Genomic DNA, 57,671 nt, shown 5'->3' on the forward strand with positions numbered 1-57,671 from the left:
GATTCTCGACTAAATGAAATTTCAAATTTCCGCCAAAAATAACACTTCTATATTTTCACAAATCTTATCAATAAAATTACTATAAAAATATATATTGAGCATTAAAGAAGGATGTACAAATGCAAAAAGATGTTCTAGTCACCTTTCATTTACACAAAAGGACAAACAGAACAAATTATCCGCGAACAAAACCTTATAATATAATTTCATGGCTTTTTAAATAAATATTACCCGTTTGCGAAGCATGTCTTCTTTTCAACGATAATAATTGTACTAAATCAATTCTACGTTCTAATACAGCCTTTAAATCACTACCATCCATATTACAAAACATTACATTAAAAATCTCACCGTTTATCTCAAGTACGTTTCAAATCAAAAACTAATATTTTTTCCTTGTTACGACACAAGAAATTTTCAATATGATGCGGTTCTAATATTTGCAGCTCCTTAGGCAGACAATCTTTAGTGACGTAGGGATATTTTTCATCTCTTAAAAAGAATTTTATATGTTTTTCAAGTTCCATTTTACCTATCAAATTAATTATCCCGTCTAATACGCCACGGTGTAAATAAATCACCTTCGGGTATAAGTTAAACATCGCTCCTATTCTAAGAGACGTATCGTACACGCATAACGAACTAAAATTAGGAATTCTCAATTCGTACACAATTATAAAGATATCATCAAAACATGTAGCCCTTTTTATCTCTTCCATAATTAACGGGTCCAATAACCTTTTGGTCATTTCTTCTAGAACTGCTTTTGAGATTTGGCACTGATGTGAATCCCTTTTCAAATTTGGAAGGTACCCCCAAACAGCATCTTTAATTAATTCCTCCATTGACTTCGTTCGATTTTTAAAATCACTTAACTTCCACTCTTCATGGCGAGCATAATTTTTATTGTATATATCTATTAAATCGGCAAGTGCCTTCATGTATTCTCCTCCGAATAAAAGATAATTCTACCCTTTTTACATTAAAACCTAAACACAAATATTTAACAGAACCAAAGTAAAAAACTCATTCTCATTAAAATGATCTTTTTTGCACTTTACTTCTTATCATATACAATCCCAAAGTCATCCTGTAATTCTTTCATATGTTTCATCATTTCTTCCTTAGCCCCCTCTTTATCACCTTGTGTATTTTTTGATGCATATTCTAGAGCACCCTCCATCATATATAATGCATATTCTTGTTTTAAAAGTTGGATTTCTTTCACAAACCACTCTTCGTCTTCTGAAGAAAATGTATTCGCTTTTTTCATCTCATCAAATTTTGGTGCTAATTCTTGAATTTCTTTTGACTTATCTGCACCGTTTGCTGATTGATAGTAAGCCTGTACCAATGCTTCCCCATCTTTAAATAATTTTTCTTCTAAGCTTTTTTTGTTATTAGACCCACATCCTACAAGTAACAAAAGAAATAATAACATATATATAACGCTCATTTTTTTCAACATATCTCATCCCCCCTATTCGTTCCATCTCGTTCCGAATTCCTCGAAACTAATTTGGCTTCATTCCATGTTTACTAAATAACCCTTCAAAAAATTCCTTTATCATTTGTCGGCTCTTCTCTCTATTCATAAATTCAAAACCACCAAATCGATATACCTCATATCCATTGAGTTTCAATTCTCTATCTGCACAAACCATCTCCGAATACTTTCTAGGACTTGAAATATCTCCATCTGAATAATGATGTTTTCCATCTATCTCTAGAACAATTCTTTGGTTGTTGGGAAGTAATAAAAGAAAATCCATACGTTGTCTTGGTAAAAATGTTGCATGGAATCTTTGCTTGACTGTGTATGGATCATAATGCAAATAAACTTGAGGTATTAATGCAGGAAAGTCCTGATTAAACCTCCTTTTAAAAAATCTAAAATAACTATCAAATAGTATTTTTTCAGGGTCTGAATCTAAAGAATTAAGTAATCTCTTATATAGAAAAATCTCATTTTCTGCTCCTATCTCATTTTCCTCTTTACTATCTGTCCACCATTTTAGTAGGTCATCCCAATATAAACCCATGCTTGGAATAGGGCGATCATACACAAGACAATTCTCTTCATGCTTCACTATTTTTATATCATTATTAATGGAATCACTAATTACAATTTCCGGCTTACAACCAACTGCAGCAAAAATAAGATTCTTAGCTGTACCCTTAACTCCCTTTTGAAGTTTATTAATTTTATAAATTGGATAGCCTGATATGTTATCTGTTGGTGAGAACTGATAGCCATCTTTAATCAAATGAGAATCAACAAATGCTATGTACTCCATTTGTTTCGATTCATGGCGCACAATAGGGTGCACAGTTTGTTCTAAAAAACGAATAAAGATTTCATCAGTTGCTGTCAATAATCCTAAATACTCTTCAAATAAATATGGTTCATCCCAGTCTGAATTATTTATCATGTGTTGCCATATATCACCTGAAGCATTCTGAAATCTAGAATCTGTTGAAGGTATATCTTCTAATATCCATATTCGGTTTAGAAAATCTAATAATTCACTTTTCCCTGAGATATCTCCCCTAGAATATAGCTCATCCATTATATTTCTTCTCGTAATCTCACTAATTGAATAAAAACCTGTAGGAGCTGTTTTATGTAAAATCTTCGCCAACGTACTTGTATGTAAATCATAGTCTTGTATGATTCTTTGGGCTAAATCTATCAAAAATAATTGGTCCTTATTTTTTAATCTTCTTTGTACATACACCCTCTTACTTGAAAAAGCTTCAGATTCTTCACCATTTTCCAAGCCATACCTTACACAAACACTAGGCAAATCATACGCTTTTTCATCAACCAAAACACAAGATATCGCATCGATTAATTTATTAATAGACTTCATCTTTATCGCCCCATTATAGAAGAATTCAATTTCAAACATGCTTTATTGGGTACACTGTTGCTATTTCCATCCAACCCTTTTCTCTTCTGAAATACCACTTATAAAGTAAATTATATATTAACAAATTCCACCAATAAACATAAAACTTTTCCACCTTTATTCTCCTTCAGAAACAAGAAATAAAAAAGCACTCGAATTATACTTATCTGAGCACTCAAAAAAACTTTCTTCTTATATGTAACGCTAATTTTTATATTTTTTTCCTAATGTACATCGATATCAAAATTAATTTTAATCGCTTCCTTAATCTTATTTCTCCATACTTCACTTGAAGAAGCGTATAACGTCAAATCATATAACAATCGCAAGAGCTCTTCTTTGGAATTAAAACACTCTTCTTTCCACTTTTGCATGTTCATTTCAATTTGTTCTATTGCTTCTTCTGTGGTGATGAAAAAAATTTTCCCAATTCCAACTTTCGTCTGCCTCTTTCATACCGAAACTATCTTGAAATGCCAAATTCGAATACATGTTTTCTCCTCGAATTACTTTTCTTTCAAACACACGCTCTCCTCTTTCAACAAAGTATACCCTTTGCCCAATCCTTATCTTTTTTTCCTTCATGATAACCCTCATTTTTGAAATTTTCAAATATTTATTCGCGGAAAACATGTATTTCCTTCAAAATAAATGTAAATAGATTAAAAGGAGTAGATTAGAATGAATTTCCCTAATACTTGGGAAGATTATAATTCTCAATACCTAGAAGTGGCAGAAAATCTTATCCAACATAATCTAATTAATAATGCTTCAATTATTCCAACTATGTACATCGCAAGACATTATATTGAATTACGTACTAAAATGATTGCTAAAATAGCAAAAGTTATGAATGGCGGAGAGCCTAAAAAAGTTACAGGTCATAATTAAAAAACACTTTGGGATGAGTCTTCACATCTAATATTACAAACATTAAATAATCATGGTCTATATTCTCCTCATGTACAAGTGCAACTTCAGCAAATACAAAATTTTATTAACAAAAGAACAAATTGGGATGATGATTCTATGGCATTAAGATATCCTTACGACCTTCATGGTTCTGCATATGAACTTAAAGAGGATATTTCACTATTCAAGAACGAATGGAATAATTGCACGGAAACGCTGGAGTATATTTACAAACAACTCATTACAGACATTCAAAAAGGTACTATACCTTTAACTCAGAATCAAAAAATAGCCTTCGCAATAATGGTATTATTATTTAATATATGAAAATGAGTCGTATTACCAACGACTCATTTTCATATACCCACTATTTTCTTTAATACATAAGTAGTTATGCTTTAAAATACTCTCTTAATCTCTCACCTCTTGTTAACGCTTCATCTACTGTTACATGCTCAAAAATTCCCTGTTCGGTAATCCTTTTAATTAAAAAAGTTTACATGGTATTAAAAAAAAGGAATTCCAATTATCATTTACAAACATTGAACTAGAAGAATTGTTTCTTATCTCAACATTTATGAAGAAAACCTTTCCTATTTCAAGTTTCATGAAAATTTTCTCGTTCACAAAATTTGAGATAGGACAATTTTGAACCTTGAATACGTTGTCTTTTTATCGAAAAAACTCAGGCTTCTTGAACAAATCTCAAACATGGTGAAGAATAACACTCAGTATTATTAGTATGCAATGTCATCATTACTAAATGCCCCGTCAGACTTGCTCTTATGGATATTATTGCTGTTTCTTCATCACAGATGCCCCTACTAAAATAACATCTGGATCATGACTTGACACTCCCACAGCTAAAGCCGCAAGTCCTACACCTTACGGTGTAACGGATGGGATTCTTGAATGACTAACCGTTCGCAGTTCATTTCTGTTTTGAACAGCCTTCAAGATGAGGGTGTGCCATCACCCCTCCTAAGACAGACCATATAGGTTCTTAGGCTGATTGACTATTACCATCAACCACAGTTGCGTAGCGAATGTTCATCGCCCCAACGATATCACGATGTTTCTCAAATCCACATTGGCACTTATATTTTCTATCTTGTGCTTTGTTCTTTTTAGAACACTTCGGACATGTTTGACTTGTATAAGAAGGATTCACATATTCAGTCTTTATACCAACTAATGTCGCTTTGTACTCAATGAATTGTGCTAGACGAAAGAATGACCAAGTGTGTAGATTTTTTTCGTTTTTACGGCTTGTTCGTGCCGTCTGTCTAATATTCGTTAGTTGCTCTAATCGAATGACAGAGATATTATTATTCATTGCGAAATCAACGATTTCACGACTCACTTTGTGGTCTTGGTCTTGCATCCATCTCCGTTCTTTATCATCAAGTTGCCGAAGGGCATTCAATTTCTTAGCTTCTCCTAACTTCTTGCGAATACTACGAAACTTACGTTTCATATATTTGTTTTGTCTACCGTTTCCAAAGAAACGAACCTTATCATCGTTCGTGATAGCCACCCCAGGAACTTTGAGACCCAAGTCCACTCCTAAAATCTTTGTTCCTATTTTTTCGTTTGTAGGGATTGTGACAGCTATTTGAGCGATCCATTTAGCAGATTTCTTTGTAATACGAAGTGTACCTAACTTGTGTTTCAACAATTCAAAATTGCGATTATATTTGTCAGTTAACAAAGCACGAATCTTTAAACGAGTTGACCTTCCATTTACCATAAAGGGCATTGAAATGTACGTGAAGTCAAATGAATAGTTTTGGTTATTCCATACGCAAACAGGTTTTTTTAAAATCGGAACGATTTTATATTTACTCTTTTTCACTTTTGTAGAAAATACACTTTTCGCATCTTTAATCGCTTGATTTTTAACCGCACTTGGAAGGTTGGCTTCAATATCCTTTGTGCTTTTCTTCGTGGTTTTCTTCGCTTCAACCATTTCAGATACCAGTATATTAATGAGCTTAATATACTGGTAACTACTTTGTTCCAATAGCCTAATTTGTTTTTCTGTCGGAAGTAATTTAACTTTGATCGTGATAGTTTGTGCCACAAGTTTCACCCCCTCGTTTTTTGACTTTCAACATAATATCGTATCGTTTCACTCGATACATTCCCAGCAGTAGAAATAAAATAAGAACGTGTCCACAGACTTGGCAAATGCGCGAGGTGAGAAAACTCTTCTCTTACACGCTTCGACGTCACTCCTTTAATTTTCGCCATAATATCAGCAGGACTAAGTGTTGGTAGTGCATTTAAGAACAAGTGAACATGGTCTTTATCACATTCCATTGCAATAATAATAATATCTAGTTCGTTACATAACTCTTGAACCAAAGCTTTGAAACGTTCTTCTACTTTTGCATTAAGAAAAATCTTTCTTCTGTATCGTGGGCAAAACACAAAATGGTAGTTAATTAATGAAACGATTGTTTTGTTTTTTCTATAATCATTTATCATGCTCACATCGTATCAGTTTGTTTATAGAACTGCAACAAAAAATAAAGGGTGCCTATTCTTGTCTATCACCGTATGTTTCAATTATCCAAATTAAATCAGCTATTGGTATATGCCCAGTACCACTTGGATCAATATCATATTGTCCATCAGCTGAGGCTTGTGGTAAATATGTTCTAGCTTCCTCGTAATACTCTATATGTAAGCGTCTGATTATTTCTTGGAATTTTACGGTATCCAGTTTATATCTTGCTTGAATACTAAGCAATTTAGATAGACCTTCTGTACCAGTAAACCAATCTAAATGACCGTCAAATAAGAGGACGCCATTATTCTGCGGTGAACTACAATTCCTCACAGACCTATGGTGAACTATTCTAAAGTTTTCACCTATCGTTGTATACTCGTCAGTGCTTTCATCTTGTAAAGAATCCCATTCTAGTATTCCATCCTGATCCGATTCAATAATTTCGCCACAGTTGTCACAGAACCACTGTTCTTTTGCCCTTAACTTTAAATCAAATCCTGCTGTTTCACTACTCATCATACTCCTCCTCATCTCTTTAATATTCAAAAAAACAAATTACCTCATAATTATAGTCAATTACCTTTACATTAAATCTTTCCCTATACGTAGTTGCACCGCTACATCCTTCTGCCGGGGCACAATATGTAAATCTGACGCTTGTACCCTACACGCTTCTTTTAAAATTGCATTCGCAAAAATTTCAATCCCATTCATCACTTTTCCCTCCTCACTATGTATATAGCATGAAAACATGCGCAATAAAAATTTGGACTTTTGTATTTTCAATAGAGGAAAAAGGAAAAATATGTTTGTGAAATTATGAACAATTTCCGAATTATTGTCTAAAATTACCTATACTCATGTTTATCTGTATTATAATGTTATTATCTTGGATAAAGTGATAAAGGTGGAGATCCTCATGGAACAAGCTTTAAAAATTACAGGTGTATTATCTGACCCAACTCGTTATTACATTTATAAATATATTTCGCAAAAACATAGTTACGTAACGGTACAAGAAATTGCAGATGAGTTTGACATTCATCCAAACGTAGCGCGTTTACATTTATCTAAATTAGAAGATGTTCATATGCTAAAATCGGAAACGAAGAAAACTGGAAAAGGCGGACGACCGAGCAGATTGTATGTCTTATCTGAAGATGTTATCCAATTACAATTTCCATTCCGTGATTATCAATTGTTAGCAAGAATCGCATTTAATTCTTTACTTAGTCTTGGTGCTGCTGGTGAGAAAGCGCTATACGAAACAGGAAAACAATTCGGAGCTGAATTAATGCAACAACATATGCAACGTTTAAATGTGAGTGAAGATGCTTTAACAGTGGAACAAAAAGTTCAAATTGCAAAAGAAGCTTTCTCAACAGCTGGCTTATCACCTGCATTTGAATTAAGTGCAGATGGAACAAAAATTTTCTATGATGTACACAATTGTCCATTTAAAGAAGTTGCTGTTCATCATCCAACTGAAATTTGTAACATGCACGGAGATATGATGAAAGGGATTTTTGAAATCCTATTCCCTAACATGGAATTAACTCGAAATGATAGTCTATTAGATGGATGTAAATCTTGTAATTATAAACTAACAATTTAATTTTTCATATAAAAAGAAGCCAATTATTATTGGCTTCTTTTTATATGAACGAATATTTACAATAGTAAGAAAAATAAACTATAATGAGGTGAGGTTTACTTTTTTTAGAAAAGGAGGGAGATGGCATGGAGCGCATGTTTCGCGTTCTCGGCTTTTGGACTGGAATTTTCTCGGTTATGTTTTACGTAGGGGATATGCAACCGGCCGCACTACTATTTTTAGGACAAACAGGTTTCTTCGTACTTTTAAGCTATTTAAAATTAACAGAGCGTATGTATATATACGTATTTGGGGCATATTTAACTGTTTTCTTCATAGGATTTACATACTACACGACATTCTTACTTGTGCCTGGGGCTGGACATTAAAAGATGGCATTTTGCCATCTTTTTTTTAATTCCGGAATTTCCTAGTTGACTTATAGGTTTTATTACCTTATATTCTATATAACAGATTGGAATTAGGGGGAATCAACATGAATACACTGCTTGTCGGAATTAACGTTGCAGTCATGCTCATCTTAGTTGGCGTATTATATTATATGCAACGTAAGCATGTATCTTTTAATAAACGTGTATTTACCGCTTTAGGAGTCGGAATTTTATTCGGTCTTATATTACAATTTATTTATGAGCCAACTTCTAAAGTAATTATTGAATCAAATACTTGGTTTGGCTTAATCGGTAACGGTTATGTAAAATTACTTCAAATGATCGTTATGCCACTTATTTTAGTATCTATTATTTCAGCATTTACAAAATTACAGTTAACGAAAAACCTTGGTAAAATTAGTGGCCTTATTATCGGTATTTTAATTCTTACTACAGGAATCGCTGCAGCTGTCGGTATCGCTGCAAGTGCAGGATTTGATGTATCTGCAACCGGCCTACAACAAGGTGATGCAGAATCTGCTCGTCTGAAACTAGTTGAAGAAAGATTTACTTCTATTGAAAAGACAACAATTCCAGATAAATTATTAGAGCTATTACCTACAAATCCGTTTCTTGATTTAACAGGCGCTCGTCCAACATCAACAATTTCTGTCGTAATATTTGCAGCCTTTATCGGCATTGCCTTTATAGGTGTAAAACGAAAATATCCAGAACAAGCAGAGCTATTTAAGAAGATGCTTGATGCTGTATATGCAATCGTAATGCGTATGGTAACATTAATTTTACGCCTTACTCCATACGGCGTATTAGCTCTTATGGCAAAAACAGTTGCTGGTAGCGACATAAATGCTATTTTAAAACTTGGCAACTTCGTGTTAGCGTCTTACGTAGCACTTATCGTAATGTTCGTTATCCACTTATTATTAATTGCGCTATCTGGTTTAAATCCAATTCAATATTTAAAAAAGGTGTTCCCTGTATTAACATTTGCATTCACATCTCGCTCTAGTGCTGGTGCGATGCCATTAAATATTGAAGCGCAAAAAGAAAAGCTTGGTATTTCCGAAGGAATTGCAAACTTCGCAGCTTCATTTGGGGTATCTATCGGACAAAACGGTTGCGCAGGTATTTATCCAGCAATGCTTGCAATGATGGTCGCTCCAACTGTAGGAATTGATCCATTACAACCACAATTTATTTTAACTTTAATCGCTGTTGTTGCTATTAGCTCATTCGGTGTTGCCGGAGTTGGTGGCGGCGCAACATTCGCAGCTTTAATCGTACTATCTACAATGAACTTACCAATCGGTATTGTTGCTCTAGTTATCTCGGTTGAGCCATTAATCGATATGGGGCGTACAGCTCTTAACGTAAGTGGCTCTATGACAGCAGGTCTTATTTCAAGTAAATGGCTTGGTGAATTAGATCAAGATACGTACAATCAAGATGATACAAAAACTGGTGAAATTGCTTCATAATGAAAAAAGACGCTAACATACAATTGTTAGCGTCTTTTTTATTCCGTCCCCTCTTTATAGATTTTATCTTGAGAATTATCACTCTAAGTATTCTTCTAGTTGCTCTTTTAACTCTTCCTCAATCTCATAACAAGATTCATCAGCGAGTTCTCCTACTTTCTTACTCCCCAAAATGTTTGATTGAATTGGCATTCCTAAAAAGATTCTTTCACATTTCCAAATTGGAATATTATGAAATCCAATCAGCTCTTTTTCTTCATCTAATATAGCTATAGCAACTGATGAATAATAACCCACCTCAAAGGGATTCTCTTTTTCTCTTGCAAATCCCATATCTAATTCCATGTGTTTTTCTATGTATAAATGTGAATACTCTTTATGCAGTTTAAGTGATATTCGCTCTATTTCCTTCTCCATACATTGAATGTTCTCTTTTAACTCCAACGTAAACTCCTGTTCTTTATATTTCATTTTCGCCTCCTTAAACATAGAAAAAGAGAATACAATAACATATCCTCTTTCCTCAAATATATTTCATTATCTCACAGCCCGTCCTTTTCACAAATAACCATTTTGTTCGCACCATTTATGAAATTGTCCTACGTCTACTCCAACTAACACGATATCCTTTAGCTCTACATCAATGACTTGTTCTCCAATTACAATAGCAAACTGCGATGCTAATTTTGTCTCATTTTTCTTTACAATTCCAATTCGGTTCCGATGCGGTCCATCTTTTATATATGCTTTTTGTCCTACAATATCAAAGTTCAAAATTCTCACCTCTTTTACTGCGCTCAAATTGGAAATACGATCTCCACCTCGGAAAATTTCCTTTCATTGCACTATTTCTCTATATATATGACGAAACAATAAAAGAGTCCTTCCTTCTTTACAATTATTTTTTCTTTGTTTCATTTTTGTGATTGAAACGTAAAGTTTATAATAAAATACACTTGGAAGCGCTTTCTATGTAATTTTTTATGTTATAATATATAAGTAGAACTTCGTAAAGAGGGTTAAAAAATGAATACAAAAATGATTAAAAAAGTAATTGAAGCATTAAAAGTATATGGCTTTCAGGATGTATCATTCTGTGACAAAACGAAGCAATTTTTATTTCATAACGAAACCGATATTATGAGCGGCTATGCAGAAATAACATATAGTAGTCAATTTGAAAAATTCAACGTACAAATTCATCCAATTGAAACGCATCACCAAGCAGAGTTACAAGAGATTGAAAGACATATACAAGCTTGTATAAGAAAAGTGGAATATTTAAACGCACTTCTTACCGGGCAGACAAAACTAGATGATAAAATTATTATTATGTAAAAAAAGAACGTGATCCAATCACGTTCTTTTTTCATTATACGTTCATCTTTTCCTTTAGTTGTAATCCTGTAACAGATTCTAATACATCCATCGATTCTCCAAATGTCATATCAAAAATTGTCTTGTCCTCTATGTATGGAAACTGTCTGAAACGCTTTTCTAACACCTTCACAGCATCTGATGTAAAGTTTGCACTATCAATGCCAAATTCTGTTTCAAGAAGAACGATCCAATCTAACACATGAAAACCTAATCCATTGACGAATGAAATCAATTTTTCTTCTGGGTTTGAAGATAAGAATACTTGGCGTTCCATCTCACTAAAAAGTTCTTCTCCTAAGATTTCAGCTAACTCATCATCATGTTCACGTTCAACAAGTTCTTCGTAGCCGTAATCATCCACAAGCTCTTCTACTTCTTCACTATCCTGACAAAGCAATTGACTAAGAAGTGCCTCTTTCTTAAATTCACTATTTTGTACGACTTCTAAAAAGCTCGTTTCCCATCCATTTTCTAATTTCATATTATGTACTCCTTTATATACGTTTCTTATCATCACTGTACCCAAAAGATCACTTTTATAACCTTTTAGGTAGTTACTATTATTTCATATGATTCATAACATAAGATGCAAACTCAGCTACATCTCCTTCAAAAATATTTATTTCTGGCAAGTGATAGAACGTTGTTTGGAGCGGGCTTCCTGCATGATATACATATATCGTTTTCTCTAGTGCAATCGCCATTCCAAACTCTGTATGGCTCCCATTTCCGCCATCTAATATAAGTAAAAATACATCCGCTTCTTTTACAGCATTTTGTTCTGCCTGACCAATTTCTCTTAATTGTTCTTCATTTGCTGCTTTTTCGTTTTTGGTCCAATCATATGTATGGTGCCATCCTGCATGTTTCAGTTCATTTGCTACGGAACGTACAAGATGTTTATTTTGGAAACCTGAGGCGATATAAAAATTCATTTATATACACTCCTTCATTATGTATGGGGAAACTCCTTTTTAGCGTTATTTGTTATAGCTACAATAAAGAACAACTTCAAAAAAAATCCCCATCTTTAAAACTTATTTGCGTTTAAATGATGGGATGCTTCATGGTCTTCTTTTATTTTTTGTTTTTTATAACTTTCATCAGCTAACATTTCTAGTTCAGCTGTTATCTCCGACTTTTCAAGCTCTCTTTCTTGCGAAAATTTCCTTGAAATATAAACAATAACACTACCAACGTACAACACAAAGCATATAATAAGTGCAGTATTTTCATAGAGACTTAGCTCCAACACAGTCACTCCTAATCCATTCGTATTTTCACGCCTCATTAATTGGAATTTCCCTATTAACCCATTTGTTATCCCGCTATTTGAGGGCAGTAAGACTCCCTCCTCAAAATTCAGTAACAGTAAAGAAGTTAGATGTGGGATGCACCCAACTGATTAAAGTTTCACTTTATTGTAACATAAAAATATCAATTCTTGGAATCTTTCACCCTACTAAAAGAGGCATGATTATTTCATCATGCCTCTGAAATATTTTGAATGATTGTTTTAATTGCTTCTTTTCCATTATATTTTTTTAGTGCTATTTTATACTTCTCATTATTTTGATTTAATTCTTCGACATACTTTATAAGAGATTTTACATTTACATCTTCTTCATATAATACGGAGGCATATCCTTGTCTTTCAAAGGACTCTGCATTTAATATTTGATCTCCACGGCTTGCAAATTTCGATAATGGAATTAAAACCATCGGCTTTTGTAATGTTAAAAATTCAAAAATTGCGTTGGAGCCCGCGCGTGAAATAACAAAATCTGTTACCGCTAATATATCTGGCAGTTCTCCATGTACATATTCAAATTGTCTATATCCTTCTTTATTTTGTAAACTTTCATCAAGGTTACCTTTTCCGCAAAGGTGAACAATTTGATACTTTTTAAGAAGTTCTGGTAATGCTTCTCGAGCCGTATCATTAATTTTTTTCGCGCCCAAGCTGCCTCCCATAATCGTAATAACTGGCTTTTTATGTGAAAAACCTAAAAACGCTAAACCTTTTTCACGATTTCCCTTCAGCACTTCTTCACGTACAGGAGACCCCGTATATATTACTTTTTCTTTCGGTAAATGTTTCGCTGCTTCTTCAAATGTAACAAATATTTTCGAAGCAAAACGAAGCGCAATTTTATTTGCTAGTCCTGGCGTCATATCAGATTCATGTAATAAAACTGGTACTCTATTTAGCCATCCGCCAATTACGACTGGTACAGATACGAAACCGCCTTTTGAAAAAATCACATCTGGTTTTAGTTTTCGAATTCTTACATACGCATCCATAACACCCTTCATTACAAGAAAAGGATCTTTTATATTTTTTAAATCAAAATAACGACGTAGCTTTCCACTCGAAATACTATAGTAGGGAATGCCTTCCTTTTCTATAATCGTTTTCTCAATACCTTGGTGAGAACCAATATAAGAGATATCCCAGTTGTCTTCCTGTAAATATGGGATAATGGCTAAATTAGGTGTTACATGTCCTGCCGAACCGCCACCTGTAAAGACTATTTTCTTCATACGTCTCCCCCTTCTAGACTATAATACACTAAAATATCTTGCCTCAGGGTGAGAAAATACCATAGCCGTTACGGACGCTTCTGGCTCCATCATGAATCCTTCTGTTAATGAAATACCTATTTCCTCTGGATGAATTAAGCGAAATAGCTTTTCTTGATCTGCAAGTTCTGGACACGCCGGATAACCAAATGACACTCGTATTCCTCTATATTTCGTACGGAAACGTTCTTCCATCGTCAGTTCAGGTGAGTCCGGAATGCCCCAGCGGTCACGAATGAGCATATGTGTTTTTTCAGCAAGTCCTTCCGCTAATTCAAGCGCTAACGATTGAATGGCATGACTACGTAGGTAATCACCTTTCGCCTTCCACTCTTCAGCGATGTCCCGAACTCCTTCCCCAACCGTAACAGATAAGAAAGCAACATAGTCCATCTCATCTCCTATTGGGCGCAAATAATCACCTAAAGTACGATAGGGAGCCTTTCCTTGTCTAGGGAATGTGAAACGCTCTATAACACGCGTATGATCTTCTGGATCATATATTACAATGTTTTGTCCGTCGCTTTGCGCTGGGAAAAATTGATACACTGCTTTCGGCTTTAACCAAGATTGTCCTTCCTGCAATAATTCATCTATTAAATCATTTAATTCATGTGCTCTCTTATCTCCCTCTTTCAAAAGCTTCTTCACATTTCCTTTTAATCCAAGGTGATGCCCAAGTAGCATTTGTCTATTCAGAAATGGTGCGAGATGAAGGGCGGGAACATCTCGTAATACAATTCGTTTTGTTGAATCAGGCACCATAACCTCTGATTTTGGTAATGGCTCAATTACTGCTGGAATTTCTACTTTCTTCTCCTCTTTTTTTACGATATGAAGATGACGTTCTTTTTTATCCTGCTTCATCTTCTCACGCTCTTCTTCTTTTTGAAGCTTATTAATAATATCGAGCCCCGTCATCGCATCACTCGCATAACAAACGAGTCCTTTATATGATGGTGAAATCCGATTATCTGTAAACTTTCTCGTTAACGCTGCACCACCTACAACAATGGGCACATCAATATTTGCCGCTTTTAAATCTTCAGCAGTCGTTACCATTTGTTGAGCTGATTTTACTAATAAACCTGAAAGGCCTATAATGTCCGGCTTCTTTTCTTGTACTTCTTGAACAATTCGATCCGAACGTACATTAATTCCTAAATTAATAATCTCATATCCGTTATTCGCTAAAATAATTTCAACAAGATTTTTCCCAATATCATGCACGTCACCTTTTACAGTTGCTAACAATACTTTCCCTTTTTTCGCACTATCACTAGATTCCATATGTGGCTCTAAATAGCTTACAGCGGATTTCATACTTTCGGCACTTTGCAATACTTCAGCAACAATAAGTTCATTATTATTAAATAGTCGTCCTACCTCGTCCATCCCTGTCATAAGCGGACCGTTAATAATATCAAGAGGTTTTCTTCCTTCTTCAAGTGCAAGACTTAAATCCTCGTGTAATCCTTGTTTCGTACCTTCTACAATATAATTTGCTAGTCTTTCATCAAGCGTTAACGTTTCTTGCACAACGACATCTTTCTTTTTAGCAACTCGGTAAAAGTTTGTAAATTCTTCTAACGTCTCTTTCGTCGTTTCAAACAGTAATGCATCTGCAAGGCGTTTTTCTTCCTCTGGAATCGACGCATAGCGTTCTAATTTTTCCGTATTCACAATCGCGTAATCTAATCCTGCTTTCGTAGCATGATATAAAAAGACTGAATTTAATACTTCACGTCCAGCCGGTGGTAAACCAAATGATATGTTACTTACACCTAAAATCGTTAAACACTCTGGTAACGCTTCTTTAATAAGGCGAATTCCTTCTATAGTCGCTGCCGCTGAGCCAATATATTCTTCATCACCTGTCCCTACTGGAAACACAAGTGCATCAAAAATAATATCTGACGGGCGTATCCCATACTTCTTTGTAAGTAATTCATAGCTTCTTTTCGCAATTTCTATCTTTCGTTCCGCACTAACAGCCATACCGTCTTCATCAATTGTTCCTACAACTATAGCGGCACCATACTTTTGAAGAAGCGGTGTCACTTTTTTAAATCGTTCTTCTCCATCTTCTAAATTAATTGAATTAATAACAGCTTTTCCTTGAATATAAGTAAGAGCTCGCTCCATCACATTTTCATCTGTTGAATCAATCATAATCGGTACTTTTAAAACTTTCGTAACTTCTGCTAAGAAGTTTTCCATATCTTCTATTTCATCGCGATCAGGATCTGCCATACAAATGTCAATAATATGAGCATTTTTCTTCACTTGCGCTCTTGCCACTTCAGCAGCCTCTTCAAATTTCCCTTCTGCTACTAAGCGTTTAAATTTACGTGACCCAATAACATTCGTTCTTTCACCTACAAATAACGGTCTCATAGACTCATCATATTGCAGTGCTTCTAATCCACTAATTCCATGTCCTTCTCTCTCATGATGGTCACGAGGCCTAAGAGATGCTAGCGCGGATTTCATTGCTTTTATATGTTCTGGTGTCGTGCCACAACAACCACCAATAATATTAACCCATCCTTCTTCAGCAAATCGCTTCACCTTTTCAGCAAGAGAAGATGGAGATTCATGGTAATGTCCATCTTCATCAGGAAGACCTGCATTTGGATAACAAGAAATGTAACACTCCGATAAATCAGATAGTGAACGAATATGGTCCCTCATAAACTCCGGACCAGTCGCACAGTTTAACCCAACAGATAATGGTTTCATATGTTCTACTGATAAATAAAAAGCTTCAATTGTTTGCCCAGCCAGAGTCGTTCCCATTGGCTCAATCGTTCCTGAAATCATAATAGGAACCGTTTTTTTCAGTTCTTCAAAAGCGGCTTGAATTCCAATATAAGCTGCTTTCACGTTACGCATATCTTGACTCGTCTCAACGAGTAATACATCAACTGCTCCTTTTAATAATCCTCGTGCCTGCCTTGTATAAGCCTCAATCAATTCTTCAAAAGTCACACCACCTGTAACACTAATTGCTTTCGTTGTTGGTCCCATCGCTCCCGCAACATATACTTCCTTCCCGCTTTCTTTAACAGCTTGCTTCGCCAAAAGTGCTGCCTTTTCATTTAGTTTTTCATCTAAATGAGACAGATCATAATCACTTAGTACAATATTCGTTGCCCCAAATGTATTTGTTTCAATAATATCCGCTCCAGCTTCAATATAAGCTTTATGAATCTTTAAAATAACGTCTGGTCTTGTTTCCACTAAATATTCATTACAGCCCTCGTACTCTTCTCCTCCGAAATCTTCAGCAGTTAAATCCTCTTGCTGAATCATTGTCCCCATTGCACCATCTAATATTAAAATGCTATTTTTTAATTTTTCTTCTATACACTTCATCAATTAATACCTTCTTTCACTTCTTGCTTTTCTCTTACATATTTAACAAGATGTTCTGTAATTTCATACTTTAAAAATGGTGTAATAAGATAAATACCATTAAAATATTTCATCGCTGCGTCGACCAATTCTTGTGAAATGCGGATCCCTTCCTCAATTGCTGCCTCTTTCGTTTCATGTCCATCCATTCTCTCTCTTATTTCTTCAGGAAGAGTAATACCCGGCACCTCAAAATGAAGAAAATCTGCATTCCGCTTACTTACTAACGGCATAATTCCAATAAAAATAGGTTGTTCCAAATGCTTTGTCGCTTCATACACTTCTTCAATTAACTTGATATCGTAAATTGGCTGAGTTAAAAAATACTCCGCTCCAGCATCTATTTTTCGTTCCATTCGCTTAACCGCTGCTTTTAAGTGCCTCACGTGAGGATTAAATGCGCCGCCTACAGAAAACCTTGTCGCCGGTCCAATTGATTTCCCTAAAATTGAACGTCCATCGTTCATTTCTTTAATCATTTTAATAAGCTCAATAGAGGATAAATCATATACAGAAGTGGCACCGGGAAAATCACCAACGCGCGCTGGATCACCAGTTAAAGCTAACACTTCTTCCATCCCTAACGCCGATAAACCTAACAAATGAGATTGTAGTCCAATGACGTTATGATCTCTACACGTTAAATGCGTCAATACTGGGATATCATGCTTCGTTAATAACGCACCCATCGCCATATTAGAAACACGAGGCGATGCTAATGAATTATCTGCTAGAGTAATAGCATCTGCTCCCGCTCTTTTTAACGCTCTTGCTCCTTCAAAAAAACGCTGTGTATCTAACGTTTTCGGTGGATCTAATTCCACTACAACTGTCGTTTGTTTTTTCGCTTTCTCTGCTAGAGTGACGTGAGCCTTCGAACATTTCTCATGCGTATGAACGACTTTCGGCCTTTGAATCGTGTCTTTTTCTATTACAGGGGTAATATTCGCAACAGCGCGCTTCATACTTTGAATATGTTCTGGAGTCGTACCACAACAACCACCCAATAACCGAATACCTTGCTCAATAAATCTCGGTGTCATCGCTTCAAAATAAGCTGGGCTTCCCTCATATACGTAACGTCCATCCACATAATTCGGGAGGCCTGCATTTGGGTATGCTGATAAATAGCCATTTTGAGGAATCGATATCATTTTGAAAGCTTCCGTCATATGAAGCGGCCCTAGTTGACAATTCAATCCAACAACATTTGCACCGTAATCTATAAGTTGCTTTAATATTTCATTGACATCATTTCCATTTTGAGTCGTACCTGCTTCATGTAACGCTAATTGCGCAACAATTGGAATATTCGTTTGCTTACGCAATACTTTAACGGCATGAAGTAATTCAAATTCATCGTAAAAAGTTTCTAATAGTAATCCATCAACCTGTTCTTCTAGTAAAGCCCCTGCCTGTTCAAGTAACATAAACTCTCTTTCCATATCAGTCGTTGTAACAGCTCCGATATGTTTCATACCACCAATTGTTCCTAAAATTGCATTTTTATCTGTCACAGATGCTTTCGCCAGTTTTACTGCCGCTCTATTAATTTCTGTAACTTGATTTTCTAAACCATACATACGTAATTTCGCCTCATTTGCTCCATACGTATTCGTTTGAATTACATCTGCTCCAGCAGCTACATATTGTTTATGAATCGATATAATTAAGTCTGGATCAGATACATTCAATTCTTCAAAGCTACTTTGCAAACCATGTGAATGCAATAACGTCCCAACCGCACCATCACCTATTACAATTCCTTTTGATAATAAATCTAGTAATTTCACGACTCTCCCTCATTTCTATCAATATAAAAACCCCCTCTTCACTTTGAAGAGGGGGACATAATCGTTCCTCCTCTTATTATGCAAAACATTCGTTTTGCAGGTATTAGCACCGTTTCAAACATTTCGTTTGAAGGTTGCCGGGTTTCACAGGGCCTTTCCCTCCACCGCTCTCAATAAGAGTTGTCTTTATTATTTTATTTATGTAGCTAAAAGGAAATGCGTTCCCCTTTTAACAATGTTTGTTAATTTTTTAATAAATTTAGCATGCACAAAAGTAAAAGTCAATGACACTTGCGGAAAAATAAAAATTATTTAAAATAAAGTTGCAATTCAGTTATATTTTATTGTAAAGTTAAAAACATAATAAAAATTTCATACGAACATTCTTATCTAGAGAGGTAGAGGGACTGGCCCTGTGACGCCTCAGCAACCATTAACATTTTGTTAATAAGGTGCTAATTCCAGCAAATTGTGAAAGATTTGACAGATGAGAAGAAGACTCTATTCAAACCGAAAGCCTTCTTCTTAGAAGGCTTTTTTTATTTTATATTCACTTAATGTTTCAATTTAAAAAGGAGGAATTTTCATATGTCAACAATCGAAACAAAACTAGCACAAATCGGAAATCGCAGTGAAACTACAACCGGAACGGTTAATCCACCAGTTTATTTCTCAACCGCTTATCGTCACGAAGGAATTGGTAAATCTACTGGCTTTGACTATTCACGAACTGGCAATCCAACTCGAGGTCTTTTAGAACAGGCGATCGCAGACTTAGAATATGGCGAACAAGGTTATGCCTGTAGTTCAGGGATGGCGGCTGTTCTCCTCGTCCTTTCTCTATTCCGCTCTGGAGACGAACTTATTGTATCTGAAGATTTATACGGGGGAACGTATCGATTATTTTCTGAGCATGAAAAAAAGTGGAATGTTCGATGTAGATACGTAAATACACAGTCTATTAAACAAATTGAGCAAGCTATCACAACTGAAACGAAGGCTATTTTCATAGAAACTCCAACTAATCCATTAATGCAAGTTACTGATATTGCTGCTGTCGCAACTGTAGCGAAAAGGAACGGACTACTCCTTATTGTAGACAACACTTTCTACACACCTTATATACAGCAACCATTAACAGAAGGTGCTGACATTGTACTTCATAGCGCAACGAAATATTTAGGGGGACATAACGATGTACTAAGCGGGCTTGTCGTTGCAAAAGGAAAGGAACTTTGCGAGGAAATCGCTCATTATCATAATGCATCAGGTGCAGTTTTAAGCCCATTTGACTCATGGTTATTAATTCGCGGTATGAAAACGTTAGCGCTTCGCATGAGGCAACATGAAGAAAATGCGAAAGCAGTTGTTGCGTATTTAAATGATGAAGACGGGGTGACAGATGTATTTTATCCAGGAAGAGGCGGCATGATCTCATTCCGCCTTAAAGATGAAGCTTGGATTAATCCATTCTTACAATCTTTATCCTTAATTACATTTGCCGAAAGTCTTGGTGGTGTAGAAAGTTTAATGACTTATCCAGCAACGCAAACACATGCTGATATTCCTGAAGAAATTAGAACAGCAAACGGCGTATGCAATCGTCTTCTTCGATTCTCAGTTGGCATTGAAAATAGTAACGATTTAATTCAAGACTTAAAGCAAGCAATTAAACTCGTAAAAGAAGGTGTAAGAATATGAGCTATTCTATAGATACACTCTTACTACACAACCAATATAAACACGACTCGCAAACAGGCGCTGTGAACGTTCCTATTTATAACACATCAACTTTTCACCAGTTTGATGTAGATACGTTCGGAAAATATGACTATAGCAGGTCAGGAAATCCAACTCGTGAAGCTCTTGAAGATATCATTGCTTTATTAGAAGGCGGAACAAAAGGATTCGCCTTTGCATCAGGCATTGCAGCGATTTCCACTGCATTCCTCCTTCTTTCACAAGGTGATCACGTACTCATTTCAGAAGATGTGTACGGAGGCACTTACCGAGTGATAACTGAGGTACTCTCCCGTTACGGTGTTTCACATACATTTGTTGATATGACCAATTTAGAAGAAATAAAACAAAACATTAAACCAAATACAAAGCTCTTTTATGTAGAAACACCTTCTAACCCACTTTTAAAAGTGACAGATATTCGCGAGGTTTCTAAACTCGCAAAATCTATTGGGGCTCTTACTTTTGTTGATAATACATTTTTGACACCACTATTCCAAAAACCACTTGAACTTGGAGCTGATGTCGTTCTTCATAGTGCTACAAAATTTATTGCTGGTCATAGTGATGTTACTGCCGGATTAGCAGTAGTAAAAGATTCAGAACTCGCTCAAAAGCTTGGATTTTTACAAAATGCATTCGGTGCTATTTTAGGACCTCAAGATTGTTCTCTCGTACTTCGCGGTCTAAAAACATTGCATGTACGCCTCGAACATTCAGCTAAAAATGCCAATAAAATCGCACATTATTTACAAGAGCACTCTAAAGTAAAAAATGTCTATTATCCGGGATTACAAACTCATCTCGGATTTGATATTCAACAATCTCAAGCAACATCAGCTGGAGCGGTCTTATCGTTTACTTTGCAGTCAGAAGATGCACTCCGCAAATTTTTATCAAAAGTAAAATTGCCTGTTTTTGCAGTTAGTTTAGGAGCTGTAGAGTCAATTCTTTCTTATCCAGCAAAAATGTCACATGCAGCACTGTCGCAAGAAGCTCGTGATAAAAGAGGAATCTCTAATTCATTACTTCGGTTATCAGTCGGTCTTGAAAATGTTAACGATTTAATATCCGATTTTGAAAATGCCCTTTCTTATGTAGAAGAACCTGTAAATGCATAGAGAAAAAGAAGATATGAGATTAGGTTTTCATATCTTCTTTTTATGCGGTTTAGCTATATTCATTTGAATTTCTTCTTTTCTTATAGTCCATAAAAATAAAAGTATATCATCTATTTCTAAATAATGGATTAATTGATATATTAAGAAATAAAAAGGGGTGAAAATAATGGATACTTGTGCAGATATTTTAATCGTTATCGATTTACAAAATGGCGTATGTTATAGCGAGGAGCATTTATTTGATTTACAGAACTTACTAAAAAAAGTAAATAAAAGAATTTCTTCATATAGAAAATTAAATAAACCAATCCTTTTTGTTCAACATTGTGATGATGATTTAGTACCCGAGAAAGAACTTTGGGCTATTCATACCGATCTAGATGTTCAAGAACAAGATTTTTTTGTAAGAAAAACACATGCAAATTCATTTTATAAAACAAACTTAAAAGAAATTTTAGATCAATTATCTGTAAATCGCATTGAATTTTGTGGCGCCCAAACAGAGTACTGTATGGATGCAACGATTAAGTTTGCCCACGGACTAGGATACGAAAACTTTATGGGACAGAAAACAACCTCTACGTTGAATAATCCTTTTATGTCCGCAAAAGAGACAATTGATTTTTATGAGAACATATGGAATCACAGATTTTTAACGTTGCTAAAAGATGAATTTTAGAATAAATGACTAATGACTTGATCATCCTAAGATTTATCAGCCGTAATCAAATATTTCATTATCACCATAAAGAAGCGAATGACATTCAGCTTCTTTTCTTTTAACCTGTTTTATATTCTATATATATCATTATAATTCCTTTGTCATATTATTTTAAAAATTTCGTATATTCATTTGAAAGAATAAGAAAATCATGATAAAATTGTGTTACAAATATATCTATATCTTTCAATTTTTAAAACGCATCGAAATTTTCACCCAAAAATGTCATTTTACAAAAATATGCTAATTTACCTATTTTATTTACATCCGGGTCTCTTTTCTTACAATTTCTTTACTTTAGGACTTTTTTTCTGCAACAACTATTTTCTTTTCTTTAAATTTTTGGTATGTATAGTATGGTATAATAGCTCACACGGAGGTGGAAAAGAACATGTTAGAAACCTTTCAAAAAGAATTAGAACTATATGAAAGTAATGCAGAATTATTAAAAGTGCTAGCTCATCCTGTTCGTTTATGTATCGTAAAAGGATTAATCGAGCGCGGTCCAAGCAACGTTTCTACAATGTATACTGGCTTAAACATGCCACAATCTACAATTTCACAGCATTTAGCAAAATTAAAAAGCGCTAAAATCGTTTCTAGTGAAAGAAAAGGATTGGAAATTTATTACAAAGTAGAGAATGAAACAATCATTCAACTCGTTCGCGTATTATTAGGTTAGGGACTAATAATCGCAGAAAAAGAACGTATTCTATATTTTTTATCTCATATCTTTAATATAAATATATATCATGAGAGGAAATATATAATACTACATAAGTCGTATTAAAAAACAAGACACAGTATATACTGTGTCTTGTTTTTTATATTGTTACATACCGATCCAAATGTAAATGTTGCATATCTTTTGTATGTATAACAACATCAAACGAACTCCCTACTCCTCCATTTAAAATCATAGAACGAACTGCTCGATTTTGTTTTTGCGTTTCAGAAAAAGGATTCGTATCTTGATGGCTCGTAAGCTGTTCTAATATCCCTGCAGCTAACAAGAACTCAGATTGTTTCTTATGCCATACTGCACTCATTCCTTGCATACTAAACATCTCCTTTAGCTCGTCCCAATGAACATGAGTAGTAAGATCCATTTCACCTGGATGCGCTAGTGGGTTACGCATTAGCTTATGCTGATAATATCCTCGCAAACTTCCTTCGCGGTGTGCTGGATGCATCCATTCTTCTTTTGTGTATCCGTAATCAACTGTAATACATATACCTTTTTGAAACCATTTCGAAATTTCTTTTATATACTCCTCCATAACTATTGGTACTTCAAAACGTTGCCCTTCAGCAATATGAATATTATATTTCAATAAATAGCGACCAATTCTTTTATTTAACGGCCTACATACTTCTGAAAGGTTTCCTTCCTCTGTATATGTAATACGTACTTCATACAATATACCATTTCTTTTCTCAATTACTTCAACAGGAAATGCATCAAACAACTCATTCGAAAAAAGAATTCCCTCGAAAGAATCTCCCATTTCACTATAGGAGGTATAGTACGATACATTAGAAAATGAGCCAAGTTGCTCCTGCTGTAATTTCCTATGAAAAGGGCTCACTTCAATCATTGAATAGTTTAAATTAATAAAGGTGTTTGGAGATAATTGCTTCCATTCTTGTAAAACATCATAGGCAAACTTCCCTGTTCCCCCACCAACCTCACAAATATTCGAAGCAACTTCACCATTTTCAACAAGACGAATAAAAAGTTTAGCAAAAGTTTTTGCAAAAACAGAGGATACATTGCTACTTGTAAAAAAATCCCCTTGTCTTCCAATCTTTTCACGTTCTTTCATATAATATCCATGACCCTCCGTATACAATACAAGGTTCATATACGTACTATATGAAATTGAATAATCCTTTTCTTTCCCCATCCATTCTCTTAAAATGAGCTCCATTCCCATAATGACTCCTTATTGTAAAAACGGATTATTTTCTTTTTCAAAGCCAATGCTTGTTTCTGGACCATGTCCACATAACACCGCTGTTTCATCTGGTAATACAAATAATTTCTCTTCAATACTTCCAATTAATTCAGCAAAACTTCCACCAGGCAAATCTGTTCTTCCAATGCTCATTTGGAACAATACATCTCCTGAGAATACAGCATTCGCTTCTTTACTATAATAAGAAATACTTCCTGGAGAATGTCCTGGTGTCTCAAAAACTTCAAAATTAAATGATCCAATTGTTAATGTACCTTCTGCATCAATAATATGATCCGCTGGTTTTGCTGTAATACTGCGGTTCATCATAAAAATTTGAGAGCCGTTTACAGTTGCATCTCCTAACCAATCTGCTTCTTCTTTATGTACGTACACAGGAATATAAAAAGCGTCTCTTACGGCATCAACAGCACCGATATGATCAAAGTGAGCATGTGTTAATAAAACAGCCAATGGTTTTAATTGTTCTTCTTGTAAATATGTAACGAGCTTTTCACCTTCATGACCAGGGTCAAAGATAATGCACTCTTTTTGATCGTTCATTAAAATATAAGCATTTGTTTGTAATGGGCCTAACGGCATTTGTATCCATTTCATATAAAAATCTCCTCCAGTTATTAAACTTACTTTTAATGATACAACATTTCTTTCTCTGAGGAAAAGAAAGGATGCTATCTCGACAATCATTTTTAAAACATGTACAATATAAAAGAGTAAATATTCCAAAAACTCATAATAAGAAATGGGTAGACAGAGGAGGATATTGTATGGGCCTTGTTATTATTTTTACACTTGTCACTCTGTTAGCTGTATTTGCTACGCTTAGAACACTTCGTGAAAAAAACTTTTTCGCGAGCGGCTTTGCAATTGCAACTGTACTCGTTTTCGGATGGTTTACGATCATGACTGTTCTATATAACGGGTATCCACCAGCAGCTTAATTCGTTTACACTTTATTCTTCATCGAGATTTTACACAAAAAGAGGAAGGGTTCCCCCTTCCTCTTTTCATATTTCACAACTTATATCATCTTCGCTTCGTATTTGTGCTTTTTTACAAGCCAAGCTCCTCCGATAACACCTGCATCATTACCAAGTGTTGCAATAGCTAACTTCGTGCTCTTTACAGCACGTGAGAAAGCGTATTGCTCGAAATAGCGTTGAATTGGTTCTAATAGCGCATCTCCAGCTTTAGACACGCCTCCACCAATAACAATTTTCTCTGGGTTCAATGTACTAGAAAGGTTCGCTACAGCTAATCCTAAATAAGAAGCTACTTTTTCTACTACTTCACCTGCTAATTCATCACCTTGTCCAAGTGCTTCAAAGACATCTTTTGATGTAATACGTCCTTCTTCAGCTAACATAGAACGCAACACGCTCTCTTTATTAGTCTCTTGTATTTTTTGCATAGCAACACGTACAATACCTGTCGCAGATGCTACTGTTTCTAAGCAACCAGACTTCCCGCAATTACATGGGAAAGCATTTTCTGTAACGACTGTAATATGTCCAATCTCACCAGCAGCACCACTCACGCCGTGTACAATCTCACCATTGGCGATTACACCACCACCAACGCCCGTACCAAGTGTCATACAGATTAAATCTTTTGCACCTTCACCAGCACCTTTCCACATTTCACCAAGCGCTGCTAAGTTTGCATCATTATCAATAACAACAGGTAATCCTGTTTCTACTTCTAATAAATCTTTTAACGGATAGTTTTTCCATCCTAAGTTAACCGCTTCATAAATCATTCCAGACGCCACATGTACAGGACCAGGAGCTCCCATACCAATACCAATTAACTTGCTCTTCAATTCGCCTAATTCTTCTAGCTTTTTATCAATTGCTTTCGCAACATCAAGTGTAATATGTTTTCCTTGCTCACCTGTATTCGTAGGGATTTCCCACTTATGTAAAATTTCACCGTACACATTAATAAATGCTAATTTAATCGTTGTACCACCAAGGTCAACACCAACTAACCATTTCTCTTCCATGTTGCTTACCTACCTTTATCTAATTCTTATTTAGCTCTTTTTGAATTTCTTGCTTCAATAAAAATAAAGCTGTTTGATAGTCTTGTGGATCGATTAGCTGTGATTGATTTAATTCACGCAATTCATCTTGCATTAATTGTAAATCTGCAATTCGATCTCCCGTATAAATAATCGTACCAAATTTCTTTAGCAATTGCTGAATATCATAAATAGATACCATTTCATCACCCTCTATGCTCACTTACTATAAAAAATTATAATAAGAAAACGTTCACATATTTTATTATAATCAAGAAGAAAAAGTCTCGTCAATTTTTATTTGTCTATACAAGCTTATTTATAAGCAGTGTTCCTTTTTCTGTAATAATTTTTTCTATGTTTTTATCAAATGGCTCTACTGGAATGTGTTTTACCATTTGAAAATCATACGCTAATGACAGCGTTTTCCCTTTATAATGCACGAGATAACGATCATAATAGCCACCGCCGTACCCAATTCGCTCTCCTCGTTCTGTATAAGCTACGCCTGGGACAATTTGAAGATCAATTTCATCCATATTCACTTCTTCCGTAAGCCCGGGAATCGGTTCACGTAAATTCATATACACCGTTTCTAATTGATCAAAATTATTAATTTGCCGGAAGGACATCGTTCTAGTTCCTTTATTACACTTAGGAACTACAACTTTCTTTCCTTCTTCCCAAGCTTTTTCGATAATAGGATATGTATTCACTTCATTTTCCATTGAAAGAGTAATTCCAATTGTTTTAGCTTCAACCCACTCTTTTTGCGCATACAACGAAAATGCAATCTGTTCTGATAAAGTTGTATACTGTTCTTCTGATAAAGAATTCATGTGTTCTATTATTTGTTTACGTAAACGTACTTTCTCTGCTTTCACACATTCTCCCCCTTACAGTGACACTTTACTCTATGCTGATAGTGTATCACTTTTAACATAGGAATCGAATAAAAAAAGAAACAGTAGGAAAATATTCCTACTGCTTACTTTGTTTCACGGTGTAACGTAGACTTCTTGTCACGCTTGCAATACTTTTTAAGCTCGATACGCTCAGCGTTGTTACGTTTATTTTTCTTTGAGATATAGTTACGATCTCCGCATTCTGTACATGCTAGAGTAATATTCACACGCATTCTTATTTCCCTCCAGTACTAATAACTTAAATCAGACTATACTATAATACCACTTTTAAAATAAAAATTCTACACCTTTTGATATTGTCTAATTTTTTCTATAAGATTTTTCATATTTTCCCTTGCTATTACTGGGTTTCTAGCATGTGAATACACCAAAAATTTTGGTTGTTTTGTGTCAGAAACGATATAAGACCACTCTTTTTCAGTATATTTGAACTGTACTCCTTCAAATATACCTTCTCCCTTCCTTTCTATATCATCCAATAATTTCCTCATAATTTCCCCTTTTTCATTCCATGAACATACCACTTCATCATAAAGTAAATAGAGCGGAGGTGATTGCTCTACTATGCTGAGAAACGTTTTTCCTTGCAATGCTATTAGCTCGAATAATTTTCCAATCCGATATAAAATATCTCGCTTCCACCTTACTTGAAACGACTTTCTTTCATCCTGCGTATAAAATAGAAGATAACATTCTCCTAACTTCAAAGACATTGGGTAAATATTTCCTGTCGATTCGAGTAAGAAATCTGGAATATCTACCTCTTCCAAATCTGTACCTTGGTAAATATTACTATGTTTATCGTATAACTCGAAATGATTTCCTTGCTCAGAAAACATAAGAGCCATATTCGCTTTACTTGATTTCATCAAAGCTTTCACATGATCTTTTTGTTCGCTTGCATAAATCCATGTAACTGTACAACCAAGTCTTTGCAGAAAGAGCATGAGTAAATGTTGCAACGTATCATTTCTCTTATTAATAAGAAGATGAAACTTCTGCATCTGTATTTTCTCGATATCAATATGCTCCAATATAACTTCTATATACTCATTCATAGAAACATGAACGAGCTTATTTCGCCCCATCTCTTTCTCATGCACGTAATAAAACAATTCGGACATATATACTTGTTCTATCTCTTTTTGCTGCTTATACGTTAACGGCATGCCAGCTTGACCATACAACTTTATAACAATCTCATTCTCATTCTCCACTTGAATGAAAACCCCACCTGCACATTGCAAATGATGAACACTATATTGAAAAAGTGACTCGTTCATTTCTTTACATTCCATCGTATGAATCCCTATACCATGAATAGCATGTAAAAATAAATTTTTATAAGAGGTTGTTTCTATATTTTCTTGACTTCCAATTAATATACTCTCTCCTTTTTTAAAAAGAGAACCATACGCCATCGCAATCTTCACGATAAACTGGGGAGTAATTTCAACATTCCCTCTTCCTACAATGCGGCTTTTTTGTAACCACCCTGCACTCATTTCACTCTCTTGAATACCAGCCGCTCCTACTATCGAATGACTATCAATCGCCTTATAAGGCCATAGTTTTCCTTTTTGCTTAATTACCGTACTTCTTCCGATGTGACAGTGATCCGCTACAACACTTTTTTGAAACAGTGTAACATCATCTTCAACTATTGTACGCTCTCCTATTGTCGTTTCTAATAGTTCACAATACTTCCCAATGTGGGTATTTGCAAAAACAATACTTTTTTGAAGATGAGAATAATTTGAAACGATACTATTTTTCCCAATAATAGAATATGGCTCAATTACAGCTCCTGTACCAATCTTTGCTCCTTCTCCAATAAAAGAGGGGCCATGAATTTTCGTCCCTTTACCAATCGTCACCCCTTCTCCCATCCATACCATCGGTAATACTTCTGTATAAGGAATAGGTACTTGTAACTTTTTCGTTAACAAATCAAATTGTGCTTGTCGATATTGATTAAATGTGCCGATATCTAACCAATAACCTTCTGACAAATATGCGAATAACACATTTTTGTTTGCCAATAACGGAAACACATCATGACTGAAATCAAAAAATTGCCTAGGTGGTATGTAAGAAAAGATTTCTGGCTCCATAATATATATGCCTGTATTCACAACATTAGATACTACCTCATTCCAGCCCGGCTTTTCTATATATCGTGTAACCTCCTGGTCTTTATTCATTACAACCAATCCAAATGAGAGTGGATTTTCTACTTCTTTCACAAACATTGTTACCATTCTTTTCTTTTGTTCATGAAACCTAATTCCTTCTGATAATTGAAAGTCAGTTAATGCATCCCCGCTTATCACAACAAATGTTTCATCTAAAAATTGTTCTGCTTGTTTAATACTCCCTGCTGTGCCAAGCGGAGGAGAGTCTTCAAAATAATACAAGTTAACTCCCCATTTACTACCGTCACCAAAATATTGCTTAATGGTCGTACTCATATATTGAACAGTAATTGCAATTTCACGAATACCATGCTGGCGTAATAACTCAATATTATATTCTAAAACTGGTTTTTCTAATAATGGTAACATCGGCTTTGGAGTATTACATGTTAATGGTCTAAGGCGCCTTCCTTTTCCTCCAGCTAAAATAACCCCCTTCATATACTTCAGCCTCCACTTATATAATGTTCAGTAACTCCATATACCATATGTATATTCCCTATCCCACATGAACTAGCAGCATAAACTTGATTAGTTAAACACATCCTCATTTAGAAGACTATATAATTAAATTTCTAACCTATAAAAACGTACATTTCAAACAACAAGAAAGCGCTTACTATAAATTGGTAAATAATACTTATTAACGACAAACATATATACTAATTTTTCCATTACATTATGATACATCTTATCATCATAAACTAAAGGAAACAACGAGCTTTTTTTGTCATGTTTTGACTAAAAAAAGCAGGTGATTTCTCATCACCTGCTTTTTTTCCTACTCATTCAATAAATAATGCTTTCCTTTTACTAAATAAAAGACATTTTCAGCAATATTTGTAATATGATCTGCTACACGCTCAATATATCTCGCGACAAATGATAATTGTGTAATTTGCGTAATTGCTTCTGGTTGTTCCGGAACTGAAGATATAAACTCACGAATTGCTTTTCCATATATTTCATCAACGGAATCATCCATTTCAGCAATTTGTTTCGCAAAAGTTAAATTTTCTTGTTCATATGCTTCTAACGCTAAATGCAACATCTCATTTGCAACCGCAAACATTTCATCTAGGTTGTGCAAACTAACAGCCACTTCTTTTTCCCCAAGACGAATTGTAGCCTTTGCAATATTAACAGCATGATCTGCAATGCGCTCTAAATCTGTCGCTGTTTTAATTGAAATAAAAATCCTTCTTAAGTCACTTGCTACAGGTTGCTGCTTCGTAATGAGCATAAGCGCAAGATCGTTTATTTCCTCTTCTAAATTATCCATGCGGTAATCACCATCAATGACCTCTAACGCTTTCTCTACATCCCTTGTATGCAGACCTTCCATAGCAATCAATAAAGCCGCATTTGCTAATTCTCCAAGCTCAATCACCTTTTGCTGTAACGCTTTTAAATCACCTTGAAACTGTTCTCTTACCATTTTTCTTCCCCCTCAATATTATGTGCCATTATATAAAAGTGAAACTTTAATCACCCCTCATCAATCGGGATTTGATAGGCAGCAAGATCCCCTCCCTAACTTCTTTGCTTTCGCTAAATTTTAAGGTGGGGGTCTTACTGCCCGCAAATAGCGGGGTAAATCTCCTACATAGCCGCTTACGCTTGTAATAAAACTTAAGATAAGGAGAAGTATTACTTCTTTATTAACAGTAAGATAAAATAAGAAATGCCCTCTGTTAAGAGGGCATTTGCTCTTAGCTTTGAAACGATATCAACCAAAGCGACCTGTAATATAATCTTCTGTACGCTTATCTGAAGGAGTCGTAAATAATTTGTTTGTATCTGTATACTCCACAACTTCCCCGCTTAAGAAGAAAGCTGTTTTGTCTGAAATACGCGCTGCTTGTTGCATATTATGCGTTACGATAACAATACTAAAATCTTTCTTTAGCTCTTGAATTAATTCTTCTACTTTTAATGTTGAAATTGGGTCTAATGCCGATGTTGGCTCATCCATTAAAATAACGTCTGGCTCAATAGCTAAGCAGCGTGCGATGCATAGACGCTGTTGCTGTCCACCAGATAAACCGTATGCATTATCGTGCAAACGATCTTTTAACTCATCCCAAATCGCTGCTCCACGTAAACTTTTTTCAACAATTTCATCTAATGTCTTTTTGTCACGAATACCATGGATTTTTGGACCGTATGTTACATTCTCATAAATAGATTTTGGAAATGGATTTGGCTTTTGGAACACCATTCCTACATGCGTTCTTAATTCTTCAACTGGATATGATTTATCAAATATATTGCGTTCTCTATACTCAATTACACCTGTAGTTCGAACGATCGGTACTAACTCTACCATGCGATTTAATGTTTTTAAGTACGTTGATTTACCACAGCCACTTGGACCGATAATGGCTGTAACTTCATTCTCATGAATACTTAAATTAATATCTTTTAAAGCATGGTCTTCCCCGTACCATAAATTTAAGTTTTTCGTATCAAATACTACCTTCTTTGGCGCAGTCTCGATTTTCTCTTCGTTTTTCACCTGTACATTTACTACTGTTGCTACCATTTGAATTCCCCTTTCATCCACTTCCAACTTATTTTCGATTTCGTAACCATAAAACAAATATATTGATAAATAGCAACAAACCTAACAAAACAATCATCCCAGCTGCTGCTACATACTGAAATTCTTCTTGTGGCCTACTCATCCAATTAAAAATTTGAATTGGTAGAACTGTAAATCTATCAAACATACTAAATGGAACATAATTTGCAAACGCAAGTGCCCCAATAACTAATAGTGGTGCAGCCTCTCCAATTGCTCTTGATATCGCTAACGTACAGCCCGTTATAATCCCTGGGAAAGCATATGGCAATACAATTTGATACATCGTTTGCCACTTCGTAGCACCTAATCCGTAAGAACCCTCTAATAAAACACTTGGTACTGATCGAATTGCTTCTTGACTCGCCACAACAACTGTTGGTAAAACGAGTAGACTCATCGTCAATGCTGCTGCAACTATACTCTCTCCTAAATGAAGAGCATATACAAAAATAGTTAAACCAAGCAATCCAAATACAACGGATGGTACTCCTGCTAACGTTTGATTATTAATCTCTATTATTTTTTTAAATATAGATTCCTTCGCATATTGCTCTAAATAAAGTGCTGTTCCAACTCCAAATATAAAAGAAACAGGTATAACAATACTCATAAATAATATTGTCCCTGACAAAGCTGCAGCAATACCAGCTTCTTTCGGATTACGTGAAGCGAAATTTGTAAAGAAATCTATTGAAAGATAACTTATACCTTTTTCAACAATTTGAAACAGTAACAAAAACAAAATTACGATTGAAAATAAAATTGCTATATAAAATAACAATTTGTAAATTCGATCTTTTAAAAAGCGTGATGCCATATTTTTTTGTATTTTTTTATGATTCAACATTCGCATATTATGTCATCCTCCTAAAATGGCGCATAATTGACTGCGAAATGATGTTCATAATAAAGGTAAACAAAAATAATGTTGCACCTACAGCATACATGCTGTAATACGTAATCGTTCCATGCGGAGCATCACCTAAACTTACTTGCACAATATAGGCTGTTAACGTTTGAATAGAATGTGTCGGATCAAGCGATACATTTGGTGTGGATCCTGCTGCAATTACAACGATCATCGTTTCACCAATCGCACGAGAAGCTGCTAATATAATTGCTGCCATAATCCCTGTAAAAGCGGACGGAAACACCACTTGTTTTACCATTTCAAACCGCGTCGCTCCGAGTGCTAATGAAGCTTCTTTCGTCCCTTTCGCCACAGCTCTCATCGCATCTTCAGATAGAGATGCAATTGTAGGCATCATCATAAATCCGATAACGATTCCTGGACTAATCGCATTAAAAAACTGTAAATCTGGTATAATCCTTTGTAAAAGCGGTGTAACAACTGTTAATGCAAAAAAACCATATACAATTGTTGGGATACCTGCTAATAGCTCTAACATCGGCTTTAATATTTTCCGTGCACTATTTGAAGCATATTCGCTTAAAAATACGGCACACGCTAAACCGATAGGAATTGCTACAAACATAGCAATTGCTGTTACAAGGAACGTTCCACATATAAGTGGTAATATACCGAATTTAGGGTCTTCAAAAAATGGTAACCATTCTTTCTCCGTCAAAAAGGAGTATAATGATATTTTTTGAAAAAACATGATTGTTTCATTAGAGAGCGTAAAAACAATGCCGAGTGTCGTCACAATAGAAACACTAGCAATTATTTTTAGTAATAAAGGTACTATTCGATTGATTCGCTGCGTTTTTTTTCTTTGTTTTGTATTTCTTTCAATCAAATGTTGTACAGAAAATGTAATTTGACTTTTGTCATTATGAGCCAAAGATGAAAACCCCTTTCCACCCTGACATTACCTTTTTATTTCTGTTAACATACGCAGCTGTTCATTGTATTTTTCTTTTCTTAATTTTACATATCCGACCTCTTCAGCGAGGTTACCGACATGCTGAATCATAAACTCAACATAGTTTGCTACATTCATTTTATTTCGGATAGATGCATTATTCACATAAGTAAGTAGCGGCCTAGATAACGGCTCATACTTACCTGATTGAATGGTCTCTTTCGTCGGAAATACACCATTTACTTTTATTGCTTTCACCTTATCTCGATTAGCCATATAATAAGCATATCCTACAAAAGCAATGGCATGTTTATCATTCATTACCCCTTGCATAATAACTTGATCATCTTCAGACAAAGAGACTTTTTTTACAATGCGATGATTTTGTAAGATGACATTTTGAAAATAATCATACGTACCAGAGTCTACGCCTGGTGCATAAAACTTCACTTGTTCACGTGGCCATGTTGAATGAATTTGTGACCATCGCTTCTCTCTTCCATCTTCACTCCAAAGTAGCCGTAACTCGTCTACTGACATATCGTCTACCCATGTATTATGGCGATTCACAACAATCGTAAGACCGTCGTTAGCAACCTCAAAAGGTGTGAACTGAATAGAGTTTTTCTTCATTTCATTTTTCTCGACTTGTTTCATTACTCTCGAAGCATTATTTATATCTACTTCTCCTTTACTGAAACGATTAAATCCTCCCCCAGTTCCAGAAATACTGATGGAAATTTTCACGTCTGGATGCACCTTTGTATATTCCTCCGCTACTGCTTCTATAATAGGAAAAACCGTTGAGGATCCATCAACTCTCACTTCTCCCGTATCATTTAAAGCAAATGCAGTAGACATTTCAAAACAGAGGAACCATATTGATAATACGAAAACTTTAATCGGTGTACGCATCCATTTCACGTGTTCTTCCTCCTAGAAGTAACCGAAAATAACAGGATTACAGATATAAGAATACTGCTAAACTATTAATTCGGTTTTAATTGTTTGTAAAAGTTTTGTAAAGTTCCACATAAATCAACATACGGTACAATTTCAATTCAGTAGTAGCTATTCATTTCCTCTGATGATTTCCCTATAAAATATTTATCCCCTATCCCACCATATACAAGTATCATTTATACGGCCGCGTTTTTTTCAATGTTGTATACTTGTCCACATTTATTACACGATATGCATAAACCATAAAAAAAAGCACACTATCTTTTCAGATAGTGTGCTTTTTTACAACTTTTTTATTCATCATCTTGCTCTTTATTTTTATTGTCTTTATCATCTTTTGGAGCTTCACCATTTACTTCTTTGTTTTTTAAATCAAAGTAAGCGTCCATAATTTCACGACCAATATATCCATTAATACCAGTCTTATCATCATGTACCCACGGAACGACAACAGAGAATGCTACTTCTGGATCTTCAAGTGGCGCATAACCTACTAATGTTAAGTTATATGTTTCCACACGTTCACCGTTTGCCTTTCTACCAATCTCTTTATCTCCGCCATACACAGTTTGCGCGGTACCTGTCTTCCCTGCCGCTTTATATTTTGCACCTGTAAAGTATTTTGTAGCTGTACCACCTGAATCATTATAAACTTGTCTAAATCCTTCTTGAACACGTTTAATTTGCGATTCTGGCATATCAACACGATTTAATACTTTCGGTTCCATAGATTGAACAACTTTCCCAACTTCATCCGGTTTCACTGCCGGTTGACGAATTTCTTTTACAACTTGTGGTTGCATACGATATCCGCCATTGGCAATCGTCGAAATATATTGCGCTAATTGAAGCGGTGTATACGTATCATACTGTCCAATTGATAAATCTAGTAAGAAACCTGGTTGACTACTTCTACCCATCTGACCAGCAGATTCATTCGGTAAATCAATTCCTGTTTTTACACCAAGTCCAAACTGTCCGAAATAATAACGCATCGTATCAAATGCTTTTTGAGGTATATCTAACGTACCACCTCTCACATATGGAACACCGGCGATATTCATCGCTGTTTTAAACATATAAACGTTAGAAGACATTTTTAAAGCTGTAAGATCATTAATGTATCCCATCGTTTTCCAAGACGACTTCGTAGGTGTACCTTTTAATTTAATTGGTTCATCCAATTGCACCGATCCTGGTTGAATCGCACCAGTTTGATATCCAGTAAGTACTGTTGCACCTTTTACAGTTGATCCCATCGGATAAGAACTTGTCATGGTACCTAATGCAAAGTCATTTACTTTCGTTTGACCATCTTCGTTAACTAATTGTTTCCCCGCCATAGATAAAACTTCGCCATTTTTTGGGTTCATCATTACAACGAATGCGCGATCTAAAAGAGGTTCGCTTCCTTTAAACCTCATTAAATTCTTCGCAAGAATATCTTCCACGCGCTTTTGTAATTCCATATCAATTGTTAAGTTCAGGTCATTACCACTTTGTCCTTTTGATACATTAATCGTTTCTAAAATATTACCGTTTTTATCTGTAACATTTCTAACTTCTGCTTTCGTACCGTGTAGGCTATCTTCATACTGTTGCTCAAGATAACTTTTTCCTACTCGGTCATTTCGATTATAATCACGAACAAGATAGTAATCTAGTCTTTCTCTAGGTAAGCCTTCATCAGATGTCGACACCCCACCAAGTACACTTCGGAATAAATCATCGTACGTATATTTTCGATCCCAATCAACATTCGTATCTACACCTGGTAATGCTGCTAGGTTTTCACTAATAATCGAATATTCCTTTTCTGTAGCATCCTTTTTAATAACTTGAGGTGTCATTGCATATCCGCCGTCCATCTTACTTTTAATCGCTAGTATTTCTAGATCTTTTGCGGATAATTGATTAATCTCTTCTTCTGTTACACGACTTCGCTGACGCTCGTCTAATTCTTTATCATCAATTTTTTTATCTTTAAACTCTTGACGATCTTTATTCGTAATTTTTTCTTTAGCTTCCTCTTTATGCATAGCAAGCCAATAATCCTTTTTATCGCGATCCGTTAATTTATCTGTCGGTACTTCAATCAAATCTGCTAGCTTTTTCGCTGTTTCTAAGCGATCTTCTGCAGTTGATCCTTTCATTTTTGTAAATGTAATAGTACGAATGGCTACATTATCTACTACAGCTCGCCCATAACGGTCAAATATTTTCCCACGCGGTACAGGATTACTTATCGTTGAGTTTTCTTTCTTCTCCACTTCATTCTTATATTCTTCACCACGAACAATTTGTACATATCCGAGCCTTACAATAACCGCGGAGAACATTAAAAACACGCAGAAAAACAGCACGTTTAACCGAAAAGGAACGTGGGTCTTTTTCTTATTTTGCTTCTGTTTCTTGCTCATACAAACCCCCTCTACCAACAGCTATGTAATGTGAAAGGGACACCTTCATACAGGTGTCCTCACTGCTGTCTTACATCTTTTTCTATTCTAGCATAAAACAAACGAGAAGTTAACCTTCTGGTTCAGTTTGGTTTTGCGCGTTCCCTTGCGTTACAACACTTGCTTTACTCGCATTTCCCTCATCATATTTGACATTTTTAACTGCAAAATAAATAAGAAAATGTCCAGCACCTAAAATACATAATAAGTAAGGTAAACTTTTTTCAGGTGGAAAGAATAGTACAGCACATAAAAAACTTAAAATGGAACAGATTCTTCCGGCGTTTAACCATAGCTCCCGAACAACGACATATTCCACACGCCATTCTCTCGCATTTTTCGCTCTACCAATTACGTCATATGTCATTGATCCGTACGGAACAAGTAATATAGGATATGCAATTGCAATACATGCCGCATAAATAAGTAATTTCGTGTATGTAACATTGAAAATAACTAAAAAGACGACAGCATATAAAATAATGCCTCCAAGTAAAATTGCTTTTTTTCGCCACTCCTTCTTTAACATACGAGCAACTAAGTAGTAACATACAAAGGATACAGCAGAGTTCACTAAACTGTATTTCCCTAATGCAAACTCACTATTAGTTGCTAAATAAACATATACTGAAATGACAAAAATAAACGTTCCTTCTCTCAATCCTTGGAAAAAATGAGCTCGTGTAATCTTTCCCCAATTTTTATCAATCCGTCGTTCTTTCAATACTTGCACGATTTCATAACGCCCTTCACATTCTCTTTTAGATAAAAAGAAGCTTAAGACGACAGCAATTGCAAATAGAACTAATGAAAGAAAGAATATAACAGTATAGCCACTCCATTTCTCCATACGTGAAATTGTGTATCCTGCTGCTATTGGTCCAATCATTCCAGAGAAGGATGTAAGAAGTCCAAGAAACCCATTAAAGAAATCTCTTGTTTCTGGTTCTGTAATTTCAAATGTCAATAAGTTAAAAGCCAACCAGTAAAAACCGTATCCTACTCCTAAAAGAGCCCCCATTAATAAAATATACTGAGAAGCACTTTTCCCTGCTATTAAGACAACAATAAAAAAAATTGCGAGCGTCCCTACTCCTATTCGTAATAAAATCGAGCGATCGATACGTTTCGCTAATTTTCCCCCTACAAGAAATGTGAGAGGCTGTAATACCACGCTGGCTAAATTATACAAGCCAAGATTCACATAATTTTGTGTTTGTTTCCATAAATAAATATTTACAAACGTATTCGATAAAGAAATTGCGAGCGTGTATAAACCTCCTATAAGGAGCAATAACACTAAATCCCGATTCACTTCAACGTCACCAATTATATGTTTCCATTTCATACACAACTCTCCTTTACTTCATGTTCTAGTCTTCCAAAGACAAGCCCAATTATGTAAAAGGAAAGCATAGAAAAAAGCTAGGAGCTCTCCCCTAGCTTTTTCTATATTTATTACGATTATTTTGCTTCTTGGTAACGTTTTTCAGCAGCGTTCCAATCTACAACGTTCCAGAATGCGCCGATGTAGTCTGGACGACGGTTTTGGTAGTTTAAGTAGTAAGCATGCTCCCAAACATCTAAACCGATAACTGGAGTTTTACCTTCAGTTAAAGGAGAATCTTGGTTTGGAGTGCTTGTTACTTCTAACTCACCATTGTTTACTACTAACCAAGCCCAACCAGAACCGAAGCGAGTTGCGCCAGCTTTTGCGAATTCTTCTTTGAATGCATCGAAGCTACCGAATTTTGCTTCAATTGCAGTTGCAAGTTCACCTACAGGTTGTCCTCCGCCGTTTGGAGATAGGATTGTCCAGAAGAATGTATGGTTAGCATGTCCGCCACCATTGTTACGTACTGCTGTACGGATTGCTTCTGGTACTTCGTTTAAGTTTGCAACTAATTCTTCTACGCTTTTGTCAGCTAATTCTGCATGACCTTCTAAAGCAGCGTTTAAGTTTGTAATGTACGTGTTGTGATGTTTTGTATGATGGATGTTCATTGTTTCTTTGTCAAAGTGAGGCTCTAAAGCATCATACGCATAAGGTAAATTTGGTAATTCGTGTTTTGCCATTGTTATATTCCTCCCAGTTTATGTATTGCCACTTAAGTGACATACAACTTCATTCTACCCTAATTGCCATAGGGTGCAAACAAATAAATCACATTGTCTTGCTATCATTAAAGTAGCAAAATTCCCACTTCTTTTCAATTAAAATGCTCATATATTCCGTAAAAAAAGCTTCCTTCTACAAGGAAGCTTCCTGCTAACATAATAAACATGCGAAATGGATATGGACCCTGTAGGACTCGAACCTACGACCGGACGGTTATGAGCCGTCTGCTCTAACCAGCTGAGCTAAGGGTCCACAATTATGTATGTAACAACATATCAAATAGAGGAATTCCTATCGGATATGCTCTTTAAGAAATGTAAGATAAATTTACCATATAGAAAAGAAAAGTGTCAATTGTATTTTTCTTATTTAAAAGAAGAAAGTTAATAAAAGAAATTTAGTTATCTCCACTATATGTAAATATAATATATCTTGAGATTCTCTAGATTCCTACGTTACAATGATTTTATACATACATAAAGGAAGTGAATCTATGTCCATATTTACCCAATTCGTAAAAAGCATATACTCGCCTAAAGATATGGCGCTATTCCGTTTTCAAAAAATCGGTAAAACCATTTTGTATATTATGCTACTTTGCTTAATTACTACTATTCCAAGAACTTTTTTGTACGGTAGTTTTATCCAGGATGGTGTTGGCATGGTAAATCAAGTCATCGATAAAGATTTACCTGATTTTAAAATCGAAAATGGCGAACTAAAAGCCGATATTGATCAACCTATTGAAAAAGAAGAAGGAAATACACTTTTCGTATTTGATCCAAATTCAACAGACCTAGAAAAATATCAAAATAAAACAGGTTTATTTGTTTTAAAAGATAAAGTAGTCTCTATGGGAAATGGTCAAACACAAACGTATTCTTATAACGATTTGTTAGGTGCATCTCTTGAGAAAAAAGATCTACAAGAATTTATTTCTTTATTCGATAATATTTATCCAATTTTATTATTTGTTATTGGATTCTTAGTGTACCTATTCCAATTATTCATCACTTTTGTAGGCGTGACTTTACTTGCGTTCATCGGTTCTGCTATGAGCGGTCAACGTAAACTATCCTATAAACAAGTTTGGACACTAACTGCATACAGCTACACGATCCCAACCATTTTCTTCATGATTATGGATTTATTCAAAATCGTCGTACCTGGAGCAACGTTCATTTATATCGCTGTTGTTTTAATCGTTCTATACTTAACGATTAAAGAGGTACCCAAACCGAAAGAAAAATAAAAAATGCCTAAATAGGCATTTTTTTTTTGGACAAGCATATATTCCTAGCAAAGGAGTGAAGAATATGAAGAGATTAGGTATATTCCTATTCGTGCTTGTTCTCGGTTATATATTTTATTACGATATAAAAATCGGTACTTTACCGATGTTAAGTTCATATAAAAAAACAACTGCTGCTCAAACAATTAAAAAAGAAAACACAGACAGTCAACAAAATAAAGCGAACAAAACAGAAAAAGAAACGGATGTATCTTATAAAACAATTGAAGTAAAAACTGGTGAGACAGTTCTTTCTATTACAGAACAAATTAACAAGAAAAAAATTCCTTCCATAGAAAAAGTCATTGACGACTTTAAACAATTAAACAAAAGTACATCTGCTACAAAAATACAAATTGGAAAGTCTTATAAATTCCCGTTATATCAATAAGCTATCACTTAATCCTTGTCAATTACATAAAGGCGCTGATACAATAGTAAAAGTGAAACCGAGTACTTCGGTTTCTATAGCCCTATATCACGTATACTATCATTGATATGAGGGACTAAATAAGAAACTTCTTTTATAAGGAGAGCGATCTATTCGTGAATGAAATGACTCATCGTACAAAAACACGTCCAGTTAAAGTCGGTAATTTAACAATCGGCGGTAATAATGAATTAATTATACAAAGTATGACAACAACAAAAACACATGATGTTGAAGCAACAGTTGCTGAAATCAAGCGTTTAGAAGAAGCCGGCTGTCAAGTCGTCCGCGTTGCCGTTCCAGATGAACGCGCAGCAGATGCTATTGCTGATATAAAAAAACAAATCAACATTCCACTTGTTGCTGATATTCATTTTGATTATCGCCTTGCTTTAAAAGCAATTGAAGGTGGCATCGATAAAGTACGTATCAATCCAGGTAATATTGGTCGTCGCCATAAAGTAGAAGCTGTTGTAAATGCAGCAAAAGAGCGCGGTATTCCAATCCGTATCGGTGTAAACGCTGGTTCATTAGAGCGACACATTTTAGAAAAGTACGGGTACCCAACTGCAGATGGTATGGTTGAGAGCGCGCTACATCATATTAAAATTTTAGAGGACTTAGATTTCCACGATATTATCGTATCTATGAAAGCCTCTGATGTTAACTTAGCAATCGAGGCATACGAGAAAGCTGCTCGTGCTTTTGATTATCCATTACATTTAGGTATTACAGAATCTGGAACATTGTTTGCCGGAACTGTAAAAAGTGCTGCTGGTCTTGGAGCAATCTTAAATAAAGGCATCGGAAATACACTACGTATTTCATTAAGTGCTGATCCAGTTGAAGAAGTAAAAGTTGCTCGCGAATTATTAAAATCATTCGGTCTTGCGTCTAATGCAGCAACACTTATCTCTTGTCCAACTTGTGGTCGTATTGAAATCGATTTAATTAGCATTGCTAACGAAGTGGAAGAATACATCTCTACACTTCAAGTACCAATTAAAGTTGCAGTACTTGGTTGCGCTGTAAATGGCCCTGGTGAAGCTCGTGAAGCTGATATCGGTATTGCCGGTGCACGTGGAGAGGGATTATTATTCCGTAAAGGGCAAGTCGTTCGTAAAGTACCAGAAGAAACAATGGTAGAAGAACTGAAAAAAGAAATCGACGTAATTGCTGCTGAAATGGCTGCTGAACGAGAAAAAGAAAAAGAGACACAAGAACAATAAAAAGAAGGTTGCCACAATATTTGTGAGCAACCTTCTTTTCTACGTAAAAAAGCTCGCCAGTTACATAACCGACGAGCTTTTACTTTGCACATTTTGGACAACGACCATATATTTCAAACTTATGACCCGTTACTTCATAACCAGTAAAATCTTTATTCATAAAATCCATTGGGCAGGAAGTAATCTCTTTCGTCCCCCCACAATCCAAACAAATAAAATGATGATGATGTTCCATAATAGAACAAGTAAAACGAAAATGTTTTTCGCCATTTAATTCCGTTTGTTCTAAAACACCAATCTCAGCAAAAACTGTTAAGTTACGATAAATCGTATCAAAACTAAGCCCTGGATAATCGTCTTTCATATGTTCTAAAACGTCTTTCGCAGTTAAATAACGATTATGTGCTGCAAATAATCTGAGCATCTCTTCTCTTTTTCCAGTATGTTTATATCCTTTTTCTTTCATTAGGCGTAAAGCTTCTGTTAGATTCATACCTATCCCTACTTTATGCAGTTTTTTTCTTCTTCCATAAAATCGCACCGATTAAAATAAGAACTGCTATCATAACAATTGTACCACCTGGCGCTAGATCAAGTTGATACGAAGCAAACATTCCACCAATTACTGCAATTTCACCAAATAAAATGGAAAAGAAAATTGTTTGTTTAAATCCTTTAGCAATACGAATACTTGCTGCAACTGGTAATGTCATTAATGATGATACGAGAAGAACCCCCACTACACGCATTGATACTGCAATGACAAGAGCAACTAATATAATGAAAATAAAGTGAATCCATTTCGCTCTTAAACCAGTTGATACTGCGTATTCCTCATCAAATGATAATAGAAACAGCTCTTTATATAATAAAATAATTGTCGCAACAACAACAATTGCTACAATCCCAATAATAATTAAATCTGTACTTGTTACAGCACTGACACTACCAAATAAATAACTAAATAAGTCTGTGTTAAATCCATTTGCAAGTGAAATGAAAATAACTCCAACCCCCATCCCTGCCGAAAGGATAATTGGAATTGCTAATTCTTGATAGTGCTTATATACAGTTCGTAACTTTTCGATTAGTAGCGCTCCACCAATCGAGAAAATCATCCCCATATATAAGGGGTTTAAAAATCCACCTGTAAAAATGGTTTTTTCAAGTAATAAACTTGCTGCAATACCCGATAACGTCACGTGACTTAATGCATCCGCAATAAGAGATAAACGACGAATAACAACAAACACACCAATTAGCGGTGCAACAAGTCCAATTAAAATACCTGCGTATAAAGAATTACGTAAAAAGTCATATTGTAAAAAATCTTGTATCATTATATCCTCCCGTGATGCTCATGTTCGTGTTCTAAACGATGAACATGATGTCCATATAAGACGGACATTTCTGCATCTTCTAACTCTCGGAACTTCTCTACATTTCCATGGAAATGTAGATGTTGGTTTAGGCATGCAACATGTGTTACTTTTTCAGTAACAGCTCCCATATCATGAGTAACAAGAATTAATGTGATCCCGAGCCTTTTGTTTAAATCCTCTAATATTTCGTAAAAACTTTCCACATTTTTCACATCGATTCCAACAGTAGGCTCGTCCAAAATAAGCAATTCAGGATCACTAACGAGCGCACGAGCAATAAATACACGCTGTTGCTGTCCACCAGAAAGCTCTCCAATGTTACGACCTTGAAACTCACTCATCCCTACATCAGCAATTGCTTTTTCTACCTTTTTTTTATCCTCTTTTGTAAAAAAGCGAAAAAGCCCTTTTTTCGAAACAAGTCCCATTGAGACAACTTCAGAAACAGTTGCTGGAAAACCAGAATTGAAACTATTTGCCTTTTGGGATACATAACCAACTTTGTTCCATTCCTTAAACTTCTTACTATCAACGCCAAACACGCGTATGCTTCCTTCTTTTGGCTTTAAAACGCCTAATAAACACTTAAGTAAAGTTGATTTACCTGAACCATTCGGTCCCACTAAACCTAAAAAAGCTCCCTTCGGAACTTGCAAATTAATATTTTCTAACACATTCCGATCTTCATATCGGAATGTTAAACCTTCAATTTCTAATATATTATTCATAGCATCTCACCTATTTTAATTCAGAATGATTCCGATTTATATCTATTTGAATTATAGTACAGCTTATTATAGTTGTAAACCAATCTGCCTAAAATATATCTATTTTTTCAAGAAACCTTACTATTATAACAAAAAGCAGAGAAAAATTCTCTGCTTTCAAAAAATATTCCTATAAACTTTTAGTGAATAGCCGATTTAAACTTACCACCATTTGTCTCTTGCGTGCTCATAATCGTAACAAACGCATTTTCATCAATTTCATGCACAATTGACTTTAATTTCGTCACTTCTAGACGCGTTACAACTGCATAAATAACTTCTTTTTCTTTATCCGTGTAACCACCTTTTGCTACAAGCTTTGTCGTTCCACGGCCAAGACGATGCAAAATCGCGTTTGATACTTCCTCATATTGATCAGATACAATTAAAACCGCCTTCGTTTCATCTAGCCCTTGAATTACTGTATCGATTGTTTTAAATGCGATATAGTACGTCATAACAGAATACATCGCTTGTTCCACACCAAACACAAATGCTGCCCATGCAAAAATAAATAAGTTCACAAACATTACGAATTCACCAACAGAGAACGGTAGTTTCTTCGTTAATAAAATCCCCATAATTTCAGTTCCATCTAATGACCCACCATGACGAATTACAAGTCCTACACCAAGACCTAAAATAAGCCCACCAAACACTGTCGCTAAAATAGGTTCTGTTGTAAATGGTGGCACCGCATGTAACGTTGACTCAATGAAAGCTAACGCTACAATACCAAATGTCGAAGATAACATAAATGTTTTTCCAATTTGCTTATAACCGGAATACATAAATGGGATATTGAGAACAACGACTAAAGTAGAAAAACTTAACCACCAAATGTTAGGAGTAAGATAATCTAATATAAGAGAAATACCAATAATTCCACCATCAATAATTTTATTTGGCATTAAAAATAGTTCAATCGCCACCGCCGCGCATGCTGCTCCAAAAATAATCATAACTAAACGATAAATGAGATGAATAACACTTTCTTTTCGATGTTGCTTTTGCTCCATAAGCCCTCCCTGTACTCTTTTTCTGTAGTTTCGTCCTTATATTATAACATACGCTTCTTTTCCTCATGAAAAAAGAAACTCCATACGAATATGTACAAGCTACATGCTCATATATTTCGATAGAAGAACGCGTGAAGGAGGATAATAAGATGAACCTCATTAAACAAATTGTTAATAAAAAATTAAATCATATTTCTACAAAAGAGTTATTAAAATATAGCAAAGAATACGAAGTTCCTATTACAGCCGCACAAGCTGACCAAATCGTTTTACTTATGAAGGGTAAAAATATTAATATTTACGATAACAACGAGCGACTAGAGCTCTTAAAACAGATCGCAAAAGTAACTTCCCCTGCCACTGCCCAACAAGTAAATACATTATTTCAGCAACTACTAAAATAAGGAGGGGATTTCCCCTCCTTATTGCGCTTTAATTTTTTCAAGAAGCCCTTCATCAAAAGTGCCGTTTTTCAGCATTTCGATTTCCAATTTATATGGGGGCTTCTTATCTTTTTTATCTTCCCCTACATACGGTGTTTCAAGAATTTTTGGTACATGCATTAACTGTGGATGATGTACAATGTGATGCAATGCTTTATACCCAATGTGACCAAATCCAATGTTTTCATGACGGTCTTTTCCTGCTCCGCGTACATTTTTACTATCATTAATATGAAGTACTTGTAAACGATCTATACCAACGATCTTATCAAATTCGTTTAATACGCCGTCAAAGTCATTTACAATATCATATCCTGCATCGTGCGTATGACACGTATCAAAGCATACGGATAGCTTTTCATTATATTTTACACCATCAATAATCTTTGCAATTTCTTCAAAGCTACGACCGCATTCTGTTCCTTTTCCTGCCATCGTCTCTAACGCAATGTTAACCGTCTGTTCTGGCGTTAACACTTCATTAAGCCCTTTAATAATTTGTTGAATACCAGCATCTGCTCCAGCACCAACGTGCGCTCCTGGGTGAAGAACAATTTGTTTCGCTACACCTAATGCCGATGTTCTTTCAATTTCCATGCGAAGAAAGTCTACGCCTAATTGGAATGTTTCTGGCTTCGTCGTATTCCCAACATTAATAATATACGGCGCATGGACGATAATTTCCTCAATTCCGTTCAGCTCCATATGTTTTCTTCCTGCTTCTATGTTCAATTCTTCAATTGGTTTTCTTCGTGTATTTTGCGGTGCACCTGTATAAATCATAAACGTTGTTGCACCGTATGAAACAGCCTCTTCACTTGCTGCTAATAACATTTTCTTACCACTCATAGAAACATGAGATCCAATCTTTAACATACAATCACCTCTTCAATATACAATAGATATAATGATAGCATAATTTGTAGAAATATGTAGTGAATTGTTTGTTCACAAAAGACGCACTACACAAATTCATATGACTATTTAGACAGACTATACTCTTCATTTAAATTAGCGGGATTAAAAAAAGATAAGGGAAACCCCTTATCTTTTTTTATTGCTATATTTTCTCTTCACTTTGTCACGTTCTGTTGCAAGTTTACGTTTATAGTTTGGTTTTACTTTTTTCGGTTTTTTAATAACTTTCGTTGCCATAACATCAAGTTCGTCATTTGGTTTTTTACGGCTCTTACGACGACGACGCTCACCTAAATCTGCCCACTCATCTCCACGTAAATCTACATGTTTAAACTCGATATGACGTTGTTTTTCTAAGCTATCTAACGCTTCTTCGTTTGCTGGATCATAAATCGTCACTGCAATACCAGAATGCCCCGCACGTGCTGTTCTTCCAACGCGGTGAACGAAGAAATCTAAATCTGATGGTAGCTCATAGTTAATAACATGGCTAATCCCTTCAATATCAATACCACGTGCTGCTAAATCAGTCGCAACAATATATTGGAATTCAAGGTCACGAATTTGTTTCATCATTTTTTTACGATCACGTGGTGATAAATCCCCATGAATTCGTCCAACTTTTAAGCCACGTTCCATTAATCCATCAGCAACTTGGTCTGCCATCTTTTTCGTATTCGTGAAAACAACTGCTAAATACGGTTTAAATTGAAGTAGCATTTTATGCACTAAATCAATTTTATTACGATGTTTAGAAGGCACTAAATAGTGTTCAATGTTTCCAGCTGCAACTTGTTTTGGATTGATATGAATATGCTCTGGATTCTCCATATATTTCTTCAGAAACGGTTTTAGTTTTTGAGGAATTGTTGCAGAGAAAACTAACATTTGCAAGTTTTTAGGCATGCGTGCTGCAATTTTGTCTACATCATGAATGAATCCCATATCAAGCATTAAGTCTGCTTCATCGACAATAATCGTATTTGCTTTATGAACAAATAATGCTTGTTCTTCAACTAAGTCTTTAATACGTCCTGGTGTCCCAACTACGATATGAGGTTGTTTTTTCAATTTCTCAATTGAACGTTGTTTATCAGTTCCACCAATTAAACAACGTGCTGTAATCATTTGGTCTTCCGCACAAAACTTTGTTAATTTCACGATTTCTTCGTAAATTTGTTGTGCTAACTCACGAGTAGGCGCTGTAATAACAAGTTGTACTTCTTCACGACTTGCATTAATTCTGTTTAATGTAGGAAGTAAGTATGCATGTGTTTTCCCAGAACCTGTTTGGGATTGTCCAATTACACTTACACCTTTTTTCACGACTGGGAAAATTTTCTGCTGAATTCCTGTCGGCTCTGTAAAGCGTAGTTCACGAACTGCATCTATTAAAAATGGTTTAAAATCATACTGTGTAAAAGTTTGTTGTGTCATAAGTTACACCTTCTTTCTAAAATTTCTACTGCGCGCACAAATCAGTCAAGTCTACATTATATCGAAATCTACAAGTAAAATCCATCTTTAGTTTAGGTTTTCACTTCAAAAACTAACCTTCTTCCCTTTTATTGCATATTGTATGTGTATATACCTAACTGAAGAAAGGAGGATTTCTCACATGTTTCCGAAATCCCCTACAAGGCAAATGTATCCGAATCCAGGGCAGCAACCTTATACACCATATCCAATTCCACAACTACCACCAATGGCACAAAAAAAGAAAGGTTTTCTTGCTAAGCTTTTTAAAAAACACGATCCAACCGAGCCTTTTATGCAAATGGTTCCACCTTACCGACAAATGGAAGGGCAACCGATGATGCATCAGCAACCACCACCGCCCCAATATCAACAGCAATATCCGCAGCAATACCAACAACAATATCCGCAGCAACATCCACAATATCAACCATACATGCAGCAATATCCTGAGCAAATGATACCGCCTCAAATGTATGAATCAACTGAAACGCGCGGGGGCACAACTACAGCTGCGGCAACAGCAAGCAGTGGCATCGGCAGTTTTTTTTCGAACTTAATTTCAAATCCAACTAATATGATAAATAACATCGAAAAAGTATCCCAAGTCGTTCAATCTGTAGGTCCTGTCGTCGAACAGTACGGTCCTATTATGCGTAGTCTACCAAGCATTGTTAAAATCCTCACCTCTGGAAAAAGCACGGAAGAAAATCAAACGGAAAATGTAACAGAGCCAGTTGAAGTAGAAAGTCCGCCTCCTGCACCTCAAAAAAAGAAACGAAAACGAAAGAAAATAGTGATTGAACCTGTAATAGAAAAAGAGTTACCGAAAGAACCAGTTCAACAAACAGCAACAAAACCAAAACTATATGTGTAACAATCCTTTGTTTTCTATCCACTCCTCCTTTATAATGTAAAAGACTATGCACAAAAGTATCCCTTGTTTAGAAGGAGAGGATTACTCATATGAAAATTGTTAAAATTTCCCCTCGTGGTTATTGCTACGGTGTTGTCGATGCAATGGTAATTGCACGTAACGCCGCATTAGATAAATCATTGCCGAGACCCATTTATATTTTAGGTATGATTGTTCACAATAAACATGTTACAGACGCTTTTGAAGAAGATGGAATCATCACATTAGACGGTCCAAGTCGCTTAGAAATTTTAGATAAAATTGATTCTGGTACTGTTATTTTCACTGCACACGGTGTTTCTCCAGAAGTTAAACAACGCGCAAAAGAAAAAGGTTTAACAACAATCGATGCTACTTGCCCAGATGTTACCAAGACGCATGACCTTATCGAAGCTAAGAAAGCGGAAGGGTATCATGTCATTTATATCGGTAAAAAAAATCATCCAGAGCCAGAAGGCGCAGTTGGTATTGCACCTGACATCGTTCACCTTATCGAAAGAGCCGATGATTTAAAAACATTAGAAATCCCAACAGATAAAATTTTAGTAACAAATCAAACAACGATGAGTCAATGGGATGTTCAACATTTAATGGAGGACATTCAAAAAAAATTCCCAACAGCAGAATTCCATAAAGAAATTTGTTTAGCAACTCAAGTTCGCCAAGAAGCTGTCGCTAAACAAGCTGATGTTGCAGACTTAACAATTGTTGTTGGTGATCCGAAAAGTAACAATTCAAATCGCTTAGCACAAGTATCACAAGAAATCGCGGGTACAAAAGCATATCGAGTTGCTGATGTAAGCGAAATTCAATTAGAGTGGCTACAAGGTGTAGAAAACGTAGCTGTTACAGCAGGTGCTTCTACTCCAACGCCAATTACGAAAGAAGTTATCGCTTTCTTAGAGCAATATAACCCAATGAATCCCGCTACATGGGAAAGAGTTCGAAAAGTACCGTTACAAAAAATATTACCTCGCGTGAAAGTGAAAAAAGAACAATAATAAAAACCGTTGCTTGCATGAGCAACGGTTTTTATTTTTCTTATACAAATATAAATGGATCTGTATGTAACTGCGAAGCATGAATGTGTACATTGAGTTTCTTTGCATCCACTTTTTCTTGTAATTGCTTTTGTACACCTTGTTTCATTACTTTTTCAACATTATGTCCTGGGTCAACTATATTTAAACCGAGCATCATCGCATCATGAGCAACATGATAGTACATGTCACCAGTTACATATACATCTGCTCCTTTAAATTTCGCTTGGTTTATATATTTATTACCATCTCCACCAAGTACAGCTACTTTACGCACTTTATCGTCTAACTTACCGACAACTCTTGCGCCCTTCACGTCTAATGATTGTTTCACATGTTCTGCAAATTGACCAAGCGTCATTTCTTCTTGTAAGTATCCTATTTTTCCTAGGCCTAACGTTTCACCTTTATTATCAAGCGGATACACATCGTATGCTACTTCTTCATAAGGGTGCGCCGTTACCATTGCTTTAATCACTTTCCGCTGTAATGAAACTGGAATAATCGTTTCGATTCGCACTTCTTTTACACGTTCTAACTGTCCAGTTTCCCCGATATAAGGATTTGTCCCCTCTTGAGGTACAAATGTGCCTGTACCCTCGCTACTAAACGTACAGTGGCTATAATTGCCGATATGACCAGCACCTGCGTCTCCTAATGCATTCCTTACTTCTTCTGCATGAGTGACTGGCACAAACACAACAACTTTTTTCATTTCTTCTGCATATGTCGGTGCCAAAACTTCTGTATTTTGCAATCCTAACGCCTCAGCAAGTAAATCATTTACCCCGCCCTTAGCAACATCCACATTTGTATGCGCTGCATAGATTGCAATATCATTTTTAATACACTTTTCAATAATTTTCCCATACGCCTTATCTGTATGAATCGCTTTTAACGGGTTAAAAATTAAAGGATGATGAGCAATAATGACATTTGCCCCTAATTGAATTGCTTCATCCACAACTTCTTCCGTTACATCTAACGCAATCAATACGTGCCGCACGGGTTTATTAAGCGCTCCAATCTGCAGGCCAATCTTATCTCCTTCCATCGCCAAATGCTTCGGATACATACTTTCAAATAAAGAAATAATTTCATGGCCATTTGGAATTTTACTCATGATAAAACCTCCCCTATCATTTTCATTTTCGCTTCTACTTCCCCACGCTTCGCTTTTGTTTCTTCAGAATCAGCTGCACGTTCTAACTGTTTTAAAATATTTTGGAAGTTTTTTAATTCTCCTTCCCATTTTTCAACGAAGGCTTCACTTTTTTCTGTTATTAAAAATGGTCCCATAAACAATTCAGCTTGTTTATTTTCAGAGTAAGGCGCTGCAACATTTCCTCGCTCCCCTACTAAAATTTCGTAAATTTTCCCATCTTCTTTTACGATTTTTTCATGGATAAGCTCCCAACCATTCTCAATAAACCATTCACGAATATGATGCGCTGCAATATTAGGCTGTAAAATTAAACGTGTTACACCTTCTAATTTTTCTTTACCACTTTCTAAAATGTCACGAATTAACGCTCCGCCCATTCCGGCAACTGTAATTACATCTACTTCTCCTGGTGCGATAACAGCTAATCCATTCCCTTTACGCACATCTACTTTATCTTGTAAACCACTTTCAGCTACAGTTGCTTGCGCAGAGCGAAATGGTCCATCTACGACCTCTCCTGCAACTGCTTTTGTAGCAATATTATTTATAATTGTATAACACGGTAAATACGCATGATCCGATCCAATATCAGCGACTGTAGATCCTACTGGTATTTCACGTACAACTTCTTCTAATCGTTTTGAAAGCTTTACTTCATTCATGTATTTCCATTACTCCTTCTCTTGTCAGTCTGTCTCCATGATAATGAATTTATAGTAGTTGTTGCAAGCCCATAACAACAATTCACTGCTCTATCATTCATCGTATTTTAGAAAATATAGAAAAACAAGCCCTTTGCATAAGCAAAAGGCTTGTCATACGGAACTTTATTTTTTCTTCGATAACCAATCAGCTACTTTAGCGGCTTGATCAGCTGGAACTATATTGGCAGGCATATTGCCTTTTCCTTTCGAAAGAATTTCTTTAATTTCATCCTTTGAAAGTTTCCCACCAATTTTTTGCAAGTTAGGTCCAACTGCCCCTTGTAACTGATCACCATGGCAGCTCGTACAGCTTTGCTTCACAATATCTTCTGGTTTTGATGCCGTTTGTGCTGGCTTCCCGCCATTTTTTGCATCAGCTAACTCTTTAGATTTATTTAGCCCCTGAAATGAAAATACAAACATAACGATAATACCCAATGCTGCAATAAGAGCGAACGGAATCAGCGGATTACGTTTCATATCTCTTCTCCCCCCTCTATACCCCTAAATAGTTAGATGATTCAGTCATTTCCATTGTACTTGAAAACGCTCTATCAGAAAAGAGTAAACTACCACTTGTTAAAAATATTCCATAAATTCAGTTTATTGTTTTTTATTGTCATATCGCTTATTATTTCGATAATTATTAACGTTTCTCATCATATTTTTCGCTTTTCTACATATATTTTTGTATAGAATAAACAAAATTAATCGAAAAATCGAAAAATGAGCATTTGCAAATCAAAAGACAATTCTGTAAAATAAATTACAAGAAATTGTAATCGTTGCCGATAGCTAAATTTTAACAAAAATTAACAAAATAAAAAAGTTTACTTCACAATGGTGAAGTAAACTTAAAAAATAACCTATTCTAAGAAATCCTTAAGACGCTTACTACGGCTTGGATGTCTTAATTTGCGAAGTGCTTTTGCTTCAATTTGACGGATACGCTCTCTTGTTACGCCAAATACTTTCCCAACTTCTTCAAGCGTACGAGTTCGTCCATCATCTAAACCGAAACGAAGACGTAGAACATTTTCTTCACGATCTGTTAGCGTATCTAACACATCTTCTAATTGTTCTTTTAGCAATTCATAGGCTGCATGGTCCGCAGGCGATGTTGCTTCTTGGTCTTCAATAAAGTCACCTAAATGGGAGTCATCTTCTTCACCAATTGGTGTTTCAAGAGAAACTGGCTCCTGTGCAATTTTTAAGATTTCACGTACTTTTTCTGGAGCAAGATCCATTTCTTCACCAATCTCTTCAGGAGACGGTTCACGACCTAAATCTTGTAATAATTGGCGTTGTACACGAATTAACTTGTTAATCGTTTCAACCATATGGACTGGAATACGAATTGTTCGCGCTTGGTCTGCAATGGCACGTGTAATAGCTTGGCGAATCCACCAAGTTGCATACGTACTAAATTTGAAACCTTTACGATAATCGAACTTTTCAACAGCTTTAATTAGACCCATATTACCTTCTTGAATTAAGTCTAAGAAAAGCATACCACGGCCTACATAGCGCTTTGCAATACTTACTACAAGACGTAAGTTTGCTTCTGCAAGACGACGTTTTGCTTCTTCATCGCCTTCTTCAATACGCGTTGCAAGTCGAATTTCTTCTTCTGCAGATAGTAAGTCTACACGACCAATTTCTTTTAAATACATACGAACAGGATCGTTGATTTTAACCCCTGGTGGTACACTTAAATCATTGAGGTCAAACTCTTCTTCTGTTTTTGAAATTTGGCGATTATTAGGGCCTTCTTCGTTGTCATTATCACCAACTAAGTCAATGCCTTGTTCACCTAAATATTCATAGTATTCATCCATTTGATCGGATTCAATTTCAAATCCATTCATGCGTTCTGCAATCTCTTCATATGTAAGAACGCCACGTTTTTTTCCGAGCTCAGTGAGTTGTTCTTTCACTTGCTCAAGGGTCATTTCAGTTTCAATTTGTTTAGAACGAGCTGGTTTGTCAGCCATCTGTTCCCCTCCTTACGCGAGATACAAACATTCATTATACTAAAACTTTATCAAAAAAGCTATTTTCTCGCTTTTTGATTTTGTAAATATGCTACATAATATTTAGCAGCCTCTACAGGATCTGTTTTTTCCATTTGTTTCACTTTAAAGATGATCTCCATCTTTTCAAGTTTTTCCTGATGCCGCCTAAGCGTCTCCAAATGGCCTTGTAACACTTCTTCTGTGTATTCTGGATTAATAAATTCATCCGTCGAAATATCAGTGATAATATTTTTCAACTTTTCATCAGAGAGCCAACTTAAAAATGTTCCGACTGAAGGTTCATTTCCCTTTTCATAATATGCGTATAGTTCATATAAAATCCCTTTATGTTCTTCCGTATGAAAATCTTCTATATGGGATTCCATACGAACAGCTACTTCTGCACTTTGCAACATATGGTAAATAATTTCTCTTTCCGCTCTTTCAAAACCTGTTAACTTCGGTTTTGTTTGAACGACTTGAGACGGTTTAGCAACCTGCTTTATTTGTTTTTGCTGTACCTTTTGTTCTTTGCGATATTGGTGCAATTGATTCAAAAGTGTTTCCATTGAATACGAAAATTCTTGCGATAATGACTTCAAATATGACTCCGCCTGCATCGCATCTTGTAACAACGATAACTCTTTTAAAACACTTTTCACATATTCTTCTTTGCCAGACTCATCTTGCAAATTTTTCCCTAAACGCAAATAATTTATTTTAAAACCAACAAAACTCACACTTGATTTCACAAGATTTTCAAAAGCGGTAGTCCCATATTGTTGCACATATTCATCAGGATCAAGCTTATCTGGCAAGGATGTGACTTTCACTTGGCAACCAACTTTTAGCAATAATTGCCCTGCTTTCATCGTCGCTTCTCGCCCTGCTTTATCACCATCATAGCAAAGAACAACAGTTTCAACGTTACGTCGCAGAAGTTTTGCTTGTTCTTCAGTTAAAGCTGTTCCCATTGTCGCAACAGCTTCTTCCACACCACTTTTTACCGCAGCTAGTACATCGGCATATCCTTCAAAAAGAACCACTTGCCCACGCTTTCTAATAAACGGTCTTGCTTGGTGGAAGTTATACAACAATTTACTTTTGTGAAAAATCGGTGTTTCAGGGCTATTTAAATATTTCGGAGTGTCATCCCCTAACGCCCTTCCACTAAACGCTATCACCTTACCTTGTAACGTATAGATCGGGAACATAACTCTTCCACGGAAGCGATCGTAATGACTACCATCCTTCTCACTTCTTATTAGAAGGCCAGCTTGTTCCATACTAGACAGCGATAAACCTCTTTTTTGTAAAATTTTCGTCGCCGCATCCCAAGCAGGTGATGCATAACCAATTTCAAACTTCTCAATCATCTCTTTCGTAATACCACGGTTTAATAAATATGAAAGTGCTTCATTTCCCTCTTCCGTATTTACTAATAAATGATGATAATACTTTTTCAATAATTCATGAGCTTGTTGCATGATGACAGTGTCATCAGATATGTCTTCTTGTTGTCCTTGTCCTGATGTGTACTCTGCAACCGCAATTCCATTTCTTTCGCCTAGCTTTTGAACAGCCTCGGTAAAAGCCAGTCCTTCCATTTTCATTAGAAAGGAAAATACATTTCCACCTTCTCCACATCCGAAGCAATGAAAAATTTGCTTATCAGATGAAACAGAGAATGAAGGAGAATTCTCACCATGAAATGGACAAAGGCCGAAATAGTTACGCCCCTGTTTTCTAAGTTGAACGTATTCACCAATGACTTCTACAATATCGGATGATGTCCGAATCTGTTCAACAACTTCTTCGGGAATTCTGTTCCCCATAACTCCATCTCCGTGTCGTATTTTGTATTCGATATAAATTAAAAAATTCCTTTATAATTCGACAATATTTTTCTAAACTTGTTAGAAAGTGTTGCCGATTACATTGTATAAACGATTTTGAACCTTTCCTATAGGTCCTTTATCTGCATAAATCGCATATACATACTTGCTATATAAAATTGTATACATTTGCTCATCTGTTACAAATGTATCTCTTAGAAACAATACATATACACCTTTTTCCAAGAAGAGTAGCAAGCCACATATACTGTTTGATCTTGAGATCTGTAACTTTTTCATGTTGATCCATATAACAATCAACTCCATTTTGTTCAGTATCTACAATGATCCAATTGCCTTGCTATTTCCTTAAAGGATGAGCATATGATGCGACAAACAAAATTCCGACATGAAATTCCGCTCCAACTTGCACAATTTCAGCCTTCACGGGATATACATCTACACCAACTAATATGTTGTTGATGTTTTGCATATTTCTGTATTCTACATCCCTTCTGTGAATCCTTCCATAATGTGCGTTTTCTTGTATAGATTTTGTCGATTTAACGTAATTACATGTCTTTTTCGTAAATCCTATCCCTAGTTTATTCTGAAAAATTAAAGTCTAAACGTAAAATATAGGTTTTTATCACAATTTTTTATTATAATATATTTTCTTCAACTACGCTACATATCCCTTTATTTTTTCATCTTACATTTCAGGATGACAAACTCACACCTTGAATATACTAAAAGACAAAGGAGTATAAGTATAACCATTACACTACAATCTATTACAAAATCCATAGGTATCATATTTCACACGAGCGAAAAAAGCACATTCACCTTTGGTAAATGTGCTAAAACATTTTTTGGTTTTGCACTGCATTCACAATAATATTTGCTGTTTCTTCAATCGCTTTATTCGATACATCGATTACTTGGCAATTTATTTTACTAATTACTTCCTCAAAATGATCAATTTCTTCTTGAATACGATTAATATTTGCATATGTTGCTCCATCACTTAATCCAAGTGATTTTAATCGTTCTTTTCGAATATGATTTAACTTATCTGGCGTAATTTTCAAACCGAAACATTTTTCTTTTGCCACTTGATATAGTTCTTCAGGTGGGTCAACTTCTGGCACGAGTGGTACATTCGCAACTTTCAAGCGTTTGTTATGAGCTAAATATTGGGAAAGTGGTGTTTTTGATGTACGCGAAACACCAATCAACACGATATCTGCTTTTAAAATACCTCGTGCATCTCTGCCGTCATCATACTTCACAGCAAACTCAATCGCTTCAATCTTTTTAAAGTATTCTTCATCTAACCTACGGACAACACCTGGCTCATATCTCGGCACTTGCCCCGTAATTTC

The 57,671-nt window shown here is 35.5% G+C and carries 60 protein-coding genes, 1 tRNA gene, 2 pseudogenes and 2 riboswitches (1 of these 65 only partly in view); of the genes and pseudogenes, 16 read left to right on the top strand and 47 right to left on the bottom strand.

Annotated features, from left to right (window positions below; genetic code table 11):
• Window positions 1-193 precede the first annotated feature (193 nt).
• The 5 genes from ACUL40_RS13505 to ACUL40_RS13525 form a co-directional block, all read right to left on the bottom strand.
• Entirely contained in the window at window positions 194-334 is a 141-nt protein-coding gene (locus ACUL40_RS13505) for a hypothetical protein (RefSeq protein WP_000458735.1), read from the bottom strand.
• A gap of 25 nt (window positions 335-359) precedes the next feature.
• Window positions 360-941 (bottom strand): hypothetical protein, encoded by a 582-nt coding sequence (locus tag ACUL40_RS13510; RefSeq protein WP_000645177.1) that lies wholly within the window; start codon window positions 939-941, stop codon window positions 360-362.
• A 116-nt stretch (window positions 942-1,057) separates the two neighbouring features.
• Window positions 1,058-1,468 carry a hypothetical protein gene (locus ACUL40_RS13515; RefSeq protein ID WP_000914529.1) on the bottom strand — a complete coding sequence of 137 codons (411 nt, stop codon included), beginning with the start codon at window positions 1,466-1,468 and terminating at the stop codon, window positions 1,058-1,060.
• 46 nt (window positions 1,469-1,514) lie between these two features.
• Entirely contained in the window at window positions 1,515-2,873 is a 1,359-nt protein-coding gene (locus ACUL40_RS13520) for an AbiJ-related protein (RefSeq protein WP_445422662.1), read from the bottom strand.
• Between the two features lie 420 nt (window positions 2,874-3,293).
• Window positions 3,294-3,497, bottom strand: coding sequence for a hypothetical protein (locus tag ACUL40_RS13525; RefSeq protein ID WP_445422663.1), 204 nt, complete (start codon window positions 3,495-3,497; stop codon window positions 3,294-3,296).
• A 96-nt stretch (window positions 3,498-3,593) separates the two neighbouring features.
• On the opposite strand from ACUL40_RS13525, the gene ACUL40_RS13530 reads away from it, so the two are divergent.
• Complete coding sequence (locus tag ACUL40_RS13530; RefSeq protein ID WP_001010741.1) at window positions 3,594-3,803, top strand: hypothetical protein; 210 nt, start codon at window positions 3,594-3,596, stop codon at window positions 3,801-3,803.
• A gap of 748 nt (window positions 3,804-4,551) precedes the next feature.
• Here ACUL40_RS13530 and ACUL40_RS13535 read toward each other — a convergent pair.
• From ACUL40_RS13535 to ACUL40_RS13555, 5 genes and pseudogenes are all read right to left on the bottom strand, one after another.
• A pseudogene (locus ACUL40_RS13535) lies at window positions 4,552-4,670 on the bottom strand (ATPase, T2SS/T4P/T4SS family); the annotation flags it as partial.
• Between the two features lie 157 nt (window positions 4,671-4,827).
• The gene (locus ACUL40_RS13540; RefSeq protein WP_445422664.1) at window positions 4,828-5,907 is read right to left on the bottom strand and encodes an RNA-guided endonuclease InsQ/TnpB family protein; all 1,080 of its coding nucleotides are present in this window, start codon (window positions 5,905-5,907) and stop codon (window positions 4,828-4,830) included.
• Between the two features lie 5 nt (window positions 5,908-5,912).
• Window positions 5,913-6,314, bottom strand: a complete 402-nt coding sequence (gene tnpA, locus ACUL40_RS13545) for an IS200/IS605 family transposase (protein WP_000606460.1) — start codon at window positions 6,312-6,314, stop codon at window positions 5,913-5,915.
• A gap of 52 nt (window positions 6,315-6,366) precedes the next feature.
• Window positions 6,367-6,870, bottom strand: coding sequence for a hypothetical protein (locus tag ACUL40_RS13550; protein WP_445422665.1), 504 nt, complete (start codon window positions 6,868-6,870; stop codon window positions 6,367-6,369).
• A gap of 54 nt (window positions 6,871-6,924) precedes the next feature.
• Window positions 6,925-7,053, bottom strand: a pseudogene (locus ACUL40_RS13555) (ATPase, T2SS/T4P/T4SS family); the annotation flags it as partial.
• A 205-nt stretch (window positions 7,054-7,258) separates the two neighbouring features.
• On the opposite strand from ACUL40_RS13555, the gene ACUL40_RS13560 reads away from it, so the two are divergent.
• The 3 genes from ACUL40_RS13560 (at window position 7,259) to ACUL40_RS13570 (ending at window position 9,824) form a co-directional block, all read left to right on the top strand.
• A complete protein-coding gene (locus ACUL40_RS13560) occupies window positions 7,259-7,954 on the top strand; it encodes a helix-turn-helix transcriptional regulator (RefSeq protein WP_000434125.1) in 696 nt (231 codons plus the stop codon).
• Window positions 7,955-8,079: 125 nt separating this feature from the next.
• Window positions 8,080-8,322 carry a DUF2626 domain-containing protein gene (locus ACUL40_RS13565; RefSeq protein WP_000440716.1) on the top strand — a complete coding sequence of 81 codons (243 nt, stop codon included), beginning with the start codon at window positions 8,080-8,082 and terminating at the stop codon, window positions 8,320-8,322.
• 107 nt (window positions 8,323-8,429) lie between these two features.
• Window positions 8,430-9,824, top strand: a complete 1,395-nt coding sequence (locus ACUL40_RS13570; protein ID WP_001094345.1) for an L-cystine transporter — start codon at window positions 8,430-8,432, stop codon at window positions 9,822-9,824.
• 78 nt (window positions 9,825-9,902) lie between these two features.
• Here ACUL40_RS13570 and ACUL40_RS13575 read toward each other — a convergent pair whose 3' ends face one another.
• Window positions 9,903-10,295 carry a hypothetical protein gene (locus ACUL40_RS13575; RefSeq protein ID WP_000875394.1) on the bottom strand — a complete coding sequence of 131 codons (393 nt, stop codon included), beginning with the start codon at window positions 10,293-10,295 and terminating at the stop codon, window positions 9,903-9,905.
• Between the two features lie 87 nt (window positions 10,296-10,382).
• The gene (locus tag ACUL40_RS13580) at window positions 10,383-10,598 is read right to left on the bottom strand and encodes a DUF3912 family protein (protein ID WP_001008327.1); all 216 of its coding nucleotides are present in this window, start codon (window positions 10,596-10,598) and stop codon (window positions 10,383-10,385) included.
• A gap of 252 nt (window positions 10,599-10,850) precedes the next feature.
• On the opposite strand from ACUL40_RS13580, the gene ACUL40_RS13585 reads away from it, so the two are divergent.
• Window positions 10,851-11,162, top strand: a complete 312-nt coding sequence (locus ACUL40_RS13585; protein ID WP_001093237.1) for a hypothetical protein — start codon at window positions 10,851-10,853, stop codon at window positions 11,160-11,162.
• A gap of 34 nt (window positions 11,163-11,196) precedes the next feature.
• On the opposite strand, the gene ACUL40_RS13590 is transcribed toward ACUL40_RS13585, so the two are convergent.
• From ACUL40_RS13590 to ACUL40_RS13615, 6 genes are all read right to left on the bottom strand, one after another.
• Window positions 11,197-11,685, bottom strand: a complete 489-nt coding sequence (locus ACUL40_RS13590; RefSeq protein ID WP_000764267.1) for a hypothetical protein — start codon at window positions 11,683-11,685, stop codon at window positions 11,197-11,199.
• Window positions 11,686-11,764: 79 nt separating this feature from the next.
• The gene (locus ACUL40_RS13595) at window positions 11,765-12,139 is read right to left on the bottom strand and encodes a nucleoside 2-deoxyribosyltransferase (protein WP_001012342.1); all 375 of its coding nucleotides are present in this window, start codon (window positions 12,137-12,139) and stop codon (window positions 11,765-11,767) included.
• Between the two features lie 95 nt (window positions 12,140-12,234).
• Entirely contained in the window at window positions 12,235-12,495 is a 261-nt protein-coding gene (locus ACUL40_RS13600; RefSeq protein WP_001250699.1) for a DUF3966 domain-containing protein, read from the bottom strand.
• Between the two features lie 194 nt (window positions 12,496-12,689).
• A complete protein-coding gene (locus ACUL40_RS13605; protein WP_326038169.1) occupies window positions 12,690-13,748 on the bottom strand; it encodes an undecaprenyldiphospho-muramoylpentapeptide beta-N-acetylglucosaminyltransferase in 1,059 nt (352 codons plus the stop codon).
• A gap of 18 nt (window positions 13,749-13,766) precedes the next feature.
• The gene (metH, locus tag ACUL40_RS13610) at window positions 13,767-17,165 is read right to left on the bottom strand and encodes a methionine synthase (protein WP_445422666.1); all 3,399 of its coding nucleotides are present in this window, start codon (window positions 17,163-17,165) and stop codon (window positions 13,767-13,769) included.
• Complete coding sequence (locus tag ACUL40_RS13615) at window positions 17,165-18,997, bottom strand: bifunctional homocysteine S-methyltransferase/methylenetetrahydrofolate reductase (RefSeq protein ID WP_445422667.1); 1,833 nt, start codon at window positions 18,995-18,997, stop codon at window positions 17,165-17,167. Before ACUL40_RS13615 ends, metH begins: the two co-directional genes overlap by 1 nt.
• A gap of 70 nt (window positions 18,998-19,067) precedes the next feature.
• Window positions 19,068-19,177: riboswitch (SAM riboswitch) on the bottom strand.
• 203 nt (window positions 19,178-19,380) lie between these two features.
• Window positions 19,381-19,491, top strand: a riboswitch (SAM riboswitch).
• Between the two features lie 94 nt (window positions 19,492-19,585).
• Here ACUL40_RS13615 and metI point away from each other — a divergent pair.
• The 4 genes from metI to ACUL40_RS13635 all read left to right on the top strand — a co-directional run bounded on the left by metI (window position 19,586) and on the right by ACUL40_RS13635 (window position 23,261).
• Window positions 19,586-20,698 (top strand): cystathionine gamma-synthase/O-acetylhomoserine thiolyase, encoded by a 1,113-nt coding sequence (gene metI, locus ACUL40_RS13620; protein WP_000103897.1) that lies wholly within the window; start codon window positions 19,586-19,588, stop codon window positions 20,696-20,698.
• Window positions 20,695-21,858 (top strand): cystathionine beta-lyase, encoded by a 1,164-nt coding sequence (metC, locus tag ACUL40_RS13625; RefSeq protein ID WP_000122299.1) that lies wholly within the window; start codon window positions 20,695-20,697, stop codon window positions 21,856-21,858. The genes metI and metC overlap by 4 nt, the downstream gene beginning before the upstream one ends.
• A gap of 166 nt (window positions 21,859-22,024) precedes the next feature.
• Window positions 22,025-22,537, top strand: coding sequence for a cysteine hydrolase family protein (locus ACUL40_RS13630; protein WP_000379155.1), 513 nt, complete (start codon window positions 22,025-22,027; stop codon window positions 22,535-22,537).
• A gap of 433 nt (window positions 22,538-22,970) precedes the next feature.
• The gene (locus ACUL40_RS13635; RefSeq protein WP_000894377.1) at window positions 22,971-23,261 is read left to right on the top strand and encodes an ArsR/SmtB family transcription factor; all 291 of its coding nucleotides are present in this window, start codon (window positions 22,971-22,973) and stop codon (window positions 23,259-23,261) included.
• A gap of 142 nt (window positions 23,262-23,403) precedes the next feature.
• Here ACUL40_RS13635 and ACUL40_RS13640 read toward each other — a convergent pair whose 3' ends face one another.
• Together ACUL40_RS13640 and ACUL40_RS13645 are read right to left on the bottom strand one after the other, a co-directional pair.
• Complete coding sequence (locus ACUL40_RS13640) at window positions 23,404-24,516, bottom strand: class I SAM-dependent methyltransferase (RefSeq protein WP_000525153.1); 1,113 nt, start codon at window positions 24,514-24,516, stop codon at window positions 23,404-23,406.
• A 9-nt stretch (window positions 24,517-24,525) separates the two neighbouring features.
• Window positions 24,526-25,155: an MBL fold metallo-hydrolase gene (locus ACUL40_RS13645; RefSeq protein ID WP_000871231.1), complete on the bottom strand. Its 630-nt coding sequence runs from the start codon at window positions 25,153-25,155 to the stop codon at window positions 24,526-24,528.
• A gap of 170 nt (window positions 25,156-25,325) precedes the next feature.
• On the opposite strand from ACUL40_RS13645, the gene ACUL40_RS13650 reads away from it, so the two are divergent.
• Entirely contained in the window at window positions 25,326-25,499 is a 174-nt protein-coding gene (locus tag ACUL40_RS13650) for a DUF2759 domain-containing protein (RefSeq protein WP_000524852.1), read from the top strand.
• 80 nt (window positions 25,500-25,579) lie between these two features.
• Here the strand turns inward: ACUL40_RS13650 and glcK are convergent, their stop codons facing one another.
• The 14 genes from glcK to ACUL40_RS13720 form a co-directional block, all read right to left on the bottom strand.
• Window positions 25,580-26,563 carry a glucokinase gene (gene glcK / locus ACUL40_RS13655; RefSeq protein WP_000391704.1) on the bottom strand — a complete coding sequence of 328 codons (984 nt, stop codon included), beginning with the start codon at window positions 26,561-26,563 and terminating at the stop codon, window positions 25,580-25,582.
• 19 nt (window positions 26,564-26,582) lie between these two features.
• Window positions 26,583-26,783 (bottom strand): YqgQ family protein, encoded by a 201-nt coding sequence (locus tag ACUL40_RS13660; protein ID WP_000253699.1) that lies wholly within the window; start codon window positions 26,781-26,783, stop codon window positions 26,583-26,585.
• 103 nt (window positions 26,784-26,886) lie between these two features.
• On the bottom strand, window positions 26,887-27,465 hold the full coding sequence (locus tag ACUL40_RS13665) for a 5-formyltetrahydrofolate cyclo-ligase (protein ID WP_000642750.1): 579 nt from the start codon (window positions 27,463-27,465) through the stop codon (window positions 26,887-26,889).
• A gap of 104 nt (window positions 27,466-27,569) precedes the next feature.
• On the bottom strand, window positions 27,570-27,719 hold the full coding sequence (gene rpmG, locus ACUL40_RS13670) for a 50S ribosomal protein L33 (protein WP_001265616.1): 150 nt from the start codon (window positions 27,717-27,719) through the stop codon (window positions 27,570-27,572).
• Window positions 27,720-27,788: 69 nt separating this feature from the next.
• Window positions 27,789-30,143, bottom strand: coding sequence for a sugar phosphate nucleotidyltransferase (locus tag ACUL40_RS13675; RefSeq protein ID WP_000679337.1), 2,355 nt, complete (start codon window positions 30,141-30,143; stop codon window positions 27,789-27,791).
• A 340-nt stretch (window positions 30,144-30,483) separates the two neighbouring features.
• The gene (phoU, locus tag ACUL40_RS13680) at window positions 30,484-31,140 is read right to left on the bottom strand and encodes a phosphate signaling complex protein PhoU (protein WP_000251240.1); all 657 of its coding nucleotides are present in this window, start codon (window positions 31,138-31,140) and stop codon (window positions 30,484-30,486) included.
• 291 nt (window positions 31,141-31,431) lie between these two features.
• A complete protein-coding gene (pstB, locus tag ACUL40_RS13685) occupies window positions 31,432-32,247 on the bottom strand; it encodes a phosphate ABC transporter ATP-binding protein (protein WP_000226686.1) in 816 nt (271 codons plus the stop codon).
• 28 nt (window positions 32,248-32,275) lie between these two features.
• Window positions 32,276-33,142, bottom strand: a complete 867-nt coding sequence (gene pstA, locus ACUL40_RS13690) for a phosphate ABC transporter permease PstA (protein ID WP_001242555.1) — start codon at window positions 33,140-33,142, stop codon at window positions 32,276-32,278.
• 1 nt (window position 33,143) lies between these two features.
• A complete protein-coding gene (pstC, locus tag ACUL40_RS13695) occupies window positions 33,144-34,094 on the bottom strand; it encodes a phosphate ABC transporter permease subunit PstC (RefSeq protein ID WP_063220091.1) in 951 nt (316 codons plus the stop codon).
• 27 nt (window positions 34,095-34,121) lie between these two features.
• A complete protein-coding gene (locus tag ACUL40_RS13700) occupies window positions 34,122-35,039 on the bottom strand; it encodes a PstS family phosphate ABC transporter substrate-binding protein (RefSeq protein ID WP_000871827.1) in 918 nt (305 codons plus the stop codon).
• A 332-nt stretch (window positions 35,040-35,371) separates the two neighbouring features.
• Entirely contained in the window at window positions 35,372-37,498 is a 2,127-nt protein-coding gene (locus ACUL40_RS13705; protein ID WP_000038975.1) for a peptidoglycan D,D-transpeptidase FtsI family protein, read from the bottom strand.
• 109 nt (window positions 37,499-37,607) lie between these two features.
• Window positions 37,608-38,885: an MFS transporter gene (locus ACUL40_RS13710; RefSeq protein ID WP_000871380.1), complete on the bottom strand. Its 1,278-nt coding sequence runs from the start codon at window positions 38,883-38,885 to the stop codon at window positions 37,608-37,610.
• A gap of 116 nt (window positions 38,886-39,001) precedes the next feature.
• The gene (sodA, locus tag ACUL40_RS13715) at window positions 39,002-39,613 is read right to left on the bottom strand and encodes a superoxide dismutase [Mn] (RefSeq protein WP_001052031.1); all 612 of its coding nucleotides are present in this window, start codon (window positions 39,611-39,613) and stop codon (window positions 39,002-39,004) included.
• Between the two features lie 221 nt (window positions 39,614-39,834).
• Window positions 39,835-39,908 (bottom strand) — tRNA-Ile (locus ACUL40_RS13720).
• 241 nt (window positions 39,909-40,149) lie between these two features.
• Between ACUL40_RS13720 and yqgB the strand changes: the two genes are divergently transcribed.
• From yqgB to ispG, 3 genes are all read left to right on the top strand, one after another.
• The gene (gene yqgB / locus ACUL40_RS13725; RefSeq protein ID WP_000021898.1) at window positions 40,150-40,908 is read left to right on the top strand and encodes a protein YqgB; all 759 of its coding nucleotides are present in this window, start codon (window positions 40,150-40,152) and stop codon (window positions 40,906-40,908) included.
• Window positions 40,909-40,972: 64 nt separating this feature from the next.
• The gene (gene yqfZ, locus ACUL40_RS13730; RefSeq protein WP_000825414.1) at window positions 40,973-41,338 is read left to right on the top strand and encodes a protein YqfZ; all 366 of its coding nucleotides are present in this window, start codon (window positions 40,973-40,975) and stop codon (window positions 41,336-41,338) included.
• Between the two features lie 164 nt (window positions 41,339-41,502).
• Complete coding sequence (gene ispG / locus ACUL40_RS13735; RefSeq protein ID WP_153577907.1) at window positions 41,503-42,606, top strand: flavodoxin-dependent (E)-4-hydroxy-3-methylbut-2-enyl-diphosphate synthase; 1,104 nt, start codon at window positions 41,503-41,505, stop codon at window positions 42,604-42,606.
• Window positions 42,607-42,685: 79 nt separating this feature from the next.
• On the opposite strand, the gene ACUL40_RS13740 is transcribed toward ispG, so the two are convergent.
• The 4 genes from ACUL40_RS13740 to ACUL40_RS13755 all read right to left on the bottom strand — a co-directional run bounded on the left by ACUL40_RS13740 (window position 42,686) and on the right by ACUL40_RS13755 (window position 45,774).
• Window positions 42,686-43,099: a Fur family transcriptional regulator gene (locus ACUL40_RS13740; RefSeq protein ID WP_001054516.1), complete on the bottom strand. Its 414-nt coding sequence runs from the start codon at window positions 43,097-43,099 to the stop codon at window positions 42,686-42,688.
• A gap of 13 nt (window positions 43,100-43,112) precedes the next feature.
• The gene (locus ACUL40_RS13745; RefSeq protein WP_000613815.1) at window positions 43,113-43,946 is read right to left on the bottom strand and encodes a metal ABC transporter permease; all 834 of its coding nucleotides are present in this window, start codon (window positions 43,944-43,946) and stop codon (window positions 43,113-43,115) included.
• Window positions 43,946-44,716, bottom strand: a complete 771-nt coding sequence (locus ACUL40_RS13750) for a metal ABC transporter ATP-binding protein (RefSeq protein ID WP_001059662.1) — start codon at window positions 44,714-44,716, stop codon at window positions 43,946-43,948. Before ACUL40_RS13750 ends, ACUL40_RS13745 begins: the two co-directional genes overlap by 1 nt.
• A 179-nt stretch (window positions 44,717-44,895) precedes the next feature.
• Window positions 44,896-45,774: a YitT family protein gene (locus tag ACUL40_RS13755; protein ID WP_000435963.1), complete on the bottom strand. Its 879-nt coding sequence runs from the start codon at window positions 45,772-45,774 to the stop codon at window positions 44,896-44,898.
• Window positions 45,775-45,923: 149 nt separating this feature from the next.
• Here ACUL40_RS13755 and ACUL40_RS13760 point away from each other — a divergent pair, with 149 nt between their 5' ends.
• Complete coding sequence (locus ACUL40_RS13760) at window positions 45,924-46,178, top strand: DUF2624 domain-containing protein (RefSeq protein WP_001048954.1); 255 nt, start codon at window positions 45,924-45,926, stop codon at window positions 46,176-46,178.
• Window positions 46,179-46,196: 18 nt separating this feature from the next.
• Here the strand turns inward: ACUL40_RS13760 and ACUL40_RS13765 are convergent, their stop codons facing one another.
• Both ACUL40_RS13765 and ACUL40_RS13770 read right to left on the bottom strand, forming a co-directional pair.
• Window positions 46,197-47,093: a deoxyribonuclease IV gene (locus tag ACUL40_RS13765; protein WP_000912460.1), complete on the bottom strand. Its 897-nt coding sequence runs from the start codon at window positions 47,091-47,093 to the stop codon at window positions 46,197-46,199.
• 168 nt (window positions 47,094-47,261) lie between these two features.
• Entirely contained in the window at window positions 47,262-48,572 is a 1,311-nt protein-coding gene (locus ACUL40_RS13770) for a DEAD/DEAH box helicase (RefSeq protein ID WP_000194017.1), read from the bottom strand.
• Window positions 48,573-48,753: 181 nt separating this feature from the next.
• Here ACUL40_RS13770 and ACUL40_RS13775 point away from each other — a divergent pair, with 181 nt between their 5' ends.
• A complete protein-coding gene (locus tag ACUL40_RS13775; protein ID WP_000484167.1) occupies window positions 48,754-49,488 on the top strand; it encodes a YqfQ family protein in 735 nt (244 codons plus the stop codon).
• 89 nt (window positions 49,489-49,577) lie between these two features.
• Window positions 49,578-50,528, top strand: coding sequence for a 4-hydroxy-3-methylbut-2-enyl diphosphate reductase (locus ACUL40_RS13780; protein ID WP_000706662.1), 951 nt, complete (start codon window positions 49,578-49,580; stop codon window positions 50,526-50,528).
• Between the two features lie 40 nt (window positions 50,529-50,568).
• Here ACUL40_RS13780 and ACUL40_RS13785 read toward each other — a convergent pair whose 3' ends face one another.
• The 7 genes from ACUL40_RS13785 to ACUL40_RS13815 form a co-directional block, all read right to left on the bottom strand.
• Window positions 50,569-51,690, bottom strand: a complete 1,122-nt coding sequence (locus tag ACUL40_RS13785; protein WP_000036244.1) for a Nif3-like dinuclear metal center hexameric protein — start codon at window positions 51,688-51,690, stop codon at window positions 50,569-50,571.
• A complete protein-coding gene (locus ACUL40_RS13790; protein ID WP_001006542.1) occupies window positions 51,687-52,394 on the bottom strand; it encodes a tRNA (adenine(22)-N(1))-methyltransferase in 708 nt (235 codons plus the stop codon). The genes ACUL40_RS13785 and ACUL40_RS13790 overlap by 4 nt, the downstream gene beginning before the upstream one ends.
• A gap of 165 nt (window positions 52,395-52,559) precedes the next feature.
• Window positions 52,560-52,916, bottom strand: a complete 357-nt coding sequence (gene cccA / locus ACUL40_RS13795; protein ID WP_000828141.1) for a cytochrome c550 — start codon at window positions 52,914-52,916, stop codon at window positions 52,560-52,562.
• Window positions 52,917-53,302: 386 nt separating this feature from the next.
• Window positions 53,303-54,430 carry an RNA polymerase sigma factor RpoD gene (gene rpoD / locus ACUL40_RS13800; RefSeq protein ID WP_000764065.1) on the bottom strand — a complete coding sequence of 376 codons (1,128 nt, stop codon included), beginning with the start codon at window positions 54,428-54,430 and terminating at the stop codon, window positions 53,303-53,305.
• Between the two features lie 59 nt (window positions 54,431-54,489).
• Window positions 54,490-56,286 carry a DNA primase gene (gene dnaG / locus ACUL40_RS13805; RefSeq protein WP_000528221.1) on the bottom strand — a complete coding sequence of 599 codons (1,797 nt, stop codon included), beginning with the start codon at window positions 56,284-56,286 and terminating at the stop codon, window positions 54,490-54,492.
• An 81-nt stretch (window positions 56,287-56,367) separates the two neighbouring features.
• Window positions 56,368-56,511, bottom strand: coding sequence for a hypothetical protein (locus ACUL40_RS13810; protein WP_000479733.1), 144 nt, complete (start codon window positions 56,509-56,511; stop codon window positions 56,368-56,370).
• A gap of 635 nt (window positions 56,512-57,146) precedes the next feature.
• Window positions 57,147-57,671 carry the 3' portion of a pyruvate, water dikinase regulatory protein gene (locus tag ACUL40_RS13815; protein ID WP_000368944.1) on the bottom strand. The gene runs 288 nt beyond the window's last position, so only the last 525 of its 813 coding nucleotides appear in the window; its start codon lies off the right edge, out of view — the gene reads right to left on this strand; it ends in the stop codon at window positions 57,147-57,149.

This window comes from Bacillus sp. KNSH39 (genome assembly GCF_052656585.1).

Bases quoted from the DNA above. Each gene is read 5' to 3' on its own strand.
- ACUL40_RS13710 (WP_000871380.1), bottom strand. From the start codon at position 38,885: ATGAAATGGAAACATATAATTGGTGACGTTGAAGTGAATCGGGATTTA.
- ACUL40_RS13605 (WP_326038169.1), bottom strand. From the start codon at position 13,748: ATGAAGAAAATAGTCTTTACAGGTGGCGGTTCGGCAGGACATGTAACA.
- ACUL40_RS13530 (WP_001010741.1), top strand. From the start codon at position 3,594: ATGAATTTCCCTAATACTTGGGAAGATTATAATTCTCAATACCTAGAA.
- ACUL40_RS13790 (WP_001006542.1), bottom strand. From the start codon at position 52,394: ATGAATGAAGTAAAGCTTTCAAAACGATTAGAAGAAGTTGTACGTGAA.
- ACUL40_RS13785 (WP_000036244.1), bottom strand. From the start codon at position 51,690: ATGAGTAAAATTCCAAATGGCCATGAAATTATTTCTTTATTTGAAAGT.
- ACUL40_RS13575 (WP_000875394.1), bottom strand. From the start codon at position 10,295: ATGAAATATAAAGAACAGGAGTTTACGTTGGAGTTAAAAGAGAACATT.
- ACUL40_RS13630 (WP_000379155.1), top strand. From the start codon at position 22,025: ATGGATACTTGTGCAGATATTTTAATCGTTATCGATTTACAAAATGGC.
- metI (WP_000103897.1), top strand. From the start codon at position 19,586: ATGTCAACAATCGAAACAAAACTAGCACAAATCGGAAATCGCAGTGAA.
- yqgB (WP_000021898.1), top strand. From the start codon at position 40,150: ATGTCCATATTTACCCAATTCGTAAAAAGCATATACTCGCCTAAAGAT.
- ACUL40_RS13750 (WP_001059662.1), bottom strand. From the start codon at position 44,716: ATGAATAATATATTAGAAATTGAAGGTTTAACATTCCGATATGAAGAT.
- ACUL40_RS13560 (WP_000434125.1), top strand. From the start codon at position 7,259: ATGGAACAAGCTTTAAAAATTACAGGTGTATTATCTGACCCAACTCGT.
- pstB (WP_000226686.1), bottom strand. From the start codon at position 32,247: ATGGTAGCAACAGTAGTAAATGTACAGGTGAAAAACGAAGAGAAAATC.
- ACUL40_RS13650 (WP_000524852.1), top strand. From the start codon at position 25,326: ATGGGCCTTGTTATTATTTTTACACTTGTCACTCTGTTAGCTGTATTT.
- rpoD (WP_000764065.1), bottom strand. From the start codon at position 54,430: ATGGCTGACAAACCAGCTCGTTCTAAACAAATTGAAACTGAAATGACC.
- ACUL40_RS13705 (WP_000038975.1), bottom strand. From the start codon at position 37,498: ATGAGCAAGAAACAGAAGCAAAATAAGAAAAAGACCCACGTTCCTTTT.
- metH (WP_445422666.1), bottom strand. From the start codon at position 17,165: ATGAAGTGTATAGAAGAAAAATTAAAAAATAGCATTTTAATATTAGAT.
- glcK (WP_000391704.1), bottom strand. From the start codon at position 26,563: ATGGAAGAGAAATGGTTAGTTGGTGTTGACCTTGGTGGTACAACGATT.
- ACUL40_RS13520 (WP_445422662.1), bottom strand. From the start codon at position 2,873: ATGAAGTCTATTAATAAATTAATCGATGCGATATCTTGTGTTTTGGTT.
- rpmG (WP_001265616.1), bottom strand. From the start codon at position 27,719: ATGCGTGTGAATATTACTCTAGCATGTACAGAATGCGGAGATCGTAAC.
- ACUL40_RS13765 (WP_000912460.1), bottom strand. From the start codon at position 47,093: ATGTTAAAGATTGGATCTCATGTTTCTATGAGTGGTAAGAAAATGTTA.
- phoU (WP_000251240.1), bottom strand. From the start codon at position 31,140: ATGGTAAGAGAACAGTTTCAAGGTGATTTAAAAGCGTTACAGCAAAAG.
- ACUL40_RS13590 (WP_000764267.1), bottom strand. From the start codon at position 11,685: ATGAAATTAGAAAATGGATGGGAAACGAGCTTTTTAGAAGTCGTACAA.
- ACUL40_RS13635 (WP_000894377.1), top strand. From the start codon at position 22,971: ATGTTAGAAACCTTTCAAAAAGAATTAGAACTATATGAAAGTAATGCA.
- ACUL40_RS13550 (WP_445422665.1), bottom strand. From the start codon at position 6,870: ATGAGGAGGAGTATGATGAGTAGTGAAACAGCAGGATTTGATTTAAAG.
- ACUL40_RS13510 (WP_000645177.1), bottom strand. From the start codon at position 941: ATGAAGGCACTTGCCGATTTAATAGATATATACAATAAAAATTATGCT.
- cccA (WP_000828141.1), bottom strand. From the start codon at position 52,916: ATGAAACGTAATCCGCTGATTCCGTTCGCTCTTATTGCAGCATTGGGT.
- ACUL40_RS13585 (WP_001093237.1), top strand. From the start codon at position 10,851: ATGAATACAAAAATGATTAAAAAAGTAATTGAAGCATTAAAAGTATAT.
- ACUL40_RS13760 (WP_001048954.1), top strand. From the start codon at position 45,924: ATGAACCTCATTAAACAAATTGTTAATAAAAAATTAAATCATATTTCT.
- ACUL40_RS13505 (WP_000458735.1), bottom strand. From the start codon at position 334: ATGTTTTGTAATATGGATGGTAGTGATTTAAAGGCTGTATTAGAACGT.
- sodA (WP_001052031.1), bottom strand. From the start codon at position 39,613: ATGGCAAAACACGAATTACCAAATTTACCTTATGCGTATGATGCTTTA.
- ACUL40_RS13780 (WP_000706662.1), top strand. From the start codon at position 49,578: ATGAAAATTGTTAAAATTTCCCCTCGTGGTTATTGCTACGGTGTTGTC.
- metC (WP_000122299.1), top strand. From the start codon at position 20,695: ATGAGCTATTCTATAGATACACTCTTACTACACAACCAATATAAACAC.
- ACUL40_RS13740 (WP_001054516.1), bottom strand. From the start codon at position 43,099: ATGAATCTAACAGAAGCTTTACGCCTAATGAAAGAAAAAGGATATAAA.
- ACUL40_RS13600 (WP_001250699.1), bottom strand. From the start codon at position 12,495: ATGAGGCGTGAAAATACGAATGGATTAGGAGTGACTGTGTTGGAGCTA.
- ACUL40_RS13660 (WP_000253699.1), bottom strand. From the start codon at position 26,783: ATGGTATCTATTTATGATATTCAGCAATTGCTAAAGAAATTTGGTACG.
- ACUL40_RS13515 (WP_000914529.1), bottom strand. From the start codon at position 1,468: ATGTTGAAAAAAATGAGCGTTATATATATGTTATTATTTCTTTTGTTA.
- ACUL40_RS13525 (WP_445422663.1), bottom strand. From the start codon at position 3,497: ATGAAGGAAAAAAAGATAAGGATTGGGCAAAGGGTATACTTTGTTGAA.
- ACUL40_RS13570 (WP_001094345.1), top strand. From the start codon at position 8,430: ATGAATACACTGCTTGTCGGAATTAACGTTGCAGTCATGCTCATCTTA.
- ACUL40_RS13755 (WP_000435963.1), bottom strand. From the start codon at position 45,774: ATGGAGCAAAAGCAACATCGAAAAGAAAGTGTTATTCATCTCATTTAT.
- ACUL40_RS13775 (WP_000484167.1), top strand. From the start codon at position 48,754: ATGTTTCCGAAATCCCCTACAAGGCAAATGTATCCGAATCCAGGGCAG.
- ACUL40_RS13770 (WP_000194017.1), bottom strand. From the start codon at position 48,572: ATGACACAACAAACTTTTACACAGTATGATTTTAAACCATTTTTAATA.
- ACUL40_RS13595 (WP_001012342.1), bottom strand. From the start codon at position 12,139: ATGAATTTTTATATCGCCTCAGGTTTCCAAAATAAACATCTTGTACGT.
- tnpA (WP_000606460.1), bottom strand. From the start codon at position 6,314: ATGATAAATGATTATAGAAAAAACAAAACAATCGTTTCATTAATTAAC.
- pstA (WP_001242555.1), bottom strand. From the start codon at position 33,142: ATGCGAATGTTGAATCATAAAAAAATACAAAAAAATATGGCATCACGC.
- ACUL40_RS13675 (WP_000679337.1), bottom strand. From the start codon at position 30,143: ATGAAGGGGGTTATTTTAGCTGGAGGAAAAGGAAGGCGCCTTAGACCA.
- ACUL40_RS13565 (WP_000440716.1), top strand. From the start codon at position 8,080: ATGGAGCGCATGTTTCGCGTTCTCGGCTTTTGGACTGGAATTTTCTCG.
- ACUL40_RS13640 (WP_000525153.1), bottom strand. From the start codon at position 24,516: ATGGGAATGGAGCTCATTTTAAGAGAATGGATGGGGAAAGAAAAGGAT.
- yqfZ (WP_000825414.1), top strand. From the start codon at position 40,973: ATGAAGAGATTAGGTATATTCCTATTCGTGCTTGTTCTCGGTTATATA.
- ACUL40_RS13645 (WP_000871231.1), bottom strand. From the start codon at position 25,155: ATGAAATGGATACAAATGCCGTTAGGCCCATTACAAACAAATGCTTAT.
- dnaG (WP_000528221.1), bottom strand. From the start codon at position 56,286: ATGGGGAACAGAATTCCCGAAGAAGTTGTTGAACAGATTCGGACATCA.
- ACUL40_RS13745 (WP_000613815.1), bottom strand. From the start codon at position 43,946: ATGATACAAGATTTTTTACAATATGACTTTTTACGTAATTCTTTATAC.
- ispG (WP_153577907.1), top strand. From the start codon at position 41,503: ATGACTCATCGTACAAAAACACGTCCAGTTAAAGTCGGTAATTTAACA.